The sequence below is a fragment of the Pseudomonas sp. 21615526 genome (genome assembly GCF_013386245.1).
Lineage (GTDB): Bacteria > Pseudomonadota > Gammaproteobacteria > Pseudomonadales > Pseudomonadaceae > Aquipseudomonas.
In genome coordinates this window covers 1-55,839 of record NZ_JACAOM010000003.1, presented here as the reverse complement: position 1 = coordinate 55,839, position 55,839 = coordinate 1, and the positions used below count along the sequence as shown (strand labels likewise).

The window sequence follows — 55,839 nt, the reverse complement described above, 5'->3', positions numbered from 1 at the left end:
GGTGAACAACGCCAGGCGCTGGGCGGTCTTGTTGACCTGCGCGGCGGCCACGGCCGAGTCCGGCACGAAGTAGTAGAAACCCCGCGTGTCGCACACCAACTCAAAGCCCAGGGCCTTGAACAACGTGCGGTACTGGTCCTGGAAGTTCGACAGTTGGGCGTACAGCTCCGGGTCGCGGCGGCTGACGTGGTAACCCTTGAACAGCTCGCGAAAGATCGGCGCCAGCTGGGACAGTTCGGATAGATCAAGATGCATGAGGGGTGCTCGCAGAATTCCCGGCCGTATCAATACTGGCTGGAAGCAGGGCGAATGAGCGCAGGCTGACCTGGTGCTCGTGAGTGTGGTAATCCCGTCGTTCCAGACGTTCACGCTTGAAGCGTTTTTCCCGCGACAGGCGTGAGAACCAGTACAGCAACTCGTCGGTTGCGCCGTCCGGTTCCTGCTCCAGCAGCCAGGTCATCAGGTCCGGCATCGGCAGCGCGTCTTCACAGCGCTCGAGCATTTCCTTGACCGTGCGCGGTGCGCGAGGGGCTTCGCCCTTGTGGGATTTGTGCGCCTTGGGGAAACGCGCCGGCTTCGGTTCGAAGTTGGCCAGGGCGTACACGTAGGCTTCGACCTGGCTGGCACTGCCGAGAAATGTGCTTTGCGGCCGGGTGAACATCGGCATCGCCGCTTGCGGCACCGCGTCCAGGCCCTTGCGGCGAATCGCCGACAAGGCCAGCGCCGCGCCACGGGTCACGGCGTTGTGCCGGCGTGCTTCTTCCCGCAACGGCAGCAGCAGTTCCCGGGCGTGACGCAAGGTCAGTTGGGCGCTGGTCTGCATTTCGAGGATGCGCGCGTGGGTGCGCAGCAGCATGTCGTCGTCCACCAGGTGGCCGAGGCGCTGCTGCTCGGTGAGCATGCGCAACAGTACGTTTTCCACCTTGCGCACGCCTTGTTCGAAGGCGCCGTCGGCGTTCACCAGTTGAATCATCGGCTCGACGTATTCGTCCCAGGTCGCCAGTACTTCGGCGTAGCGCTGGCGCAACGGGATCTGCCGGTCGCTGGTCTTGGCGCGATCGGCCACGGCAGCGAGGGCCTGTTCGTCGTTGGCGAGTTTTTTCAGCACGTCGCGCACGCGCATGTCCAGCAGGCGCAGTTGGCGCGCCAGGTCATGGCCGTCGCGGATGTCGAAGGCGTCCTGGATATAACCCGCCAGGCGCTCAAGGTGGCGCAGGTAGGCTTCGATTTCCAGGCACAGGCCTAGCCGGTGCTCCTTGCGAAGATACGCCAGGAAGTCGTGGATCTGTGCGTTGAGCTCGAAACGGTTCGGGCTCTTGGCGACAGGCACCAGGATATCCAGGCGAATCCACACGTCCAGCAGGCTGGTGATGTCCTGTGGCGTGCTGTCCAGTTGTTGGGCGGCCAGCTGGGCGCGCAGTTCGCTGAGGCTCAGGGTGCCTTGGTCGAAGTGTTCGCACAGTGGCTCAAGCAGGGCCCAGTGTTCGGCGAGGGCGCGCAAGACGCGCTTGGGTTCGATCATCGGAATGGCCGGCTGGTTAGCGATTAAAAGCAGCGATTGTACTGCATCGGTGCCGGGATTTATCCACAGCCGGTCGTGAGGCGCTCACCGGAGCGATCAACTGCGGGCGATCTTCGTCGAAGGGCGGTAGAATCCCTGTTCTTTAGTTATCCACAAGTGGCCGACCTTTGCTTATCGAGTCCCGACGTCGCGCTTACTTGACCGCCATGCAGGTGGTCAACTGGCTGCCGCGCACTGAATTACCGTTCGCCGCCCCTTCGCGGCCCGAGCTGCTGGAGGCCCCGGAACCTTTCGAGGCTTTCGAGCCTTCGGGTGAGGAGGCGGCTGCGCCGGTGCCGCTGGTCAAGCCCGTGGCAGAAACCCCGGTGGTCCGGCCAAAGGTCGAAGTGCCGCGCCCGTCGCCGGTGGCCAAGCCGGTCGTCGCCGAAGAGGCGCCTGCCGTGGTCAAGGCTCCGGTCGTACCGCCGCCACGCTTTGCCCTGCAACTGCTGCGGGCCGGGCGATGCCTGCTGCTGGTGGAGTTACCCACAGGCGAGCGCTTCCAGGCCCGCGACCCGGCCTATCTGCTGCTCAAGGACATGTTGCGCGCCGCCGGCCTGCCCGACAGTCCGCAAATCGTTGGCGAGCCGGTGCGCTGGCCGCTGCTGGCCCGGGGCACCATGGACCAGGGCCCGGAAGCTGCACGGGATTTTGTGCAAGGTTTTGTCTCGGCGCGCCTGGAAGACGAACCCTGCGTGTGCCTGTGGCTGATCGGCCTGCCCGCCGTGCGTTTTGCCGGCGAAGCGAATGCCGAGGCCTGGTACCGCGAACTGCAGGTCGAAGGCCTGGGCTCCGTCTGGGCCCTGCCGGGCCTGGAACTATTAATGGAAGAGCCACAGCGTAAGGCTGATGTCTGGCAAGCCATGCGCCGGCTGATGGCGCGCTGGAAAAGTACCGATGAGTGAAGCTTTATCCTTCCGCCCGATGACCGAGGCGGACCTCGACGCTGTACTGAAGATCGAATACGCAGCGTTCAGCCACCCCTGGACCCGCGGGATTTTTCTCGACGGGCTGGGCAAGTACCAGATCTGGCTGATGTTCGAAGGTGAGCAGCAGGTGGGCCACGGGGTGGTGCAGATCATCCTCGATGAAGCGCATTTGCTGAACATCACCGTCAAGCCGGAAAACCAGGGCCGTGGCCTGGGCTTGAGCTTGCTGGAGCACCTGATGTCCAGGGCCTACGAGGCCAAGGCGCGGGAATGTTTCCTGGAAGTGCGCGACAGCAACACCGGCGCGTTCCGGCTGTACGAGCGTTATGGTTTCAACGAAATTGGCCGTCGGCGGGATTATTACCCCGCCGTCGGTGGCCGCGAAGATGCGGTCGTGATGGCCTGCACCCTGGTCGACTAAACACAGGGCCCAATGTGGGAGCGGGCTTGGTGGGAGCGGGCTTGCTCGCGAAGGCGATGGTCCAGTCGCCAGATGTAATGACTGACACACCGCCTTCGCGAGCAAGCCCGCTCCCACATTCAGTTCGGCAGGGTGTCAGCGGTTGCCGTCTACTGGATCGATATCGGCCAACTCGGCCTCATCCAGGCCATTGCCGCCGCCGATCTCGTCTTCATCGACGATACTCAAATCGTAATCCGCCGGATGGTCTTCACCTGCTTCCTGCGCATCCCGCGCGCCATCCTCATGGATCAGCGTTTCCGGGCTCATGTCATCATCGGTTGAATCATGATCGTCAGTGGAAGCACCGGTCATCCCGGCTTCGCGCACCCGTTCGTCGGGCATCAGGTGCTCACGCTCCCGAGGCGGAATTTCGTCGCCGATTTCCGCAGTCGGCTCCTCCTTGTCAAAATCCAGCTCGCGCATTTCGCCCATGCGATCTTCGTTGTCATCAATCGGTTCCGGCTGTGTAGCGCCGTAGGGACGTCGTGATTCAGTCATGGCGATTCCTCATACTGTGGGGCTTATAGTGTGTGGACAGGCATGGCTCCCCAAGATTCAAGAAATTGCCGCCGGCTATCTTTATTGTTGGCGTGACCCGGACGGGCGGTCGAGTGTCAAAACTGCGCATCATTCCTGAGGCTTTCCCTGATGAACGAACTACAAGACTTGCTTGATAACAACGAACGCTGGGCGGATGCGATCAAACAGGAAGATCCCGAATTCTTCGCCAAGCTCGCCCGCCAGCAAACCCCGGAATACCTGTGGATCGGCTGTTCCGACGCCCGCGTGCCGGCCAACGAGATCGTCGGCATGCTGCCTGGCGACCTGTTTGTGCACCGCAACGTGGCCAACGTGGTATTGCACACCGACCTCAATTGCCTGTCGGTGATCCAGTACGCAGTCGACGTGCTCAAGGTCAAACACATCCTGGTGACCGGCCACTACGGCTGCGGTGGCGTACGAGCTTCGATGCAGGACAACCAGTTGGGCCTGATCGACGGCTGGCTGCGCACCATCCGTGACCTGTACTACGAAAACCGCGACGTGCTGGCCCAGTTGCCCACGGAAGAGGAACGCGTAGACCGCCTGTGCGAACTGAACGTGATCCAGCAGGTGGCCAACGTCGGCCACACCAGCATCGTGCAGAACGCCTGGCACCGCGGGCAGAGCCTGTCGGTTCATGGCTGCATTTACGGGATCAAGGACGGCCGCTGGAAAAGCCTGAACACCACCATCAGTGGCTTCGAGCAACTGCCGCCGCAATACCGCCTGCGCCCGCTGGGTGCGGTCTAAGGGCTTTTGCGTTCGCGCCACTGCTCCATGAATTGCTGACCCTCGGGATTCAACGGCTCCTTCATGCCGGTGATCCAGCCCCGACAGTTGAGCTCGCCGCACTGGCAGCGAAACTGTCGGAACAATACGTCCTCGGTGTGGGCGTAATCCATGGTCAGCAGGGCGCCAGCGGGAATGGGTTGAACGGACCACAGTTCCAGGTACGTCATGTCGAGAAACGCGTTCGGGTTGCATGAATGCGAAAGCAGGCCGCTGAACCAAGGGTCGTACAAGTGGATACGCGAGGACATCTGCACCGTATGCAGGCGCCGCTCATTCAATGCGTAGCCGGACACCCTGGCGATACACAGGCGGCTGTCAAAGGCGACGCGGGTCTTGATTCCGTCGCCTGAACCGTCTCGGGTACGCACCACTTCATAGTCGCGAGCGCGGGGGTAGCCGTGTTCGGCGAGGGCGGTCGCGAACGGGTAAAGACACTTGCTCACAGCGGTTTTAGCCTTGTCCATGGCTTGAGTTTTCATGACTCTCCAGGAGGGGCTGCATCGACCTGCCGGTGGTGTCTTGACTGCCAGTCTTGCAGCGGATGGGCGCGGCTCAAGACTCGCTTAAGTGGGAACCAATTTCTACTGTCAAATCTGACAGTAGAAATTGGCTATCTTTTATGTAGGAAAATGCCCTTCTGGCAGCCTGCTTCAGAGCGCCGGTGCTTCAATCGCCGGTTCTGGCACTGCGCTTTTCAATTGCCTCAGCTGGGTCTTGATCGCCGGCTGGGCACACTTGGCGTTCGCTTGATCGGGCGTCAGCTCGCGGATAGAGGTGTAGAACAGTTCGCAGGTCTGCTCCTTGCGCGTTACCTGCCAGGTGTTCATGCAGCCTTTGAGCTGCACATTCGGATCGCTGGCGGGCTTCTGGCCCATCGAGGCCTGCCAGCAGGCGGCGCTCAAGTCCTGGCCCATCACCTTCAAACCGGCCTCGTCGGCCTTTTGCTCGTCACCGTCGTAGGTGTCGGGGTTGGCGGCATACCAGATGTAGCTCGGGTGATTGGCGCCCAGTACGGCGACCTGGCTCCCGACGGCCGGGCTGATTTGCGCCAGGCCCAGTACGGCAACGGTTTGCCCGTATTGCTGCTTGATCCAGCTGCGCACCGGCGCGCCGAAGGCCACCATCGGCAACGCGCCGCCCGCGTGCTGGCTCAGCTCCTTGACCATCCGGGTCTGATAGTCGGTGAAGTAACCGTACACACCTTCCAGGTCCTTGCCCGCCGTGGCAGGGGCGGCGATCGGGGCGATGTCGATGATGGTCTGGTATTCCGGCGTCTGGGTCGCCGGGATGCCGTTGGCCGTGAGCAAGGTCGCCCAGCGGTCGGTGGTGGCCGACTCCAGGTAGTCCTGGAAGTGGGTCAGGGAATAATCCGGCGGGAAGTGCAGCAGCTCGATGCTCTTGCGGTTTTCCAGGGCCATGCCCAGCGGCAGGAACAGGTACCAGTTGAACTGCCATTTGCCATCACCATTGAGTTTGCTGGCGCCCTGGTAAGCCAGGTCGGCGGTATCGAGCAAGGTGGTCAACGGCTGGCCATAACCGTCTGGCACACCGCTGAACGTGGCCAGCACCTGGTCATGCTCGGTCTTGACGCTGACTTTGGCCCGGCTGTAACCGTCGCGTTGCAGGCTCTGGTTCAGGTAGTGCTCGACGGTCTGTTCCAGCGTCCAGGGACGAAAACAGATGACGCTGCAATTGTTCGGGTACGCGAACAACTGGGTGACCCGTTGCGGGGTACCCAGCGGTACGGTGATATCAGCCTGTACGACCGCACTCAAGGTCAGTGCGGCCAGGGTGAAGGACAACCTGGAGAGTTTGAACATGGATGGTTCCCTGTCAGCGAAAGCCCGTCTACGCGGGGTGAATGCCCACCCTCACACAGTAGCGGTTGACCGGGAAAAGCGCGTAGAAAAACTGCGAGCTTGTCGCTTTTGAGCAAATGCGTCTACACCGGGAAGTGCAGGGCGTTGCTCAAATCCCCCATGGGCTTTTGGCCGCGCGCGGTCATGGCGTCGTCACGCTGCTTGAGCCCGTCGAGGGTTTCCAGCTGGAACACCCGGGTGATCAGACGCAGGATCGACGCGGTGTCGTAGACGGTATGGTCCACCGTGCCCTTGCGCGCGAACGGCGAGACCACCAGTGCCGGAATCCGCGTGCCCGGGCCCCAACGATCGCCTTTTGGCGGTGCAACGTGGTCCCACCAGCCGCCGTTTTCATCGACGGTGACGATCACCACCATGTTCTTCCACTGCGGGCTTTCCTGCAGCACCTTCAAGGCGCGGGTGATATGCCGGTCGCCCGAAGCGACGTCGGCGTAACCGGCGTGCATATTCAGGTTGCCCTGGGGTTTGTAGAAGGTCACCGCAGGCAGCTTGCCGGCCTGGGCATCGGCGAAGAACTTGTTGGTGCTGGCGTCATCCCCCAGGCCGCCATCGCGCAGGCGTTTATTGCGCTCAGCCGGGTTTTCCGGGCCTTGCTGCTTGAAGTAGTTGAAGGGCTGGTGGTGGTACTGGAAGTTCGGAATCTTCGGAATGCCGCCCGAGTCCTTGAACTGATCCAGCGTTGCTTGCCACGCACCGGCGTACCAGGCCCAGTCGACGTTCTTTTTCGACAGTTTGTCGCCGATGTGCTCGTGGGTTTGTGGCACCAGCACGTTAGGCAAGTCGGGCTTGGAGTAATCCGGGCGCTCGGGGTCGCGAATCCAGGTAGGCCAGTAAGGCGGGGCCAGGGTGTTCACGCCGAAACCGTCCGGGGTCAGTGCGCTGGGGCCGAATTGCGGCGGGCCGGTCATGGCGCTGGCCGGGGACTTGTCCAGAGGCTTGAGGCGCGGGTCGGTCGGGTCGTCGCTTTGCAGCGTGGCGATCTGTGCCTTGGCCACCGATTGCGCAGCGTTTGGGTACACCGGCGGGGTGGCGCTGATCAGGTATTGGTGGTTGAGGAACGAGCCGCCAAACGCGCCCTGGAAGAAGTTATCGCAGAGCACAAACTCCTTCGCCACGTCCCACAAGCGCAGGGCGTAACGGCTCTGGGCGTAATGGCCCATCAGCAGGCCGCCGGAGTCGCCCCAGGCGACGAACGCATCGTTTTTACCGCCATTGATCTGCATTTGGTTCTGATAGAACACGTGCCACAAATCCCGGGTCACCAGGCTCAGGGGCTGGTCTTCGCCATTCGGGCCTTTGAGGGCGAACGGAGCGTTGGGCAGGTTTTCCTGGTATTGCACTTCGCTGGGGTACGTGACGCCATCCACGGTCTGCGGGCCAACTTGCAACACGCCGCCCCATGTCGGGGGCAGGGTGCTCAGCAGGCTGCCGTCGCGGTCGCGCTGCTGATAGTCCGCAGGGGCGAGGGCCGACAATGGTTTCTCGACCCCGGGGAAATCCGCAAACAGGTTGTTGAAGCTGCGGTTTTCGGCGTAGATCACCACCACGGTTTTAACCTGTTCGTGCAAGGCCTTGTCCAGCTCTTGCGGCGTCAGCGGGCGATCCACCGGCTTGCCGGGTGCCTCGCTGGTATTGCCGCAGGCACTCAGGGTCGCACCCACGCCCAGCACGGCCGCGCCTCCCAGGAAGCGCCGCCGGCTGGTGTCGACTGGCGGTTTGGCTTCAATGTCTTGGGAAGGGCGGTCTTTGTGCTCGTCGCTCATTGCTGGGAGTTCCTGCTGGTTGAATGTTGCAAGATATTTCGCAGGACGGTAGCAATGCAATGTGACGGAACGAAGACAGTGCCTTGAACGCTACAGGCCACTCATAACAAGCGCAGTGCCAATTGGCTGCCGGCGCGCAAGTACTCTACCTGGGACGCCAGCGCATCCTTGACGATGGCTTCGCCCGTGTCAGTCAGCTTGGCTTTCTTGGCATCGATGACGCAGGACTGCAGCAGTTGCATGGCCACATCCATGGCTTTCTGGAACGCCGTCACGTTGTTGTGCAGGCCAAACTCCTTGATAACAGTGGCCATGCGGCAATCGGCATTGTCGCGCAAGCCCTGGTACTCAACGAACGACACGTTGCCGTCCTTGTAAATAGCATTGATCAACTCTTCCAGCGATTTGGATAGGGGCGTCATCGGATTTTCCTTGGGGGGTGTGAGGCGTTATCCGAATCAGGTTAATCAAAGGCGTTGGCGGCAGAAATCAGGGGTTGCCACCGTAGTGAGTGGGACAACCCCGACGCGTTTGATCAGAAAGGTTACTGGCAGCTGCCCTATGGCATCACCGGCGGCAAATATTTAAGCGTCGTGCCCAACGCCCACAGCAGGAACAACACCAGCGGCGTATGCACCAGCAACTGCACAAACGAAAAGCCGATCAAGTCCCGCGCCTTCAACCCCAGCACGCCCAGCAGCGGCAGCATATAGAACGGGTTGATCAGGTTAGGCAGCGCTTCGGCGGCGTTGTAGATCTGCACCGCCCAGCCGAGGTGATATTCCAGGTCGTTGGCGACCTGCATCACGTACGGCGCCTCGATGATCCACTTGCCGCCGCCCGAAGGAATGAAGAAGCCCAGCACCGCCGAGTACACGCCCATCAACAGCGCGTAGGTGTCGTGGGACGCAATCGAGGTGAAGAAGGTCGAGATATGGTGCGCCAGGGTCGCGCCGTCACTGCCTTTCACCACGGTCATCAGCGCGGCAATCGAGCCATACAGCGGGAACTGGATCAGCACCCCGGTGGTGGTGGGTACCGCACGGGCCACCGCATCGAGAAAACTGCGCGGACGCCAGTGCAGTAGGGCACCGACCATCAGGAACAGGAAGTTATAGGTGTTCAGCCCCGAGATCGCGCTGATCGCCGGCTTGGTCGAGAATTCATGGAACAACCAACCGGCGGCCAGCAACGCCAGCAGGATGGTCAGCAACGGGCTGTGCTCCAGCCACTCGCCCGGACGGGTCGGCGGTTGCGGCTTGGGCATGTTGAAGGCCGGGTCGATACCGCAAGCCTTGGCGTCACGGGCGGAGCTCGGCCCGGGCGCGGTGGCGTAGGCGATGATCAGCGACACCACGATCAGCGCTAGCAACAGCACGCCGGACTGCCACAGAAAGATGGTGTCGGTGAACGGGATCATCCCGGTGATCGACAGGATCGACGGCGGCAAACTGGCCGGGTTGGCCTGCAACTGCGCCGCTGACGACGACAGCCCCAGCGCCCAAACGGCACCCAGGCCGAGGTAGGCCGCAGCACCGGCCGCGCGGTAATCCATGCGCAAATCCGTACGCCGGGCCAGCGCACGCACCAGCAAACCACCGAACACCAGGGACAGGCCCCAGTTGAGCAACGAGGCGACCATCGAAATCAGCGCCACCCAGGCCACGGCAGAACGGCCGTTCTTCGGGATGCGCGCCAGGCGGTCGATCAACTTTACGGCGGGCGGAGAGCTGGCGACCACGTAACCGCCAATCACCACAAAGGCCATTTGCATGGTGAACGGGATCAAACTCCAGAAACCGTCACCAAACGCCTTGGCGGCCTCGGTCGGCGCGGCGCCCATGCCCAGGGTCGCCACGGCGACAATGATCACGGCGAGGGCGGCAAACACCCAGGAGTCAGGGAACCAGCGCTCGGCGAAGTTTGAACAACGCAGGGCGAATCGGGCGTAGCGGCTGTCTTCGATAGCATCGGCCACGTTCAGTACCTCTATTTGTATTTATTATGGGGGCGGCAGTTTTGCTGCATGTTCCTCTACGGCTATTCATTTGGGAATGTAGTTATCTTCATTGATCAATGAGTAAAGCAAATATATCCGGCGAGATTGCCATCACCGGGCCCAGCTCATAACCTGCAGGCCATTTTGTTTGTCTGCCGAGCTTTTCCATGATTGCCACCTCTTATCCACAGGCGCAGCGTTTCTCCCGCTCCGACTACAAGACGCTGGGCCTGGCTGCCCTGGGCGGGGCCCTGGAAATCTACGACTTCATCATCTTCGTATTTTTCGCGCTCACCCTCAGCCAGCTGTTTTTCCCGCCGGAAATGCCCGAGTGGCTACGCCTGCTGCAAAGCTTCGGCATCTTCGTCACGGGCTACCTGGCACGCCCGCTGGGCGGAATCCTGATGGCACACTTCGCCGATCACCTGGGGCGCAAACGGGTGTTCAGCCTGAGCATCCTGATGATGGCGCTGCCGTGCCTGCTGATCGGCATCATGCCCACCTACGCACACATCGGTTATTTCGCACCGTTGATCCTACTGGCGCTGCGCATCCTCCAGGGTGCGGCAGTGGGCGGGGAAGTGCCCAGCGCCTGGGTGTTTGTCGCCGAACACGCTCCGGACAACCATCGTGGTTATGCCCTGGGCTTCCTCCAGGCCGGGCTGACCTTCGGCTACCTGCTCGGCGCGCTGACCGCGACGCTGCTGGCGCAAATCTTCACCCCGGCCGAAATCCTCGACTACGCCTGGCGCTTCCCGTTCCTGCTCGGCGGCGTGTTCGGCGTGATCGGTGTCTGGCTGCGGCGCTGGCTCAGCGAAACCCCGGTGTTCCTGCAAATGCAGGCCCGTCGCCAGGCCGGCGCCGAACTGCCGCTGCGTACCGTCCTGCGGGAACATCGCAGCGCGCTGCTGCCGGCGATGATCCTCACCTGCGTGCTCACCTCGGCCGTCGTCGTACTGGTGGTGATCACCCCGACCATGATGCAGAAAACCTTCGGCATGAGCCCCAGCCACACCTTCGCCCTGAGCGCGTTGGGCATCGTGTTCCTGAATATCGGTTGCGTGTTGGCCGGGCTGCTGGTGGACCGCATCGGCGCCTGGCGCGCAGTGTTGGTCTACAGCCTTTTGCTGCCGGTGGGGGTTGCCGTGCTCTATGCGAGCCTGATCGCGGGTGGCGTGTGGCTGGGCGCAGCGTATGCAATTGCCGGCTTGAGTTGCGGGGTGGTGGGCGCGGTGCCGTCGGTGATGGTCAACCTGTTCCCGGCGCAGGTGCGCGTCTCGGGGATTTCCTTCACCTACAACATTGCCTATGCGCTGTGGGCGAGTACCACGCCGCTGATGTTGATCGCGTTGATGCCGACCAGCCCGTGGATCTGCGTGGGGTATTGCGTGGTGATGGGCGCGGTGGGCGCAGTGAGTGCGGCGCATTTTGGCAAGCGCCAACCTACCTGATCGTTCCCACGCTCTGCGTGGGAACGCCTCCCTGGACGCTCCGCGTCCGCTTGTGTGACGCGGAGCGTCACGGGATGCATTCCCACGCGGAGCGTGGGAACGATCATTACGTCAGGAAGTGCCACATCAGCAATGTGCCCACCAGGCCCACCACCGACACAATGGTCTGCAACACCGACCACACCCAGATCGTCTGTTTCAGCTGCAAGCCGAAGTATTCGCGCACCATCCAGAAGCCGGCATCGTTGACGTGGCAGAAGAACACCGAGCCGGCACCAATCGCCAGGGCGACCAGTGAGCTTTGCGTCGCCGCCAACCCCGCCATCATCGGCGCCAGGATGCCCGCCGTTGTCGTGGTGGCGACGGTCGCCGACCCCGTGGCCTGACGCAGCGCCACCGCAATCAACCAGGCCAGCAACAGGTACGGCATGTGCGCGCCTTCGGCCACCTTGCTGATGGTCTGGCTTACGCCGGCATCCAGCAGGGTTTGCTTCAACCCGCCACCGGCGCCGATGGTCAGCAGCAGCACCGCGATCGGCGCCAGCGCCTTGCGCAGGGTGTTGCCGACATCGGCCCGCGGCATGCCGCTGGCCCAGCCCAGGCAGATCACCGCGGCAATCACCGCCAGGCCCAGCGCGATCAACGGCTCACCGAGGAACTTCAAGGTCAGTGCCACCGGGCTTTCCGGCGACATGGCAACCTTGGCCAGGGTGCTGCCGAGCATCAGGATCACCGGCAACAGGATGATCAGCAGCGACACACCAAAACTCGGCTGGCGCGGCGCCTTGGGCGGTGCGCTGAACAGCGCGCCAATGTCGGCCGGCTCATCCACGTGCATGCGCTTGGACAGCCAGTTGCCGTACAGCGGGCCGGCCAGAATCACGGCCGGCACTGCCAGGCAAAAGCCCAGCAACATGGTCAGGCCCAGGTCGGCGTGCAACGCGCTGACCGCAATCAGCGGCCCCGGATGCGGCGGCATTAAGGCGTGCAGGGTGGTCATCCCCGCCAGCGCCGGGATCGCGATTTTCAGCAGCGGCTGGTTCGAACGCTTGGCCATCACAAAGATGATCGGCACCATCATCACCAGGCCCACTTCGAAGAACAGCGGCAAGCCAATCACCATCGCCACCAGCGCCATCACCCAGGGCAACGACTTGCCCTTGCCCAACCCCAGCAGGGTGGTGGCGATACGGTCGGCAGCGCCGGATTCGGCCATCAACGCGCCGAGCATCGAGCCCAGGGCAATGATGATCCCGGCTTCACCGAGGATCGCCCCGGCGCCTTTGCTGAAGGCCTTGGCCACTTCTTCCGGCGGCAAGCCCGCGCCGACACCGGCGATAAACGTACCGATCAGGATCGACAGGAAGGGCGGCAGCTTGGTCGCGCTGATCAACACAATGATGCTGGCGATGGCCAGTAATACGCAGAACATGAGGCGGGTGTCGTGAACCATCCACGCGGCAGTCGATAACTCCAAAACGGGACTCCTTATCGAACAGGTTGGCTAATATGTTTCTTTTTGTTTCCTGCTCGAAAAGCATACCTGATACAACGGTTCCAGAGCGTTCATGTTCAATTTTGGTGCGTATGGCTTAACGCTCAGCTGACGGCGAGATGACAATTTTGCAACTCGTGCCGGTGGTTTTGGCCTAGAGCTCTATGATCAACCGGACGACCACCCACGAGGATATTTCATGAGCGCAGGACACAGCCACGCCCAGGTACGCGCTGGCCACGAACGGCTGTTATGGATCGCAGTGGCACTGACCGGCAGCTTTATGATCGCCGAGGTGATCGGCGCCTTTATCACCGGCAGCCTGGCGCTGTTGTCCGATGCCGCGCACATGATGACCGACGCCCTGGCGCTAGGGATTTCCCTGGTGGCGATCCAGGTCGCCAAACGCGCCGCCGACCGCAAGCGCACCTTCGGCTATGCGCGTTTCGAGATCCTGGCGGCAGCGTTTAATGCGCTGCTGCTGTTCGGCGTGGCGTTCTACATCCTGTATGAGGCGTATCAACGCTTGCAGGCGCCCGCCGAGATCCAGTCCACCGGCATGCTGGTGATCGCGGTGCTGGGGCTGATCGTCAACCTGATTTCCATGCGCCTGCTGAGTGCGGCCAGCGGCGAAAGCCTGAATGTGAAGGGCGCTTACCTGGAGGTCTGGAGCGACATGCTCGGCTCCATCGGCGTGATCATCGCGGCGCTGGTGATCATGTACACCGGCTGGGGCTGGGTGGATTCGGTGGTGGCGGCGGCGATTGGCTTCTGGGTATTGCCCCGCACCTGGACGCTGCTCAAGGAAAGCATGAACGTGCTGCTGCAAGGTGTGCCGGATGGCATTGATATCGACAAGGTGGAGCAGGCAATTCGCGGCATTCCCGGGGTCAAGGACGTGCACGACCTGCACATCTGGGCCCTCACCAGCGGCAAAAATGTGCTGAGTACTCATCTGGTGGCGGATTCTGCTCAAGGCAGCGAGCAACAGATCCTCAGCCAGGTGACGGAGTTACTGCATGAACAATTCGATATTTCCCACGCCACGATCCAGATCGAGGGCGAAGGTTTTCAGCATGACGAGCATGACGAGGTGCATGCCTGACCGTCACTCACGGTCTTCCAGCACATACCCCACGCCGCGCAAGGTATGGATCAACTTGCGCTCGAACGGGTCATCAATCTTTGCCCGCAGGCGGCGGATCGACACTTCCACCACATTGGTGTCGCAATCAAAGTTCATGTCCCACACGAACGAGATAATTTGCGTGCGCGACAGCACCACGCCGCTCTGGCGCATCAGCAGGTGCAGCAGGGCGAACTCCTTGGTGGTCAGGTCGATGCGCTGCAAACCGCGAAACGCCCGGTGGCGGCCCTGATCCAATTCCAGGTCGGCCACCCGCAACACATCCGGCACCGGCGAATGCACGCTGCGGCGCATCAAGGTGCGCACCCGCGCGAGTAATTCGGGGAACTCAAACGGCTTGACCAGGTAATCATCGGCGCCCAGGTCCAGGCCCTTGATCCGGTCGGAGAGGCGGCCCTGGGCGGTCAGCATCATGATGCGGGTGCTGCTGTTCTGGCGGATGCGTTGCAGCACGTCCCAGCCATCCATCAACGGCAAATTCACGTCGAGCATCACCAGGTCGTAGGCGTGCTGGCGAGACAAATGCAGGCCGTCGGCGCCGGTGGCGGCACAGTCGACGATATAGCCACTTTCGCTCAATCCCTGGTGTAGATAATCGGCGGTTTTAGGTTCGTCTTCGATAACCAGAATACGCATGTCGAGGATCCCGCTGGGCAGTGGAAAAGTTGCCCGGAGCTTAAAGCAAAAGCCCGCGCCAGAGCCGTTGCTAACGGATTTGTAATGTTCTGGCCACTCCTCTGATAAGTACCGAAAGTTACATTGCCCACCGGTTAATTCATGGGCATGGAACTCTTGTTATGCCAACTTTTGTCCGCACATTTATCGGCGCTTCGGTGCTGTTGCTGATGACGGTCCAGGGCGCAAACGCGCAAACCCTGACCCTCGAATCGGCCCTGCAAACCGCCTTCGCCAACAACCCCGACATGGCCGCTGCGCAGTGGGAAATCGACATCGCCCAAGGCGGTCGCCAGCAGGCCGGTTTGATCCCGAATCCGGTGGCCTCCTGGGACGCCGAAGACACCCGCCGCAACTCGCGCACCACCACCGTAAAACTGAGCCAAACCCTGGAGCTGGGTGGCAAGCGCGGCGCCCGGATTGATGTCGCCACCCGTGCCCAGGAGGCGGCCGCACTCACTCTGGAACAGCGCCGCAACGGTCTGCGAGCGGAGGTCATCGACGGTTACTACGGTGCACTTCGCGCCCAGGAACGCCTCGACCTGGCCCAGCGCTCAGTGGCATTGGCCGAGCGCGGCCTAGTGGTGGCCAATGGTCGCGTCACCGCCGGCAAAACGTCCCCGGTGGAAGCCACCCGGGCCCAGGTGCAACTCTCGGAAATCCGCCTGGAATTCAACCGCGCGCAGATGGGCCTGACCGATGCCTACCGGCGTCTCGCCGCCAGTACTGGCGCGGCCAGCACCGATTTCCAGGCCGTCGCCACCCAAGCCCAGGCCGCCCCGGCATTACCGTCGCCCGCGCAGCTGCTGGCGCGCCTGGAACAGACCGCCGAACTGCGCCTGGCCGAGCTGCAAATCGTCCAGGGCGAAGCGGCCCTGGGCCTGGAAAAAGCCCAGCGCATTCCCGACCTCGACGTGTCCATCGGCAGCCAATACGACGCCAGCGTGCGCGAGCGGGTCAACGTGGTGGGCGTGTCGATGCCGATCCCGCTGTTCAACCGCAACCAGGGCAACGTGCTGGCCGCGAGTCGCCGTGCCGACCAGGCCCGCGACCTGCGCAACGCCGCCGAACTGCGCCTGCGCACCGAAACCCGCCAGGCCCTGGACCTTTGGCAAACCGCGAATACCGAAGTGCGCTCGTTCAACCAACAGATCCTGCCCGCCGCCCAAAGCGCGGTGGACAGCGCCACCCGCGGTTTCGAGATGGGCAAGTTCAACTTCCTCGACGTACTCGACGCCCAGCGCACCTTGATTGCGGCCCGCACCCAATACCTCGCGGCGACCGCCCAGGCCACCGAAGCCTGGGTGCGCATCGAACGGATTTACGGCGACCTTGCCCGGTTTTGATTTTTTCAGGAGCGTTCCATGAACAACAAACACAGGATGGCGCTGGCCGTTGCGCTGATGCTGGCGTGGCCGGCCATCAGCGGTGCGGCAGAGGCGGAAGAAGAAGGCAAGATCGAGCTGACCGAACAGCAGGTCCAGGCCGCCGGTATTCAACTGGCCCCGGCGCAATCCCGGCAGATCAGCACTGTGCTTTCGCTGCCGGGCGAGGTGCGTTTCGACGAAGACCGCACCTCCCACATCGTCCCGCGTGCTGCCGGCGTGGTGGAGTCGGTGCAGGTCAACCTCGGCCAATCGGTGAAGAAGGGCGAGCTGCTCGCGGTGATCGCCAGCCAGCAGATTTCCGATCAGCGCAGTGAACTGGCGGCCAGTGAGCGCCGGGTGGTACTGGCCCGCACCACCTTCCAGCGCGAGCGCCAGTTGTGGCAGGACAGGATCTCCGCCGAACAGGATTACCTGCTGGCGCGCCAGGCGCTGCAAGAGGCCGAAATCGCCCTGAACAATGCCCGGCAAAAGATGAATGCCCTGAGCGGCAGCGCTGTATTGGTCGGCGGCAATCGCTACGAACTGCGGGCGCCGTTCGACGGCGTAGTAGTGGAAAAACACCTGGGTGTCGGCGAAGTGGTGAGCGAGACCAGCAACGCCTTCACCCTGTCGGACCTGTCCCAGGTGTGGGTCACCTTCGGCGTGTTCCCCAAGGATTTGAACAAGGTCCGGGTCGGCAAACCGGTGAAGGTCACGTCCTCGGAAATGGGCACCGAAGTGCTCGGAACCGTGGCCTATGTCGGCAACTTGCTGGGGGAGCAGACCCGCACCGCCACCGTACGCGTCACGGTGCCGAACCCCGACGCTTCGTGGCGTCCAGGGCTGTTCGTTTCCGTGCAGGTCGCCACCGACACCTACCCGGCCAAGGTCACCGTCCCCCAGGAGGCGGTCCAGACCGTCGAGGACAAACCCTCGGTGTTCGTGCGCACCAGCGACGGCTTCATGACCCGGCATATCGAACTGGGCGTCAGCGAAAACGGTTTCGTCGAAGTGCGCCAGGGCCTCGACGCCGGCGCGCAGGTGGCCACCGTCGGCAGCTTCATCCTCAAGTCCGAGTTGGGCAAGGCCTCGGCCGAGCACGCCCATTGATCCTGCGAGTGATTTCCCATGTTTGAGCGCCTTATCCAATTCGCTATCGAGCAGCGCATCATCGTGCTGCTGGCGGTGCTGTTGATGGCCGGTGTCGGTATCGCCAGCTATCAGAAATTGCCCATCGACGCCGTGCCGGATATCACCAACGTCCAGGTGCAGATCAACTCGGCGGCGGCGGGTTTTTCGCCGCTGGAAACCGAGCAGCGCATCACCTTTCCCATCGAGACCGCCATGGCCGGGCTGCCGGGCTTGCAGCAGACCCGCTCGCTGTCGCGCTCGGGCTTGTCCCAGGTCACGGTGATTTTCAAGGACGGCACCGACCTGTTCTTCGCCCGCCAGCTGGTCAACGAACGCTTGCAGGTGGCTCGCGAGCAACTGCCCGATGGCATCGAAAGCATGATGGGGCCGATCTCCACCGGGCTCGGGGAAATCTTCCTGTGGACCGTGGAGGCGAAAGACGGCGCGCGCAAGGAGGACGGCTCAGCCTATACGCCGACCGACCTGCGGGTGATCCAGGACTGGATCATCAAGCCGCAACTGCGCAACGTGCCGGGGGTGGCCGAGATCAACACCATCGGCGGGTTTGCCAAGGAATACCAGATCGCCCCGGACCCCAAGCGCCTGGCGGCCTACAACCTGACCTTGGGCGACCTGGTCACGGCGCTGGAGCGCAACAACGCCAACGTCGGCGCCGGCTACATCGAGCGCAGCGGCGAGCAATTGCTGATCCGTGCGCCGGGGCAAGTCGCGTCCATCGACGACATTGCCAACATCGTCATCACCACTTCCGACGGTACGCCGATTCGGGTACGCAACGTCGCCCAGGTCGACATTGGCCGCGAGCTGCGTACCGGTGCCGCCACGGAGAATGGCCGCGAAGTGGTGCTGGGCACGGTGTTCATGTTGATCGGCGAAAACAGCCGCACGGTGTCCCTGGCGGTCGCGAAAAAACTCGAAGAGATCAACCGTTCGCTGCCTGAAGGTGTGGTGGCCGTCACCGTCTACGACCGCACCAACCTGGTGGAAAAAGCCATCAGCACCGTGAAGAAAAACCTCTTCGAAGGGGCGCTGCTGGTGGTTGCAGTGCTGTTCCTGTTCCTCGGCAATATCCGCGCTGCGCTGATCACCGCGATGGTGATTCCCCTGGCCATGTTGTTCACCTTTACCGGGATGTTTACCAACAAGGTCAGCGCCAACCTGATGAGCCTCGGCGCGCTGGATTTCGGGATTATCGTGGATGGCGCGGTGGTGATCGTCGAAAACGCCATCCGCCGCCTGGCCCACGCCCAGCAGCGCCACGGGCGATTGCTGACCCGCAGCGAGCGCCTGCATGAAGTGTTTGCGGCGGCCAAGGAAGCGCGGCGCGCGCTGATCTTCGGGCAACTGATCATCATGGTGGTGTACCTGCCGATCTTCGCCCTCACCGGGGTGGCCGGGAAGATGTTCCACCCGATGGCGTTCACCGTGGTGATCGCGCTGCTGGGGGCAATGATTCTGTCCGTGACCTTCGTGCCGGCGGCCATTGCGCTGTTCGTCACCGGCAAGGTCAAGGAAGAGGAAAACCTGGTGATGCGCAGCGCACGCCGTGTCTACGCGCCGGTGCTGGATTGGGTGATGGCGCGCCGGCCGCTGGTGTTCGGCCTGGCGGTGCTGGCCATCGTTGCGTCGGGCCTGGTGGCCAGTCGCATGGGCAGCGAATTTATCCCCAGCCTCAGCGAGGGTGATTTCGCCCAACAAGCGTTGCGGGTGCCGGGCACCAGCCTGACGCAGTCGGTACAGATGCAGCAGCAACTGGAAAAGACCTTGATGGCCGAGGTGCCGGAAATCGAGCGGGTATTCGCCCGCACCGGCACCGCGGAAATCGCCTCCGACCCGATGCCGCCGAACATCTCCGACAGCTACGTGATGCTCAAGCCCAAGGACCAGTGGCCCGACCCGAAGAAGTCCCGCGAGGCAATCATCGCCGACATCCAGCGCGCCAGTGCGATTGTGCCGGGCAGCGTGTATGAACTGTCGCAACCGATCCAGCTGCGCTTCAACGAACTGATTTCCGGCGTGCGCAGTGACGTGGCGGTGAAGGTGTTTGGTGACGACATGGCGGTGCTCAACAAGACCGCCGGGGAAATCGCCGAGACCTTGCAAACCCTCAAGGGCGCCTCGGAAGTGAAGGTGGAACAGACCTCCGGCCTGCCGGTGCTGACCATCAATATCGACCGCGACAAGGCTGCGCGTTTCGGCCTGAACGTGGGCGATGTGCAAGACACGATTGCCGTCGCCGTGGGTGGGCGCCAGGCCGGGACGATGTACGAAGGCGACCGGCGTTTTGATATGGTCGTGCGTTTGTCGGACGCGCTGCGCACCGATATCGAAGGCCTGTCGCGGTTGTTGATTCCGATCCCGGCGCTGGCGAATAACGCGGCGGGGCAGTTGGGTTTTATCGCGCTGTCGGAAGTCGCCAGCCTGGACCTGGTGCTCGGCCCCAACCAGATCAGCCGTGAAAACGGCAAGCGCCTGGTGATCGTCAGCGCCAACGTGCGTGGGCGGGATATCGGCTCGTTTGTCGAGGAAGCCGGGACGGCCATCGACACTCAGGTGAAAATCCCCGCGGGCTACTGGACCACCTGGGGCGGCCAGTTCGAGCAGTTGAAGGAAGCTTCCGAGCGCTTGCGCATCGTGGTGCCGGTGGCGTTGCTGCTGGTGTTCGGGTTGCTGTTCATGATGTTCAACAACCTCAAGGACGGGCTGCTGGTGTTCACCGGGATTCCCTTCGCGTTGACCGGCGGGATCATGGCGCTGTGGCTGCGGGACATTCCGTTGTCGATCTCGGCGGGCGTGGGTTTTATCGCGCTGTCGGGGGTGGCGGTGCTGAACGGGTTGGTGATGATTGCGTTCATTCGCAACCTGCGGGAAGAGGGGCGCTCATTGTCGGTGGCCATCAACGAAGGCGCCCTGACGCGCTTGCGCCCGGTGTTGATGACGGCGTTGGTGGCGTCGCTGGGGTTTATCCCCATGGCCCTGGCCACCGGCACCGGCGCCGAAGTGCAGCGCCCGTTGGCGACGGTGGTGATTGGCGGGATTATTTCGTCGACGCTGCTGACCCTGCTGGTATTGCCGGCGCTGTATCACTGGGCGCACCGGCGTGAAGAACAGGAAGACCGCCCGATGCCTGGCCAATAACCTGTGGTGAGGGAGCAAGCTCCCTCACCACAATGAGTTATTGGCAGATAGCGTTGGTATGAAGGGGAAACACCAACCGAAACACAGTGAAATCTCCGGGCTCGCTGCTGACTTCTGCCCGGCCTTGATGCAGGGTCATGATCGACCGCACGATGGCCAGCCCCAGCCCGGTCCCCCCTTCGGAGCGGGCGCGGCTGCTGTCGACGCGGTAGAAACGCTCGAACAGGTTCGGCAGGTGATGCGCTTCAATCCCCGGCCCCGGGTTGCCCACCGACAGCGAGACTTGCTGCCCGTGGGTTTCCACCTGCAACGACACCGTGGAAGCGTGCGGGGTATGCCGGATGGCATTGGACAACAAGTTGGAAATCGCCCGCTGAATCATCAGGCGGTCGCCATGCACCGAGGCATCACCGTGAAGGCTCAGGCTCAGTTGCTTGTCTTCGGCACTCAACGCAAACAGCTCCATCACCCGGCGCGCTTCATCGGCCAGGGACACGGGTGCAAACGAAACCCGCGCCGCCGGGTGGCTGACCTGTGCCAGGAACAGCATGTCGGAAACGATCCGCGCCAGCCGCTCCATTTCTTCGGTGCTGGATTCCAGCACCGCCTTGTACTCCTCGGGCGGGCGCTCTCGGGACAACGTCACCTGGGCCTTGCCCATCAAGTTGGTCAGCGGTGCGCGCAGCTCGTGGGCCAGGTCATCGGAGAACTGCGACAGCTGCTGCACACCGCCATCCAGGCGCTGCAGCATGAAGTTGATGCCCTGCGCCAACTCGCCCAACTCGTTGGGCAAGTTATCCACAGCCAGGCGGTGGGTCAGGTCCTGTGTGGTGACCTTGGCCGCGACGCGGCTGAACTGTTGCAGCGGTGCGAGCCCGCGTTGCACCACCCACCACGCGCCGATGCCGATCAGCAGCAACAGCAGCGGCAGGGCGATCACCGTGGAACGCAGGTAAGCACTGAGCAATGCCTGATCGTCCCTGCGGTCCAGGGACAGCAGCACCCGCACGCGTTCGCCGCTGGACAGGCGCATCAGGCTGGAGGCGCTGAGCACCTGGTTGCCGTTGCTGTCGTCCCAGTTCAGGTAACCGAGGGTCTGGCGTGGTGCGAAGTCGGTCAGCAACGGTTCCTGTGGCTTGGCACCGACGCTTAGCAGCACCGCTTCATCGGGTGCGGTGCCGACGATGGTCAGGTAGAAATTGTCATGCCCCATCACCAGGTCCATCAGCGAATGCGGGCGGGCTTTTATGTCGCGGGTGTCCAGGCCGAGGGCGAGGCTGTGCTGGATCTGCTCCATCTTGCTTTCCAGGCCCTTGCGCGCCAGTTTCTCAAGCTCGTGGGTCAGCGCCAGGTAGGCCAGTGTCGCGAGCAGCACCACCAGGCCCGCGCCCATCAGGCTCACCGTCAGCCCGAGGCGCATCGACAGACTGCTGGCTTTCATTGGCGGGCCTCCAGCACATAGCCCACGCCGCGAATGGTATGGATCAGCTTGACGTCACTCTGGTCGTCGACCTTGGCCCGCAGACGGCTGATGGAGACCTCCACCACGTTGGTGTCGCAGTCGAAATTCATGTCCCACACCAGGGAAATAATCTGCGTGCGGGTCAGCACTTCGCCGGACTGACGCATCAGCACATGCAGCAGCGCGAACTCCTTGGTGGTCAGGTCAATGCGCCGGGTGCCGCGATAGGCGCGGTGGCGGCGCGGGTCCAGTTCAAGGTCCGACACGCGGAAGACTTCCGGCACCGGTATGTGCTCGCTGCGGCGCAACAGCGTACGCACCCGGGCCAGCAATTCGGGGAATTCGAAGGGTTTGACCAGGTAATCATCGGCGCCCATGTCCAGGCCCTTGATCTTGTCAGTCAGCCGGCCACGGGCTGTGAGCATCATCACCCGTTGGTTGCTGTCGCGGCGCAGTTGCTCAAGCACTTCCCAGCCGTCCTTGGCCGGCAGGTTTACATCGAGAATCACCAGTTCATAAGCGTGTTGCCCGGCCAGGTGCAGGCCGTCCACGCCGCTGGCGGCGCAGTCGACCACGTAACCGCTTTCGGTCAGGCCCTGCTGCAGGTAGGCGGCGGTTTTTTGCTCGTCCTCAACCACAAGGATACGCATGGGGATTTACCTTTTACTGATAGAGAGAGACTGAAATTCGAATTTTCCGAAGCCTGAAGGCTGAAGTAGCTACAGGGTCAATCAGCCAGTTTGTGACTGGTTGTTGCGTTGCAGAACGGACGGGCAAAAAAAACGCCCCATCCGGGGCGTTAAAAATTCATCTCTTTCCAAAGGAGCTACACAAAAGCTTCAGAGATGAATGTGCTCGGTGTGCGCCGTTCAGATCGACTGCTTCTGTGCGTCGGCGGGCGCGGTCTCGGCCACGGACTGTTCACCGTGGACCTGCTGCTGTTGCTGGCGGAACTCGGCGAGGAACTGCCGGGAGCGGTCGGCGCCGTCGTCGGCGAATGCGAGGGTGGAAGTGGCGCCGAGAAAACTGATCAATAACAGGTGGGATGGCTTCATGACGTGTCTCCAAATAAGGCGTGTGCCGTTAGTTGTGACCAGTATATGAAGCGCAACTTAACGAGAAGGTGAGGCGCATATTACAGTTCTGACAGGCTTCAATTTGTGAACAGATGTTAGTCAACGGCAAATGAATGTAAGCATTTGCCGTTGTGTTCATTTACAGAATTGCCAATGGGTATTCGACAATCAACCGAACTTCTTCCAAGTCCGACTCAAAGGCACTTGAGCGAACGGTCGCCTGGCGCAAACGCAGCGACAGGTCTTTCAAGTTACCGCCCTGCACCACGTACTTCGCCTCGATATCCCGCTCCCAGCGGCGTTGATCGGTCAGCGGGTCGCCGGCCGCGTCACGGCGCATGTACACGCTGTTGGCGTTGCTGTAGTCGGCGCCGGTACCTTTGCCATAGCGGGTCATGAAGGTCAGGCCAGGAATGCCGAAGGCCTGCATGTCGAGGTTATAGGCGAGCATCCACGAGCGTTCCCTGGGCGAGTTGAAGTCGCTGTACTGGATCGAGTTGTTGAGGAAGATCGAGTCCGACATGCGCAGGTAGTCAAAGTCGTCATCGCCGTTGTTGCGCTGGTGCGACAGGGCCAGGCTGTGGGCGCCGACCTTGACCCCGAGCCTGGCGCTCCAGATGTTGTTATCGAACTCGCCAAGGCGTTTCTTGCCCTCGTCCACGGCCTTGTAATAGTTGAAGTCGCCAAACAGCGACACGTCATCGTTCAGCGGGTAGCTGGCGGCGCTGCCGAAGTAGTACTGGTCCCAGGCATCCTTCAGGCGGCTGGTGTACAGGCTGACGCTGAGGTGTTTGTTCACCTGGTAGTCGCCGCCGGCATAGCCGATCCAGGGTGAATCCACCTTGCCCGCATAAAACGTCGCGAAGCCTTTATCCATGCCGCTTTGAGTAGGCTGGCTCATGCCGCTCAAGTGCCCGGCCTGCAAGCTCAAGCCGTCAATGCTGGTGTTTTGCGCGGTGACGCCACGGAAGCTTTCCGGCAACACCCGCGAGTCGCCGTAGGCCACCACCGGGGTCAGCGGGAACACGTCACCGGCCTTGATCACGGTATCCAGCAGGCGCACTTTTACCGCGCCGCCGAGCTTGCTGTAGCCGTCCTCGGGGTGGTTGTCGCTGTCTACCGGCAGTACGCCGAACGAGCCCTTGCCGCCGCTGCGACCGGTGCCGGAGTCGAGTTTCAGGCCATACATCGCAAACGCATCGAGGCCGAAACCCACCGGACCCTGAGTGAATCCGGATTCGAACTTGCCGATAAAACCCTGGGCCCAGGCTTCGGAATAGCCATTGCCGGTGGGGCTCGACTGGCCCTTGCGGTCATCGCGGTTGAAGTAGAAGTTGCGGGCCAGCACGTTCAAGGTGCTGCCTTCGATAAACCCTTCGGGTTTATCTTCCACGGCCATGCCTGACAGCGGGGTGAGCCCCGCCAGAGCGGCAATCATGGAGAGTGAAAATGTGCGGTTAGTGCTCATGTAGCGCTCCTCGGTAGTGGCAGCTATCAGCTTCTTATCGATGGGGCATTCTTGTTGTGATGGTGCCCGGGCAGATAGTTGCAAACACGAGATAACGGCGAGGTGGCGCACAGATTACAATTTTGGAATTTCAATAAAACATAACGGATAAGTAATCTTTCGGTGAACTTTGCGACAGGCTTGGTTAGTTATTCTTGCTCTGAACTTTTAATTCAATAAGTCAGACGAGGACGCCCTCATGAATACCCTGAAAACCACTGTCGCTGCATTGGCCCTGATCGTTTCCGCCGGCGCGATGGCCGAAGGTGGAGGCGACCGCACCTTCGCCCAATTGATGCAAAACAATGAGCAAGCCATGGCCGCCTACGCCGCGAGAAAGGGCAAGCCCGCGCCCGAGGTGCTGGTGTATCGCTACGGCATGAAGCTGGACATTGCCAAGGTGGTGAATGTCACGCCGCCGATCCGCTCGTGCAGCGCAGTGCCGTCACGCATGACCTACGAAGACTCCACCGGCAAGCTCAACACGCTCCACTACCAAGTGATGGGCATCTGCCGTAACAACGGCAGTTGAGGGGCTGAAAAAATATAGTTGGGCAATGGGCTAAAGCTCTCTTAAGAAAATGCCGGCAGCGCCGATGCAGGTCAGATCCCGCCCTCATTTGCCCACCGGTGCCTCCATGTTCAACACCCGTCTCAAGCAGGAGCTGTCTGCTCTTCGCGAAGAATTATCCAGTTTGCAGCAGGTCAAGGAGAGCCTGGAAAGCGAAATGATGGCCCTGACCCTGGATCCCGAAGGGCGCATCGAGTCCGTCAATGCCATCTTCCTTCAAGAGATGGCTTACCAGGCAAGCCAGCTGCAAGGCCGCCTGATCGAGGATCTGGTGCCGGCGCACGTCAAGCACGACACTTTTCAACTGCGCTTCACGAACGCCCTGGTGCGTGGCGAACACTTCGCCGGTTCCGTACGCCTGATGCGCGGCAACGGCAATGAGGCGTGGCTGCGCTCCATCGTGCAACCGGTGCGTGGCAGTGACGGGCGTATCAAGAATATTTCGATGTACTCCAGCGACCTGACCCGCACTATCGAGGCGTCCCGCGAGCACGAAAACCTGATCACCGCGCTGGTGCGTTCCACGGCAGTGATCGAGTTCGACCTCAACGGTAATGTACTGACGGCCAACGACCGTTTCCTCAACGGCATGGGTTACAGCCTGGCGCAGATCCAGGGCAAACATCACCGGATATTCTGTGAGCCGCAGGATGCCGGCAGCGTCGAGTACCAGCAGTTCTGGAAGCGCCTGAACGCCGGTGAATTCGTCGCGGGCCGCTTCAAGCGAGTGGACAGCCACGGGCGGGTGGTGTGGCTGGAGGCTTCGTATAACCCGGTGCTCGACGCCAACGAGCGGCTGTACAAAGTGGTCAAGTTCGCCACGGTGATCACCGACCAGGTCAACCAGGAACAGGCCGTGGCCGACGCGGCCAACATCGCCTACAGCACCTCGCTGCACACCGACAGCAGCGCCCAGCGCGGCACCACCGTGGTCACCCAGGCGGTGGAGGTGATGCGCGACCTGGCCAAGCACATGGAGCAAGCGGGTGAGGGCATTGAAGCGCTGAACGCCCAGTCCCAGGTGATTGGCAGCATCGTCAAGACCATCAGCGGCATCGCCGAGCAGACCAACCTGCTGGCGCTCAACGCCGCCATCGAAGCCGCCCGTGCCGGTGAGCAAGGCCGTGGTTTTGCGGTGGTGGCCGATGAGGTTCGGCAACTGGCGTCGCGTACCAGCAAGGCCACCGAGGAAATCGTCGGCGTGGTGCGCCAGAACCAGGACATGGCCCGCGATGCAGTGGCGCTGATGACCGATGGCCGCCTGCAGGCCGAGCAAGGGCTGGCATTGGCGGCCGAGGCGGGCACGGTGATCGTCGAGATCCAGGACGGCGCCCAGAAAGTGGTCAGCGCTGTAGGGCAATTCGCCAATCAACTGAGCAGCTAGTCACCCGGGCTCATGCTTGAGGTATCGTAGGTTTTTTTTCCGAGCCTTTCGTCCATGAGCCCTAACCATCGCCGTCCCGTCCCGCTGTCCAAGGCCTACCGCTTGCTCAACCACGGCCCGACCGTACTGGTCAGCGCCGCGCACAACGGCCAGCGCAACATCATGGCCGCGGCATGGGCGATGCCGCTGGATTTCGAGCCGCCCAAAGTCGCCGTCGTGCTGGATAAGGCCACCTGGACCCGGCAACTGCTCGAAGGCGCCGGCACTTTCGTGCTCAACGTACCGTGTGCGGCCCAGGCCGATATCGTGCAGACCGTGGGCAACACCACCGGCAGCGAGACCGACAAGTTCGCCGCATATGGCTTGCAGACGTTCAGCGGCGAACACACCGAAGCGCCGATGCTTGAAGGCTGCGTGGCGTGGCTGGAATGCCGCTTGCTGCCGGAACCGCATAACCAGCAGACCTACGATCTGTTCCTCGCCGAAGTGGTGGCCGCTCAGGCTGATGAGCGCGTATTCAGCGACGGTCGCTGGCATTTCGAAGGGCAGGATGCGCTGCGTACCTTGCACCATGTGGCGGGCGGGCATTTCCTGACGATTGGTGAGCCGATTGATGGGCGACAGCTTTAAGCCCAGTGCCAATTCTTCCGGTAAAGCCTGGTTTTGTGGCGAGGGAGCTTGCTCCCGCTGGAGCGCGAAGCGGTCCCATTGTTTCCTGCCAATACACTTGGTCGGTAGATATACGACTGCTGCGCAGCCGAGCGGGAGCAAGCGCCCTCGCCACAAAGGTTGTGTTACCACTGGGCTTTGCTGAGTGCCTCGGCAAACGCCATCAACTTCGGCGAGTACTGCCGCGATGGCGGATACACCAGCGATATCGCCCGACTGCGCCCGGCAAATTCCTCCAGCAAGGGCACAAGGCGCCCGGCCGCCAGATCTTCCCGCACAGCAAAGTCCATCACCTGGGCGATGCCGAATCCGCCCAGCGCGCCGTCCACCAGCGCATCGCCGATATCAAAGATCAACCGCCCCTCGACACTCACGTCCTGCACCCTGCCATCGAGCATGAACTGCCAGTCCACCAGCCGGCTGGTGCGCAGGTTACGTACGGTCAGGCAATTGTGGTCCTGGAGTTCATCGACGGTCTGCGGCGTACCAAAACGCGCGAGATAAGCCGGGGAGGCGACGGTGACCCAGCGCAGCGGTGGCAGTGCCCGGGCGATCAGGCGTTGGTCCTGGATGTCGCCGGTGCGCAGCAAGGCGTCAAAGCCTTCGTCGACGATGTCCACCAGGCGGTCGGTCATTACCGCTTCAATGCGCAGATCGAGGTATTGCAGGGTCAGCTCGCCGATTACCGGCATCACCACCTTGCGGCCAAACAACGAGGGCGTGCTGATCTTCAGCAAACCGGACGGTGAGGCACGGCGGTCGAGCATTTGCCGCTCGGCTTCGGCCAGTTCCGCCAGCAGCGGCGCGCTGCGTTCATACAGCATCTGCCCGTCGGGCGTGAGGCTGACGCTGCGGGTGTTGCGTTGCAGCAGGCGCACACCCAGCTGGTTTTCCAGCCGGGAAATGGCCCGGGACAAGCCCGATTGGGTCAGCCCCAGGTCTCCGGCGGCGCGAGTGAAACTGCGGGTTTCGGCGACGCGCACCAGCAGGCGAACAGCATTCAGATCCATGATTAAAGTCATTACTGAAAGAGTGATAGGGGTATTTATCATCTGTTGGGCATGAAAGAAACTGGCGCCTCTCATTTTCAGGCAGGACACTGTGATGTCTTCTTCTCGACCCTCTGGCCGGATGCTGTTGCTGCTGGCAACCGCGCAACTGATCATCGCCCTCGACGCGACCATTGTGTTTGTCGCGCTGCCGCAAATCGGCAGCCACCTGGGGTTTTCTGCCCAGCAATTGCAGTGGGTGGTCAGTGCCTACAGCGTGGCGTTTGGTGGCTTCCTGTTGCTGGGCGGTCGGGCGGCGGACCTGTTGGGCAAGCGGCGCTTGTACATGCTTGGCCAGTCGCTGTATGCGCTGTCTTCCCTGGCGGCGGTGCTCGGTGGCAGCGCCTTGCTGCTGGTGCTGGCGCGGGCGGTGCAGGGTGTGGGCGGGGCGCTGTTGTTCCCGGCCACGCTGGCGCTGATCAACACCCACTACGCCGAAGGGCCCGCGCGTCATCGGGCGTTTGCCGTGTGGAGCGCGGCGTCTGCGGCGGGCCTGGCATTGGGCGCGTTGCTCGGCGGCGTGCTGACCCAGGCGTGGGGCTGGGAAGCGGTGTTTCTGGTGAACGTGCCGTTGGCCGGCGCCTGTGCCCTGGCGGCGCGCTACTGGATTCCTGCCGATGGCGAACGGGCCCGCGGGCGCAACTTTGATATCAGCGGCGCGTTGACCGTGACGCTGGGCGGCACCTTGCTGGTGTTCTCCCTGGTGCAGGGGCCGGAGTGGGGTTGGGCGGCACCGTCGACCCTGGGCTGCATGGCCCTGGCGCTGGCGCTGCTCGGATTGTTTGGGTGGATCGAACACCGGGGCCGTGATCCCCTGATGCCGCTACGCTTGTTGGGCTATCGCGAGTTGCGCATGGCCATGGTGTTGACGGCGGTGTTCATGAGCAGCTTTGGCGTGCAGTACTACTTTTTGGCGGTGTATTACCAGCAGGTCTACGGCTACAGCGTGTTGCAGGCGGGGTTGGCGTTTTTGCCGGCGACGCTGGTGTGCACCGCGGGTATCTGGCTGGCGGAGCGTTCATTGGCGCGGCTGGGGTTGCGCAACACCCTGGTCAGCGGCCAGTTGGCGGGTGCGGTGGGTATCGCTTTGGTATGTGTGGCGTTGCCGACGGGGGCGGGGTTCTGGTCGTTGCTGCCGGGGATTTTCATCCTGAGTATTGGCCAGGGCATGACCTGGACGGCGATGTGGGTGGCCGCCGGGCTGGGCATCCGGCCGGGCGAGCAGGGCGTGGCGGCAGGCATGGCGTCCACCAGCCAGCAGATTGGCGGTGCGTTGGGGCTGGCGTTGCTGGTGTCGTTGGCGAACGCCGGTGGGGCGACGGGCGCGGCGCAGGCGGGCGGGATTGAACTGGCGTTGTGGTGGAGCGCGGCGATTGCCCTGGCGGGGGCGGTGCTGGCGTTGGCCCTTAAAGAACGAGCGCCAGCGTCGAATACGATTTCGGCAGCGACATAGTTCAACTGTAGGAGCTGGCTTGCCTGCGATAGCGGAGTGTCAGCCAACAATTTATTAACTGACCCACCGCCATCGCGGGCAAGCCAGCTCCTACAGGTTGATCGCATTTCAAGGCGGGATTTCAGCGCCCGAGCATCTTCACCCAGCGCGACGGCGGCATGCCGAAAGTGCTGCGGAACTGGCGGGTCATGTGGCTCTGGTCGGTGAAGCCGGCGGTCAGTGCCGCATCTACCAATGACTGGCCCTGGCCCAGCAGGCTGCGCACCAGGTCCAGGCGGCGCATGGTCAGGTAGCGATAGGGGCTGGTGCCGAACAACAAACGAAAATCCCGCGACAACGCCCAGCGGTCGCGGTTGGCGTATTCCGCCATTTCATCGAGGGTAATCGGCCGTCCCAGGGCGCTGTGGATAAATTCCCGTGCGCGCTCGGCGGCCCGGTAGTCGAAGGTCTTGCGATTGACCGTGATGCCCGACGCGTTATTCAGCGCCTGGGCCAAGTCAAACATCGCGTCCTGTTCCTGCAGCGGGTCAATCGGGCAATCCAGGCTTTGCAGCAACACTTCACTGGCGCGGTACAGCCACGGGTCGCTGGACAATCCGCCGGGGATGAACGGTAACGGCTTGCCGCCGAGCACCTGCTGGATCAGCGCCGGCTCCACGTAAATCATCCGGTATTTGAAACCTTCCTCGCTGCCGGCCCAGCCGTCATGCACTTCATCGGGATGGATCACCATGGTCCGCCCCGGCAGGCTGTGGGTCATGCCGCCGCGATAGTGAAAGCTCTGCACACCGAACAGGGTACGGCCGATGGCATAGGTGTCGTGGCGATGGGGGTCGAAGCCAAACCCGGCAAAATACGCCTCGATGCGCTCCAGGCCACTGGCGTGGGGCGCGCGGTGCAGCCAGTCGATATTGGTCGCCATGATGAGTTGTCGCGCAAAGAGATGGAAATACGGTAACCCAGTCTGAATCCGCTGTCTGCCGGGGTCTTGTACGATTGTGCAGGGCGGGTACCGGGCATATGATCCTTATTCCTGCACTGCCCTCGGCGGAATCCCACATGGAATTGTTCAATCCGGCCTACGCGGCTCCTCTGGTCTCGCTGGCCCTGCTCTGGACCGTCGCGGTCGTCACGCCCGGCCCGAACTTCTTCAACACCGCGCAACTGGCCGCCAGTTGTTCACGCCGCCATGGCGTGGTGGCGTCGGCTGGCGTGGCCACCGGCACGGTGATCTGGGGGCTGGCGGGTGGGCTGGGGATCAAGTCGCTGTTCACCGCAGCACCCATGTTGTACCTGGCGTTCAAGATCATCGGCGGCTGCTACCTGATTTACCTGGGGTTGAAACTGTTCCGGCGCTCGGCACCGTCGATGGCCCAGAACCTGTTGCCCGACGAACCTCGGCGTTCACTGTTCTCCGCCTGGCGCCTGGGTTTGCTGGGCAACCTGTCCAACCCCAAGGCGGCGCTGTTCGTCGCGACGATCTTTGCATCCACCATGCCGCAGTCACCGTCGCCGACGCTGCTGACCCTGGCCGTGATCACCATGGCGACCTTGTCATTCAGTTGGTACTCCTGCGTGGCACTGGTGTTTTCCAGTGAGCGGATGGCCAACGTCTATGCCCGCTCGCGCAAGTGGCTGGACCGGTTTGCCGGTGGTTGTTATGTGCTGTTCGGGGCCACGCTGGTAGCGAATCGCTGACGGCTCATGGTAAGAAGCCTTACTTTCAAACGTGAGGCCGATCATGAGCAAGCTGCGGGTAGGGATTATTTTTGGTGGCCGTTCGGCCGAGCACGAAGTGTCGCTGCAATCGGCGCGCAACATCGTCGATGCACTGGACCGTTCGCGCTTCGAGCCGATCCTGATCGGCATCGACAAGGCCGGCCACTGGCACCTCAACGACACCTCGGGCTTTCTGCTCAACGAAGAAAACCCGGCGCTGATCGCCCTCAATCAATCCAATCGTGAACTGGCCGTGGTGCCGGGCAAGGCCAGCCAGCAACTGGTGGAAACCGCCAGCCAGGCCTCGTTGGAACATGTCGATGTGATCTTCCCGATCGTCCACGGCACCCTCGGCGAAGACGGCTGCCTGCAAGGCCTGCTGCGCATGGCCGACTTGCCGTTTGTCGGCTCCGACGTGCTGGGCTCGGCGGTGTGCATGGACAAGGACATCAGCAAACGCCTGCTGCGCGATGCCGGGATTGCCGTGACACCGTTCATTACCCTCAACCGCAGGAGTGCGGCGCGTACCACCTTCGAACACGCCCAACAAAAACTCGGATTGCCGATGTTCGTGAAACCGGCGAACCAGGGTTCGTCCGTGGGTGTGAGCAAGGTGGGCAGCGAGGCTGAATATCATGCCGCCGTAGAACTGGCCCTCGGGTTTGATGAAAAGGTGCTGGTGGAGTCGGCGGTAAAAGGCCGGGAAATCGAATGCGCCGTGTTGGGTAACGAGCACCCCATCGCCAGCGGCTGTGGCGAGATCGTGGTGCGGGACGGGTTCTATTCCTACGACAGCAAATACATCGATGACCAGGCGGCCCAGGTGGTGGTGCCGGCGGACATCAGTGTTGAAGCCAGCGAGCGTATTCGTGCGTTGGCTATCGAAGCGTTTGAAACCCTGGGCTGTGCCGGGCTGGCGCGGGTGGATGTGTTTCTGACGGATGAGGGTGAGGTGCTGATCAACGAGATCAACTCGTTGCCGGGCTTTACGCGCATCAGCATGTATCCGAAATTATGGCAGGCGGCTGGCATGAGCTACAGCGAGCTGGTGAGCCGGTTGATCGAGCTGGCGCTGGAGCGGCATGCGGGGCGCAAGGGGTTGAAGATCAGCCGCTAAAGATCAAATGTGGGAGCTGGCTTGCCTGCGATAGCGGTGGATCAGTGAATAAAATATTGACTGACACTCCGTCATCGCAGGCAAGCCAGCTCCCACACTAGATTTGCGCAGTCCTGGAGATCCACGAATACAACAACGTCTTGCGCTCCGTACTGTCATGGGTCCTTCGGCGGTAACTCGCATACGCCGGCGAGGTGCAATACGTACACACCTCGCTCACTTTAACCTGCTCAGGTTTTATCCCTGCCGCCTCCAGCAAGATCAGCGCATACCGGCCCAAATCAAACCACGCACTCAACGCCTGCCTGGGGTCTGGCGGCTGAATCTCCGGTGCCAACAACGGCGCCGGCTGCTCAAACGTCCACGGCGCATTTCCATCCCGCCACAAATGCCCCTGACTCGCCTGCAACTGCGCCACAAACTCGCCACTCACCTCATAACAACACGGCTTGATCGACGGCCCGATCGCAATCCGCAACTGGTCCAACGCCACTCCCTCGGCGGCAAACCGTTGCATGGCATTGGCGATGATCCCGCCTTGCAGCCCCTTCCAGCCGCCATGAATCGCCGCGACGAGATCCCCGCTCTCCGAAGCCATCAGCAGCGGCAGGCAATCGGCGGTGATCACCGCAATCGGCTGCACATCCCGGCTGAAAACCCCGTCAGCCTCCACCGTGTTGGGCGTAAGCTCCGGGTGCCATTCAATGGTCGTGGCGCTGTGCACCTGCTTGCAGATGAACACCTCGTCGGGCCGCAATGGATCGTCAATCGTACAAAACCCATGGTCGACGCCAGCCAGGGCGTCGAGGTTATTTGCCTTGTGCACGCGCAGCTCTCCAGTGAGTCAATTCAATCCCCCAACGCTTCGCCTTCACGGCGTGGATCAGCCCCGCCGATCAACGACGCCTTGCCTTGCGCATCGCGCACTCGGACGATCGCCTGGGCGCCGCTGGTCATGTCGATTTCGCTCAGGGCGTGACCCTTGTCCTTGAGCGCCTGTTTCAGCTGAGCACTGAACAACCCGGCTTCCAGCTCGGTCGCGCCGTTGCGGCTGCCGAAGTTGGGCAGGCCGACGGCCGCTTGCGGGTCGAGGTTCCAGTCGAGCATGGCCACCAGGGATTTGCTCACATATTCGATGATCTGCGAACCGCCCGGCGAACCCACCGTGGCCACCCACTCACCGCTCTGGCGATCAAACACCAGGGTCGGTGCCATCGACGAACGCGGGCGCTTGCCCGGCTCGATCCGGTTGGCCACCGGCTGGCCGTTCTCTTCGGGGATGAAGGAGAAGTCGGTCATCTGGTTATTCAGCAAAAAGCCCTGGACCATTACATGGGAACCGAATGCGGACTCCACCGTGGTGGTCATCGACACCGCGCCACCCACGTCATCCACCGCCACCACTTGCGAGGTGGAAATGCGCAACGGCGAGCGATCCGGCGCGTAGGCCACTTCAATTCCCGCAGGCTTGCCCGGCTTGGCGACGCCCATGCTGCGCTCGCCAATCAATGCGGCACGGCCGGCCAGATAGTCCGGCGCGACCAGCCCGGCCACCGGCACCGGCACGTAGTCGGAATCCGCCACGTACTGGGCGCGGTCGGCATAGGCCAGGCGGTCGGCCTCGGCGATCAGGTGCACCGCTTCGGGCACCGGTTCCAGGCCGGCCGGGGAGTCGTTCTTCACCGGCTTCAACAGCCCAAGCGTCATACGCGGGTCGCGGGTTTCCAGGGCCTGCAACGTGCCGAGGATCTGCGCAATGGCGATCCCGCCCGACGACGGCGGCGGCATGCCGCAGACTTTCCAGCGTTTGTAGTCGGTGCACAACGGCGCCCGCTCAACTGCGCTGTAGCCCTTGAGGTCGGTCAGCGTCAGGCTGCCGGGGTTACTGTTGCCTTGCACCTTGCGGGTGATTTCGTCGGCAATCGGGCCGTAGTACAGCGCGTCCGGCCCTTCCTTGGCGATGCGCTTGAACACGTTGGCCAGCGCCGGGTTTTTCAGCAGTGTACCGGTGGCCTTCGGGCTGCCGTCGGCATTCAGGAAGTACGCGGTCATTTCCGGCGAGCGGCTGATGTAGCGGTCAGCGGCAATCAGGCTGTGCAGGCGCGCAGAGATCGGGAAACCCTCTTCGGCCAGGCGAATGGCCGGCTCAAACAGTTTGGCCCATTGCAGGTGGCCGGTCTTTTTATGGGCCATTTCCAGGGCGCGCAACACCCCCGGGGTGGCCACCGAACGCCCGCCAATCTGTGCCTGCGGGAACGACATCGGCGTGCCATCGGCGTTGAGGAACAACCGCTCGGTAGCGCCCGCCGGTGCGGTTTCGCGACCGTCGTAGGCGTGCACCTGCTTGCCGTCCCACAGCATGATGAACGCGCCGCCGCCGATCCCGGAGGACTGCGGCTCCACCAGGGTCAGCACGGCCTGCATGGCAATCGCGGCGTCGATGGCCGAGCCGCCCTTGCGCAATATCTCGCGCCCGGCTTCGGCGGCCAGCGGGTTGGCGGCGGCGGCCATGTGGCGCTCGGCGTGGCGGGGGCTCATGTCGGTGCGATAGCCCGAGCCGAGCTCCGGGGCGGGCGGCAGTTCCGGCGCGGTGGCGCTGTGGCAGGCGGCGAGGGTGAGGGCGGCGGTGATCAGCGAGAGGGTGAAAAGGCGTTGGCGGTGAAAAATCGAAAACACGCGATGACTCCGTTCATTTGAGAATGATCTGTTGTCCGTGGGGAGGGAATGTACCTCAGTGGTTTGCAGGTTGGGAGATTGATCTGTATTTGGTTGTGCGGTACAACTATGTCTCTCGTCATTCGGGCAAGAGGTTTCCCCCCGTGAACCGTTCCAAGCCAGACCTTATCGATCAGATCCGCTGTGCCTCGCGTCTTATGGTGCGAGAGCTGGGCTTCATGCAGCCGAAGTTGGCGGCCAGCAGTTACCCACCGTCATCGGTGCACACGATTGTTGAAATCGGCGAGCGTGGCGCGCTGACAGCGGCTGAACTGGTCATGTTGCTGGGGCTGGAAAAGTCGTCGGTGAGCCGCATGGTGCGCAAGCTGGTCGAGGCGGGCGAGCTGGAAGAGTTTGCCAACGAGGACGATGCCCGTTCGAAAAAGCTGCGGCTCACCACACGAGGCCAGAAGACGTTACGCGACATCGAAACGTTTGCCCGGCGCCAGGTGGGCGAGGCGATTGGCGACTTGTCCAGCGAACAGCAACAGGCCGTCAGCCGTGGGCTCGATCAATACGCCGCAGCCCTGCAAACCCAACGTACTGGCGCCCGGCAGTCGAGGTACTACCGCATTGCCCATGGCTACCGGCCAGGCATCATCGGGCGTATCGCGCAGATGCACGCCGAGTACTACGCCCAGCATGCGAATTTTGGCCAGCCGTTTGAAAGCCTGGTGGCGGCGGACATGGCCGAGTTGATGGGGCGCCTGGCCAACCCGCGCAACCAAGTCTGGGCAGTGCTGGACGCAGAGCAGATCGTCGGTTCGATCGCGATTGATGGCGAGGGCGAAAACGGCGAGGCGACCCTGCGCTGCTTCATCCTCGACCCGTCTGCCCACGGCCAGGGCTTGGGTAAACGGTTGTTGAAAGAGGCGCTGGATTTCTGTGACGGGCACCGGTTCCCGGCGGTGCGGCTGTGGACGTTCAAGGGCCTGGATGTGGCGCGCAAGCTCTATGAAAACGCGGGCTTTGTGCTGGAGTCGGAACAGGAGGGGCAGCAGTGGGGCAAATCGGTGGTGGAGCAGTGTTTTGTGCGGCACGCTGTTTGACGCAACAGCGCCCCACGTCACGGGGCGCTGGCGCCTGGCCGGTTAGAAGTCCCAGCGCGTGGTGAGCATCACGTTGCGGGGGGTGCCGTAATAGGCCGTGTTATAGAAGCCGATGTTGGTGTAGTACTGCTTGTCGAACAGGTTGTTGACGTTCAGCGTCGCGGAAAGATGTTCGCTGACCTGATACTTGGCCATCGCGTCCACCACCCAATACGCTTCCTGCGAGAACTCTTCGTTTTGCGCCTTGGGCCGGTTGTACACCACTTGCCAGCTTCTGCTCTGCCAGCGCGCGCCGCCGCCGACGGTCAGGCGGTCCAGCGGACCCTTGAGTTTGTACGAGGTGAAGAAACTGAGCTGGTCCTCCGGCTCCCAGGTCGAAGCCTTGTCGCCATGCTCATCCCGCAGGATCTTGTGGGTGTAGCCGGCCTGGGCCTGCCAGCCCGGCGCCAGCTCGCCGGACATCTCGGCCTCGAAACCCTTGGTTTTGGCCTTGATGCCTTTCTCGGCATACCCGAGGGATGGGTTGGTCGGCGCGGCGTTGTATTCGGCGTCCGGCTCCGCACGGTTGGTTTCGTGCACTTCGAAGTAGGCCATGCTGGTGTTGAGCCGGCCCTCGAAGAACTCACCCTTGAGGCCGGTCTCGTAGTTCTTGCCTTCATCCGGTTCCAGCAATTTGTTGTTGCGGTCGCGGCTGTAGGTCGTCGGCATGAAGATGTCGGTGTAGCTGGCATACGCGGTGAAGTTGTCGTTCAGGTCGTAGGTGACCCCGGCGTAGGGCACCAGCTTGCCGGTCTCGGTGGAGTCGTCTTCGCCACGCAATTTGTAGTTGGCCACGCGGCTGCCGAGGAACAGGTTCAGGTCATCCATGAGGTTGAAACGTGCGGCCATATAGCCTGCGGATTGTCGGGTCGTGGCATCGATGATCCGTGTCGGTTCACCCCAGTTCGGCTCCGGAGCGTTGCCATCGAAGTTCCAGAAATCGATCTCGTTGTTGCCCACATAAGTGGGGGCGCCGTAGTCCTTTCCGGTCCAGTGGGAGTTCGAGGCCGACGCGCCAATCACCAATTCATGGGTACGGCCCAGCAGGCTGAACGGACCGCTGGCGTAGACATCGCCCGAGTCGGCGCGGGTGTTGCCGGTGAACTTGTTCGCGTACAGGGACGACAGTCCGGTGGCGGGGAACGGGCCACTCATGATCGAGCCCAGGGGCGCGTCGTAGCCCATGAGTTGGTGGGTGTATTGGCCCTTGATCACCCAGCCATTGTCGAAGTTGTGTTCCAGGGTGGAGAACACGCTGCGGGAGTACTGCTCCCAGCGGCTCCACTTGGCGCCGTTGTTGTAGGAGCGTTTTACATCGATGCGGTTGCCGTTGCGATCGAACAGCGCACGGCTGCCGGACCAGCCCGAGCCTTGCGGGTCGCTGTCCAGGTAATCGAAACCGACGGTGAGCAGGGTGTCGTCGGTCAGGTCGGCTTCCAGCGTGCCGAAATACACATTGGTGCTGCGCTGGTAGTGGTCCATGAACGAGTGCTTGTCCTGGTACGCCGCCACCGCACGCCCGCGCACGTTGCCGCTGTCGGTCAGCGGGCCACTCACGTCGATCTGGGAACGATAGTTGTCCCAGCTGCCGGCGCCGAGTTCGACGCTGGCCTTGAAGTCCCGCGTGGGCTTTTTGCGGATCAGGTTGATCGTCGCGCCAGGGGCGCCGGCGCCGGTCAGCAGTCCGGTGGCACCCTTGAGGATTTCCACGCGGTCATAGATCGCCATGTCGCTGAGGGTCTGGCTGGACGAGTAGGCGGAGTTGCGCAGGGTCGGGATGCCGTCGTACTGGAAGTTTTCCACCGAGAAGCCGCGGGCGTAGTAATTGTTACGCTCGCTGTCGAAGGTCGACACGGTGATGCCCGGTGTATGGCGCATCACGTCGTCGATCGAAGTGAGCGCGAAGTCATCCATATGCTGGCGCGTGATCACGGTGATCGACTGCGGGGTTTCCCGTGGGGTCAGCACCATGCGCGTGGCGGTGGCGATGGTGCCCGGGGTGTAGGAACCGCTGCCCTCAGTGATGGTGCCCAACTGATTCGCGGTGATCTCTGTGGCACCCAGCGACAGCGCGCCGCCGGCCACCGGCAGGCTTTCCAGCTGGTAGCCATCGGCATTGCCGCGTGCTGCGAAGCCGGTGCCGGCCAGCACCTGCGCGAACCCGTCCTCCACGTTGTAGCTGCCGCGCACGCCGGGGCTGTCCAACCCGGCCACTTGTTGCGACAGGAACGAGATCGGCACGCCGGCGGCCTGGGCGTAACGCGTCAGCACGTCACCGAGTTTTCCGGGGGCGATGTCGAACGCCTGTACCTGCTGCTGCGCGTAGGCCAGGCCCGGCACCGCCAGGGGCAGGCAGCCAAGCAACAGTTGACTGGCCAGCAACAGGCCGCCGCGTGTGGGGGTTGAAGACATGTTATCGGTGCTCCTTTGGATGTTGGCCAAGGAAAGGACGCGGCAAAACCGAAAACACGCAACGGTGCGTAAGAATTATCCGGCGGGGGATTTCAGGCGCACACGTGTGAGCCACGGGGTGTAGGTGCTGACTTCAATCGGCAGGGTGCGTGTGAGCAGGCGCAATGCGCGGTCGCTGTCGTCCGTCGGCAGCATCACCGTCACCCGAATGCCTTGCAGCGCCTGGCGATCGAACATCAGCACACCCGGGCGATGCCGCGCCAGGCGCTCAAGTACATCCGCCAGCGGCTCGTCGTTGGCCAGCAACTGGTGGGCCGTCCAGGCTTGCTGCTGCGCTTGCACATCAACGCTTTTCGGCGTGCCGGGCCCGCTTGCATCCAGGCGCACCTGCTCGCCGGGGCCGAGGGTAATCGTATGCCCGGCACTGTCGATGCGGGTCGAGGATTCGAGCATCTTGACCACGGTGGCGGTGTCGCTGAGTTCGACGATAAAACGCGTGCCCAGGGCGCGAATGCTGCCCTGCGGGGTGTCGACATAAAACGGGCGCTGGGTGTCCTTGGCCACTGTTACCAGAATCTCACCATGCAGCAGTTGCACGCGGCGCTGGCTGGCGTCCAGGTGCAGGTTCACCGCAGAGCTGCCTTCCAGTTGCAGGTCGCTGCCGTCGGCCAGCAGCGTCTGGCGCCATTGGCCACGGTCGGTGCTCAGGTCGGCGAACAGATAGCCACGTTGCTCGTACTGGTACGCCGGCACCCCCGCGAGCAGCAGGGCCAGGGCGAGACACTTGACCAGCGTTGCCCCTTGGCGAGGCTGCCGGGCCCGGCGCAATGCGGCACGGGCCGGGGCTTGTTTGAGAGGCAGCAAGTGGCCCTGAAGGCGGGCAATGGCTTGCGGGTGCTGCGGGTCGGCGGCCAGCCAAGTGCGAAACGCCTGTTCGCTGGCGTCGTTGCCTTCGTGATCCAGCCGCACCAGCCATTCGGCAGCCTGGCGCAGCACTGCGTGGGGCAGAGGCTGGTTCATGGCTGGGCGCACGCATCACACGCCAGCAAGGCTTCCACCAGATCGTTCTGTACCGTGCGCACCGAGACCCCGAGGCGCTGGGCGATTTGCGCCTGGTCCAGGCCTTCGAGGTAACGCAGGATGAAGGTGTCGCGTATCCGCTTGTTCATGCGCGCCAAGGCCCGATCAATCGCTTCAAGCATTTGCGCGGCTTGCAGGATCTGCTCCGGCGAAGGCGCCTGTTCAAGGTACGCGGCGCAGCGTTCGAGCTCTTCGCGGTAGGCCTGTTCCAGGCGTCGGCGGCGGCCATTGTCCATCAGCAACCGGCGCGCGATGGTGGCCAGATAAGCCCGTGGCTCACCCGGCGCCACGTAAGTACCCGATGCCAGCAAGCGTACGAAAGTGTCTTGCGCCACGTCGGCCGCCTGATGGGAGCAATGCACGCGACGCCGCAACCAGGTCAACAACCAGCCGTGGTAGCCGCGGTACAGCGCATCGAGCGTAGGAGCGTCGGTGGGCGAAGACAGCTTCATGAGAGAGAGTCGTAAGTGAGAATTAATCCCATTCTAGTGGTTTAAAACTTCGGGCTGCAATAGACGGTCGCTTGCCGGATTGATCAGTGCCGTTAACACATGGTCCGCCCAGACCCCGTTGATCCTCAGATACGCCCGCGCCTCGCCCTCTTTTTCAAACCCCAGCCGTGCCAGCAGGCGCGCACTGCGCTCATTCTCTGGGCGGTAGTTGGCCATGATTCGGTGCAGCTGCATGGCGTCGAACACATGGGCAATCGCCGCCGTCAGCGCTTCGTGCATCAAGCCTTGGCCTTGGGCGGATTTAGCCAGCGCATAACCCAAGTGGCAGGCCTGAAACGCACCGCGCACGATGTTGCTGAAGTTGCAGGCGCCGATGATTTGGTCCTGGCTGAATATCAGCAGGTGCAACGCTTCGCCGCTGGCGGTTTTGTCGGCCATGGCGTGGAGGCGTTCGGTGATGGCGTCCGGTTCAAAAAAGGCGTCGTCACGCGAAGGCTCCCAAGGCTGCAGAAAGGCGCGATTTTGCAGCAGGTACATTTGCAGGGCGCGAGCGTGGGAAGGGTGGGCGCCCAGCAGTAAGAGGCGGTCAGTGCTGATGCCGGTAGCGGGGAATGTCATGCGTCACCTTCTTGTGGTTTGCCAGCCGGGCTATCCTGCCGCTTCAGTCGTACAGAATCCAGCCAGGCTGGCATTCACATAATTCTTACCCGGGCACGGCTATGATGCTCGTCCTTATGCAATAAGCCTGACAGGGCGACCCATTATGAATGTGAGCATTCTCTACGCGTTGGCGGCGGCGGCGTTGTTCGGCGCCAGCACTCCGCTTGCCAAGCTCCTGGGGGTGGATACGCCGCCCATCCTGTTGGCCGGACTGCTCTATCTGGGCAGCGGCCTGGGCCTGGCCATCGTTCGGTTTGCTCGCGACCACGGCTGGAAACGGCCCGGCCTTGCAGCCGGAGAGTGGCCCTGGTTGATGGGCGCCATCGTCTTTGGGGGCGTGCTTGCGCCAGTGGCGCTCATGTATGGCCTCACCCGTACCGCGGGCGCCACCGCATCGCTGATGCTCAATCTTGAGTCGGTGCTCACGGCCGTGCTGGCGTGGGTCGTGTTCAAAGAGAACGCAGATCGCCGCATCGTGATCGGCATGATCGCTATTGTTCTGGGCGGGATCGTTTTGTCATGGCCGCAGGGGACGGCGACGGCTCATGATTGGACGGGGCCGCTGGCCGTGGCTTTCGCCTGTTTTTGTTGGGCCATCGACAATAACCTGACCCGTAAGGTCTCTGCCTCGGATGCGCTGTTTATCGCCGGCAGCAAAGGCTTGGCGGCGGGTGTGGTCAATTGCTGTTTGGCGTTGGCCATCGGGTCGCAACTGCCAGCGGTGGCCACGCTCGGGTCAACCATGGTGGTTGGGCTGCTTGGGTATGGCGTGAGTCTGGTGCTGTTTGTGCTCGCTCTGCGCGGGCTTGGCAGCGCGCGCACCGGCGCCTATTTTTCCACGGCTCCCTTTCTGGGTGCGGTCATCTCGATCCTGATCCTGGGCGAGTCGGTTTCGCTGATGTTCTTGCTCGCTGCCGCCTTGATGGCCATCGGGGTGTGGATTCATCTGATGGAACATCATGCGCACGAGCATCAGCACGATCCCCTCACACACGGTCATCGCCATACACACGATGAGCACCACCAGCATGTGCATAACTTTGCGTGGGACGGTACCGAGCCACATAGTCATGCCCATGAGCACGCACCGATTCAGCATAGTCATGCGCATTTTCCCGATGTGCACCATCGGCATAAACACTGACGTCTGTGGGGCAATAGGGCGGTTTACTTTTCTTCAGGCATAAAAAAACGGCCTACCTTTCGGTAAGCCGTTTTTAGTACTTGGTGGCTACACAGGGACTTGAACCCCGGACCCCAGCATTATGAATGCTATGCTCTAACCAACTGAGCTATGTAGCCAAGTGGCGCGCATTATTCGCGGAGAACGGGAATGCGTCAAGCGCTTTTTTTGAAAATTTATCTACGCTATCAACTGTTTAACGGGAAACACCGTGTTTGGTGACGAGCGGTTGGGGTTTGCGCAGGTCCCAAGGCGGCGAAGATCAAAAGGTGGGAGCGGGCTTGCTCGCGAATGCGGTGTGTCAGTCAGCAGAGGTATTGGCTGGTCCACCGCATTCGCGAGCAAGCCCGCTCCCACATTTGATCTGCTGTGTTCTGGCGTTCGTGCGTCAGGTTTTGCGCGGGTGCAGGCACTCTATCGAGCGATCCACCATGGCTTTGGCCATTTCCAGCAGGTGCCATACGGCTTGAATTTTGGCTCGATCATGGTGTTGCATAGTGTCGCGGCAGTCGAGAGCAGTGGCGGATGCGCTGTTGAGCAGGTGTGAGGTGTAGAGCAGGGCGTCTTCGAAACTGAGGTCTTCGCTTACGACGAAGCAATCTGATGGAGGCTCGGGAAGTGATTTATCCATGGTGTAACTCCTGTTTTTACCTTAGGAAGCTGACACCTATTGATTTCAGGCTGCTAAACCCGATCACTGAAAACCAGCGACGGACCGAAGACTAGCCACCGACTCCCCCAGGCACAAGGCCGAAAGATTCTCTAGGAAACGTCCCGCAAATTAAAGGGATTCATCTTGCTGGCCCTTTACAAACCATGACCGCTGCATCGATTCATCTACTCGTTAGCCTGCTAACGGGATAGCCTTCCTGCACCCAAAAGTGGCACATTGTCGCACCTGCACCTGTGCATCCATCTGCTGTACGGAAAACCTCCCATGGCTCTGAGCAATTCCCAGCCCTCCGTGGCTACGACGCCTGCCGCCGGGCAAACCAGCCCGTTGGTGATGCGTGTAATCGGCGCGGTGGCGCTGGCGCATTTGATCAATGACTTGATCCAGTCGGTACTGCCCTCGATCTACCCGATGCTCAAGGCCAATTACGGCCTGACGTTCACCCAGGTCGGCCTGATCACCCTCACGTTCCAGCTCACCGCGTCCCTGCTGCAGCCGTGGGTGGGTTATTACACCGATCGCCATCCCAAGCCGTACCTGTTGCCCTGCGGAATGATCTGCACGCTGGTGGGCATCCTGATGATGTCCCAGGTGGGCAGCTTCCCGTTGATCCTGCTGGCGGCGGGGTTGATCGGCATCGGCTCGTCGACCTTCCACCCGGAAGCGTCCCGCGTGGCGCGCCTGGCGTCGGGCGGGCGTTATGGTCTGGCGCAGTCGACGTTCCAGGTGGGCGGTAATGCCGGCTCGGCCTTCGGCCCGTTGCTGGCGGCGGCGATCATCATTCCGTTCGGCCAGGGCAATGTGGCCTGGTTCGGCCTGTTCGCGGTGTTTGCGTTGTTTGTGCTGTATGCGATCAGCCGCTGGTACGCCCACCACTTGAACCTGTTCAAGCTCAAACAAGGCCAGGCGGCCACTCACGGCCTGTCCAAGGGCCGGGTGCTGAGCGCGCTGGTGGTGCTGGGGCTGCTGGTGTTTTCCAAGTACTTCTACATGGCCAGTTTCACCAGTTACTTCACCTTCTACCTGATCGAGAAGTTCGACCTGTCGGTGGCCAGTTCCCAGCTGCATCTGTTCCTGTTCCTCGGCGCGGTGGCGGCGGGCACGTTCTTTGGCGGGCCGATTGGCGACAAGATCGGCCGTAAGGCAGTGATCTGGTTTTCGATCCTCGGCGTGGCGCCGTTCACCCTGATTCTGCCCCATGTGGACCTGTTCTGGACCAGCATCCTGAGCGTGGTGATCGGCTTTATCCTGGCTTCGGCGTTCTCGGCAATTGTGGTGTATGCGCAAGAGTTGGTGCCGGGCAATGTGGGGATGATCGCCGGGGTGTTCTTCGGTTTGATGTTCGGTTTTGGCGGGATTGGTGCGGCGCTGCTGGGGCACCTGGCAGACATCCACGGCATCGAGTACGTGTACACGCTGTGCTCGTTCCTGCCGCTGTTCGGGGTGTTGGCGATTCTGTTGCCGCGTACCAAAAAGGCCTGATACCAGGTCAATCGAGTCGGGCAGATATCCCTGCTGCCCAACGCTTGCGTCAAACGGGTAAATCAACTGCTCCTGCAAAGGGTGTCGGCGTTGCGCCGGTGCCCTGATTTACGCCTACAGCGGGTTGTAGGTGGCCCGCTTCAGGTGTTCGCGCGCCCGGGACAAACGTGAGCGCACGGTGCCAATGGGGATGTCCATGGCGTCGGCGGTGTCCTGGTAGCTGCCGTCGGTCTCCAGTGAGGCGTACAGCGTTTTACGCATTTCCAGCGGCAAATCCGTGATCGCCCGCAGGGTTCTTTCGAGCTTGCGGTTGACCTCGAACTGCCAGTCCAGGTTGTTGTTGTCTTCCTGCCCATGCCACAGCGCCTCATCGAACTCGCAATGCACCGGCTTGGCATACATGCGCCGAAAGTGATTGCGGATCAGGTTCTGGGCAATCCCGCACATCCACGTGCTGATGGTGGCCTGGCCGCTGAAGCGGTCTCGGCTGCGCCAGGCCTCCAGGTACGTCAGTTGCAGAATATCGTCTGCATCTTCCGGGTTGAGTACGCGTTTATGAATGAAGCGCCGGAGTTTCTTGTGGTGGTCTTCCGACAGGTTCTGGATGGAGCGGTGCGGGTCAGGTGTAAGGTGAACTAAAACATCGATAGGGATATCCATGATTTTTTCCTCAGGGTAGACACGGTCGAAATGATTTCGACGGGAACCCTCTTAGCACTGCCTGTGCCAAGGGAAAAAAATTCATAAGCAATTGATTTATATAAATAAATATCTTGTTTCCAGGCTTTTTTGTGCAAGGTTTTGCACAAGTGGCTACGGGCGCGTGCCGATCTTTTCACATGCCCGGTATCGTCGATAAACATGGAACCGTAACGGGATTGCCAGCCACACAAGGAAACGAAACTTCCTGTCCAGGCATCTCCATGAAACTTGATCCTTCTATTGATGTGCAAAAAAACCAGAGCCTGGATCAGCCTGTTCCAGCGAGTATTGATAACCCGCCAGTTCGCCAGGCACCCGCCGGGACGGCGGTCGACAATTTCGAGGCGCTGTTCGGCCTGGAGGTTGAACTCAACAGCAAGGCCTTGAGCCGGCGTATGTTGGGTCTGGGCGTGACGCCTGTGGCGCAGTTGACACAACTCTATGAGCAACTGGGCCATCCCGCTCAGGCAACACTGGCGACCATTGCGCGCTCCATCAGGGTTCAACTGTTGCTCAAGCCCAGCCTCGAGAAGTTGCTGGAGCTGACAGGAAACGACCCGGCCCGTACGTTTGTCGTACTCAAGCAGGTGGCTGCGCAGGCACAAGCTGAAGCGCGTACCTCCGAGGCGGCGCTGGCCAGCGATGCCCTGGCGCGGCTGGAGGTCCGCTTCAAGCCGCAGATCCAGGCCGGCTTGAACATCGCGCAGGCCTTGCAGGCAAGCAGTGACGACCCGAGTTTGCGGCAGGCGGTACGCAGTGTGTATTACGCCAGCGTGGTCGCCCGGCAATCGCTCGCCAGCATGATGCAGGCGCTGTTGGGGTTGTTCGGTGGCGATGAGTTTGGCCGCGGGTTGAAATTGATGCGTCGGGCCCTGGCAGACGACATTGCGGCGTATTGCCCTTCGCTCCCCACCGCCCAGCTGCGCACCTTGCTGTTGGGGTTGAGCAGTTGTGGTCAACTGGGCAGTGTGCTGGCCAGCTGCCGTGACTTGATCGATCGGCTGGCCGTATTGCACCCCGAAATTGATCGGGACACCGTAGCGCTGCTGCAGCGCATTCTCGGTTACGCGGGCACGGGCATCGCGTCTGCCGAAGTCCAGCGCCTGGCCTGCGAGTTGGGTGGGCCGGCATCATCCGTCCAGATTGTTTCGCTCAATGCCCTTTACCCCGTGCTCGGGAGCCTGCCCCTGGCGTTGTGGCGCGACAGCAAGGGCCGCCAGGAAGCGTTGCACAATTTCATGGTGGTAATGGATGAGTACGCTCGCATCGAACGAGGCTCCCGGCATGTCGGCGCGCTGCCGATAAACCACTCATGAGTGCGCTGCGGGCAGTCAACGCGATACTGCTCAAGGTTGCACAACGCGCCGAGGTGCTGGGTGCAGTCGTGATCCTGGGCATTGTGTTCATCTTTATCGTGCCGTTGCCGACCTGGCTGGTGGATATCCTGATTGCCGTCAACATTTGCATTTCGTGCCTGTTGATCGTGCTGGCGCTGTACCTGCCCGGGCCGCTTGCGTTTTCCTCGTTTCCGTCGATCCTGCTGTTGACCACCATGTTCCGCCTGGCGTTGTCGATTGCGACCACGCGCCTGATCCTGCTGGAACAGGACGCCGGTGACATTGTGGAGGCCTTCGGCAACTTCGTGGTGGGGGGCAACCTGGCGGTGGGGTTGGTGATCTTCATGATCCTGACCATCGTCAACTTCCTGGTGATCACCAAGGGTTCGGAGCGTGTCGCCGAAGTGGCGGCGCGCTTCAGCCTGGATGCCATGCCCGGCAAGCAGATGTCCATCGACAGCGACTTGCGTGCCGGCCTGATCGATGGTGGACAGGCGCGCGACAAACGCGAGCAGTTGTCCCGTGAGAGCCAGCTGTTCGGGGCGATGGACGGGGCCATGAAGTTCGTCAAGGGCGATGCCGTGGCCGGGCTGATTATCGTGGTGATCAACTTGCTGGGCGGGTTCAGCACCGGCATGTTCCAGCATGGCATGAGCGCCGCCGACTCCATGGCGCTGTATTCGGTACTGACGATTGGCGATGGCCTGATTGCGCAGATTCCCGCACTGCTGATCTCCCTGACGGCCGGCATGATCATTACCCGTGTAGCACCGGCCGGGGCGAATAAAGGGGCCAATAACATGGGCGCCGAAATCGCCCGGCAAATGACCAGTGAGCCCAAGAGCTGGATCATTGCTTCGATCGGCATGCTGGCTTTTGCAGCGCTTCCGGGCATACCGACGGTGGTCTTTATCCTCATTTCGCTGATGACGGGCTCGCTGGGTTATTACCTTATGCGTCAGCGTCAAAAGCAGGACGCGCCTGCAGATACGGCGGCTGACGCCGTCCCGGCGGAGATCAACGGTGACGAAGACCTGCGCGCCTTTGATCCATCCCGGCCTTACTTGCTGCAGTTTTCATCGGGCCTGCAGGGCTCTGACCGAACAGCGCAAGTGGTTCATGGCATTCGCCAGGCCCGAAACCGCCTGGTTGCCCATATCGGCCTGACACTGCCGCCCTTTAACGTCGAGTTTATTCCCGCCTTATCCGACGATGAGTTTCGCTTTTGCGTGCACGAAGTCCCTGTGATCAAAGCTACCTTCGGTGATCGGGTCGCGGTGGAATCGGCGGCGCTGGGCGTCGAGCCACAAGCAGGTACCCAGGGTCTGGCGGAGCGAGACGAGCAAGACTGGTTATGGTTGGCGCCCGATGATCCGCTGCTCGACGATGCACAGCTTGAACGCCATACCGCCCATGACTTGATCATCGAGCGCATGACACGCGCGATGCTGCTCAGCGGGCCGCAGTTTCTCGGTATCCAGGAGTGCAAGTCGATTCTCAGCTGGCTCGAGTTCAACCAGCCGGAGCTGGTTCAGGAGCTGCAGCGGATCATGCCGCTTTCGCGCTTCTCTGCCGTGTTGCAGCGCCTGGCCAGCGAGGGCGTTCCGCTGCGGGCGGTGCGGTTGATTGTCGAGTCGTTGATCGAGTACGGCCAGCATGAGCGTGAAGCGGATGCCCTGGCCGACTATGCGCGAATCGCCCTCAAGTCGCAGATTCTGCACCAGTACAGCGAGGCTGATGGCCTGCACGCCTGGTTGTTGTCACCGCATACCGAGAATGTCCTGCGCGAGGCGCTGCGCCAGACCCAGACCGGGGTGTTCTTTTCCCTCGACAACGACAGCAGTGCGACGCTGGTGAGCTTGCTCAAGCAAGCCTTTACCGTGCGGGCCAAGAGCAAAAGTGTGCTGCTGGTTGCGCAAGACTTGCGCAGCCCCCTGCGGACATTGCTTGTGGAAGAGTTCAACCATGTGCCGGTGTTGTCGTTTGCCGAGTTGGGCAGTTCGTCGAAGGTCAAGGTGCTGGGGCGGTTTGACCTGAGTCATGACGATCTGCTCCGTGGGGCCGTGGCATGAGTACTGTTTTGGCGATTGCGCATTGCCTTGAAACGGACGGTGCTGCGTGGGGCCGGTTGGTCCGTGCGGCCATGAGGGCCTGACAATGTTTGAGCTACGAGTACTCGATGGTATGCACCAGGGGGCTGCGTTGCCGTTGTTCGGCGAGCAGTGGAGCATTGGTGCGCACCCTGACGCTGACCTGGCGCTATACGACCCGGGCATTGCCGAGCGTCATGTGCGATTGCAGTGTGTTGACCAGCGCTGGTCGGTGCAGGCCGAGGGAGGGGTGATGCAGGATGCCGCCGGCCTGATCCTGGCGCAGATTGCCGACCTGGCACTCAACACGACATTTTCGATTGGCAACGTTCGGCTCTGCGTCACCCGCGCCGACCAGCCCTGGCCCCAGCCGACGGTGACTGCCGAACAGGCGCCCACCCCTGCGGCCGAGCCCCTCGTGCCGCTGAAGCTTTCTTCAATTTCGAGCACGCAGCAGAAACGCTTGATCAGCCTGGTCGTCGTCGTTGCGGTCATCATAGCCGCGCTGGGCATGACCATTAGCGGTGACCGCGAAGCCCAGGCGTCGTTGATGTCCCCGGTGATCCGCAAGAATGAGCTGGCCTCACCTTTCGAGGTGCGCCAGCAGTTGCTCAGGATGCTCAGCGAGCGCGAATTGATCAACCGTATAAGCATCCAGTTGGTCAATGACCAGGTGCTGCTCGACGGCGATGTACTCCAGGAAGACATGGAGTTGGTATCGCGCATGCTCAGCCGGTTTGGCGAACAGTTCGATACCGCGGTGCCGGTGATGAGCCGGGTCAGGACTCGCGACGGAACGTTCCCTTTCAAGATTTTGCAGATTGTCGGCGGCCCCAACGGTCACGTGGTTCTGGAACAGGGGAACCGACTGTTTGTGGGGGATGAAGTGGACGGCTTGCGACTGGTGCTGATCGATAACACCAAAGTGGTGTTCGACGGTAAGCAACGCTTCGAGGTGCGCTGGTGAACCGTGACCTGCAAGCCCGTCTTGAGGCCTGGGAGCAACGCCAGTCGAGTGCGCTGGTCAGCTTCGCGCCGGTGTCGGTGCGCGGTCGTATCCAGCGGGTGAACGGCATGTTGTTGCAATGCCGGCTGCCCCAGGCGCGCATCGGTGATTTGTGCCAGGTCGAAAAGTCCATCGGTGAATACATGCTGGCGGAGATCATCGGTTTCGACCAGCAGGATGCAGTGCTCAGTGCGTTGGGCAATCTTGAAGGCGTGCGCGTGGGTGCCAGTGTGCAACGCCTGGGGGTGCCACACCGGGTACGGGTCGGCGACGATTTGCTCGGCCAGGTGCTCGATGGGTTTGGCCGGCCGATTGCGGGCGATGGCCCCAGCGCCTTTGTGGAGGCCGACATCGCAGAGGCGAGCACGGTGTTGTGCGAGGCGCCGTTGCCTACCGAACGCCCCAGAATCAGCCGGGCGTTGTCCACCGGCGTACGCTCGATCGATGGATTGATCACGCTGGGAGAAGGGCAGCGCGTCGGCCTGTTCGCCGGTGCGGGGTGCGGCAAGACCACCTTGTTGGCCGAGATCGCCCGAAACGTCGAGTGCGATGTGATCGTGTTCGGGTTGATTGGTGAGCGCGGCCGCGAGCTGCGGGAATTTCTCGACCATGAGCTGGATGATCAATTGCGCGCCAAGGCGGTGCTGGTGGGTGCCACCTCCGACCGCTCAAGCATGGAACGCGCCCGCGCGGCGTTCACTGCGACAGCGCTGGCCGAAGGGTTCCGGCGCAAGGGCCAGCGGGTACTGCTGCTGATTGACTCCCTGACCCGATTTGCCCGGGCCCAGCGTGAAATCGGCCTGGCCGCGGGCGAGCCCCTGGGCCGCGGCGGCTTGCCACCGTCGGTATACAGCCTGATGCCGCGCCTGGTGGAGCGGGCCGGGCTGACCCGTGACGGAGTGATTACCGCCATCTACACCGTGCTGATCGAGCAGGACTCGATGAACGATCCGGTAGCGGATGAAGTGCGCTCCCTGCTCGACGGCCACATCGTGTTGTCACGCAAGCTGGCCGAGCGTGGCCACTACCCGGCGGTGGATGTGCTGGGCAGCCTTTCGCGGATCTTGAGCAACGTCGCCACGCCCGAGCATATAAGGGCGGGCACCGCCTTGCGCCGCTTGTTGTCGGCGTACCAGCAGATCGAACTGATGCTCAAGTTGGGCGAGTACCAACCCGGCAGTGATGCCCTGACCGACCTGGCGGTGGACAGCCGCCAGGCCGTCGATGGCTTTCTGCGCCAGGACCTGCGTGAGCCGGCCGCGATGGCGATGACGCTGGACCAATTGATGGAGTTGACCACCGATGTCCCTTTCTGAAATCGATACCTTGCGGCGTTTGCGCAAGCACCGGGCTGACCGGGCGGAGCGCGCGCTGCGTGCCGCCAAAAGGCAACAACAAGCGCTGCTGTTGCAGATCCGGCAGGCGGCGGATGCCCTTGAACAGACCCGGCTGGACGAAGCCCGGAAAACCGCTGAGTTGCTGAGCAAGCATCAAGGGCAAGTGATCTCGTTCCAGGACATCAAGTCCTGGAATGCCCAGGAGCGCACGTTGTCCGCCGACACCCGCCGCGAAGAGGGGCAGTTACATGAGCTGCACGGCCAGCGCGATGAGCAGTTGATCCACATCGACAGCGCGCAGAAGCAGGTTACCCAGTTCTTGCGCGAGGTTGAAAAACTCCAGGAACTGTCCCTTTTGTTGGGGCAGGAAGAAGCCGTGCAGGAAGAAACATGACGCAAGTTCCAGTGAACAGTCCTGAGCGCCCGCGTCCGGGCGAGCCTCGGGATGAACGTGAACCCGGCCCGGGGGCGATAGTGCCATGGGAGCACGGACGGTTATTTGCCCAGCTGTTTGGCAACGATGATGAAGGGGGCGGTTTCGGTTCCGTCCTACCGGGAACCCCTGCATCAAGTCATGCCGCGATGATCGCGGCCATGACCGAGCAGTTGGTACCGCGGATTCACGCCGCTGTTCAGTGGCCTTTGCACGCTGTGCTTTACCTGCCGAGCCAGGGGCGGATCAACGCCAGCGTGCGCCGCGAGCAAGGTACCTGGAACGTTGAGCTGGAGGCGCAGGAAGAGCGCACCGCGCGCTGGCTGCCTGGGGTGCGCCAGCACCTTGAGGACGGGCTGGCCGGCGCGTTGGCGCAGCCTGTCACCGTACACCTGGCACCTGTGGACCCGGCATGATCATGCCGTTTTTAACCTTGCCGGTGGTCAGCGGCGCCAATGTCGCGGCGCGGCGCAGGCTGGGGCGCGGCTTGCGCATGGCGTTTCAGGTCGCGGGGCAGAACGGTGAACTGTTGATGGAACCGGGCCGTGCCCCCGCAGGCGTCAAGCCGCTGTTTTTCGAGAGCGCCTGCGGGGTGCTGGCTTTCGCCGAACCAGGGCCGCTGTTCAGCCTGCTGGGGGAGTGCCCGGTGACGCTGGCAGAGACCGACAACGATCCAGACTCGTGGTTCTGGGAACTGTTCCAGCACCACCTGAGCCCGCAGGTGCGGGGGCTGTTTGGCTTCCTGCGGTTGCTGCCGGCGCCCAGGAAATTGAACTTCGGTTGTCGCTTCACGGTGACGCTGGGGAAGTCCAGGGTCGTGGGTTACCTGTGGCTGACTCCTGAGCGCTTGCTGGCACTGTGCGAGGCCGGTCCGTGGCAGTCGATAGCGGGGCCATTGCCGGCGTCGTTCCAGTTGGCAGTGGCGATGACCCTGGGCCGCCTGAAGCTATCCATCACGCAATTGAGCGGTGTCCGTGCCGGTGACGTGGTGATGCTTGAGCAACCCTTGTTCGATGTGCAGGGCAATGGTCACCTGTATGTCGGCAAGCACCGGCTGCAAGGGTGCATTGATGATGAATCCGGGCCGTTGTGCCTGACGCTTGTTTCGATCGAGGAAACGTCCGTGGACGAGGATTTTGCAACATCGCAGTACCCGGGGGATGAGCTGGATGAACCGGTAGTGGATGTCTTTGGCCACGAGCCTTTCGATGAGTTGAACATGGCCCTGACGGTACGTTGTGGCACCCTGAACCTGACCCTGGGCGAACTGCGCAATCTCGCCCCCGGTGCGGTGTTGGGCATTGCCGGGTACGCGCCGGGCATGGCCGGGCTTTATTACGGCGATAGGCCGATAGGGCAAGGGCAGTTGGTGGAAGTAGATGGGCGCCTTGGTTTGCAGTTGTCCCGCGTGATTTTTTCGCGATGACATTTCAGGGGGTCGACCCTCTTGTCCTGGCGCTGTTTTTAGGTTCGTTGTCGCTGATGCCAATGCTGCTGATCATCTGCACATCGTTCTTGAAGATCGTGATTGTGCTGATGATCACCCGTAACGCCATCGGCGTGCAGCAGGTACCGCCGAGCATGGCCATCAACGGAATAGCGCTGGCTGCGACACTGTTCATCATGGCGCCCGTGGGGTACCAGATTGCCGAGAACGTCAAGGCCTCGCCCGTGGACACGAGTAGCGTGCAAAGCCTTCTGGAAACCGGGCAGGCGGCCATACAGCCGTTGCGTGCGTTCATGCTGCGCAACACCGATGCCGATGTGTTGACTCACCTGCTGGAAAACAGTGCGCGCATGTGGCCGCCTGAAATGGCGCAGAGTACCCAGCGCGAAGACTTGATCCTGCTGGTCCCGGCCTTCGTGCTGTCGCAACTGCAGGCGGGGTTCGAGATCGGCTTTCTGATCTACATTCCGTTCATCGTCATCGATTTGATTGTGTCCAACCTGCTGTTGGCCCTCGGTATGCAGATGGTCTCGCCCATGACCATTTCGCTGCCGCTCAAACTGCTGTTGTTCGTCATGGTTTCCGGTTGGTCGCGGCTGCTCGACAGCCTGTTCCTTTCTTACCTCTGAGTGCCCTATGGAACCGATCGTGCTGTTCAAGCAGGGCATGTTGCTGGTGGTGGTGCTGTCGGCGCCGCCGCTGATCGTGGCGGTGGTCGTCGGTGTGTTGACGTCGCTGGTGCAGGCTCTGATGCAGATACAGGACCAGACGCTGCCCTTTGGCATCAAGCTGGTTGCGGTGGGTATCACGCTGATTTTAACCGGTCGCTGGATTGGCGTGGAGCTGATCCAACTGATCAACCTGATGTTCGACATGATTGCCCGCTCGGCATTGAACTGAGGGCCTGCGTGTGCTGCTTTATCTTGAATTCCTGCCCAGCCTGCTCGTGGCCATGGCGCGCATTTATCCCTGTGCATTTCTGGTGCCTGCGTTTTGTTTCCAACATATACGCGGTATGCCCCGCCACATCATCGTGATGGTCATGGCGTTGATTCCGGCGCCCGGCATTCATGCCGTCCTGGCTGCCAAGGATTACTCCGCACTGATGATCAGCGGGTTGGTACTCAAGGAAGCTGCCCTCGGGTTTTTGCTGGGGATTCTGTTGGCCATGCCGTTCTGGATGTTCGAGTCAGTGGGCGCACTGCTGGATAACCAGCGGGGGGCTTTGGCGGGTGGCCAACTCAACCCCTCGCTGGGGCCGGATGCGACGCCGATCGGACACCTGTTCAAACAGTTGGTGATTTATTTGCTGATTGCCGTCCTGGGCTTGAGCGTGCTGACCCAAGTGATCTGGGACAGCTACCTGATCTGGCCGCCAACCGCCTGGTTGCCGCTGCCGGCGGTCAATGGGTTCAGTGTATTCATCGGGCTGCTGGGCGATACTTTTACCCACATGATGCTGTATGCCGCACCGTTTATTGCCGTGCTGCTGTTCCTGGAGTTCGGCTTCGCCTTGTTGGGCCTGTACAGCCCGCAATTGCAAGTCTCTACCCTGGCAACGCCGGTCAAGAGCCTGGCGGGGCTGGTTATCCTGCTGCTTTACTTCCCGCTGTTGCAGGACTTGATCGTCGGGCGCATGGCGCAGTTGGGAGACCTCAAGCATTCCCTCGGCCTGATGTTCAGGGGCTCGGGACATGAGTGATTCGGGTGAGAAAAAACACGCGGCCACGCCCAAGAAACTCAAGGATCAGCGCCAGAAAGGCCAGGTCGCCCAAAGCCAGGACGTCGGTAAGCTACTGGTGTTGACCGCCCTCAGCGAAATCGCGTTGTTCACCGCCGAAACCAGCATGCAGCGCTTCCAGCAGTTGCTGGTGATGCCCATGTCACGTTTCGGGCAGCCCTTTGTGCGGGCGCTGGAGGAAGTGCTGACGGAAGGCTTGATCGTGTTTTTTTCCTTCGCCTTGCTGATGGCCGGATTGGCGATCGCGGTGAAGTTGATCAGCGGCTGGATTCAGTTCGGTTTCCTGTTTGCGCCGGAAAGCCTGAAGCTGAATTTCAGCCGTCTCAATCCACTCAGCCAGGTCAAGCAGATGTTCTCTGCCAAGTCAGTGACGAACCTGTTGATGGGGTTGGCCAAGGCGCTACTGCTTGCGCTGATTTTGTACGTGGTGATCAGGCCGTCACTAGGGGCCTTGATCAATCTGGCCACCAGCGACCTGCAGAGTTACATCCTCGCGCTGATCATCCTGTTTCGCCATCTGCTGCACGCTTGCCTGGGATTGCTGCTGGTCCTGGCATTGATCGACATGGCGCTGCAGAAGCACTTCTTTGCCAAGAGCATGCGCATGACTCAGGTCGAGGTGGTCAAGGAATACAAGGACATGGAGGGCGACCCTCACGTCAAGGGGCAGCGCCGCGCCCTGGCCCAACAGCTGGCCCAGGAGGAGCCGAAGGTCAAGTTGCCCAAGCTGGAGGAGGCCGACATGTTGGTGGTCAACCCGACGCACTTTGCGGTCGCGCTGTACTACCGGCCGGGCAAAACGCCGCTGCCGCTGCTGGTGGATAAAGGCACGGATGCCGAGGCCCGGAAACTGATAGACCGGGCCAAGGCGGCCGACGTGCCGGTGATCCAGTGTGTATGGCTCGCGCGCACGCTGTACGAGAAGAAGCTTGGGGCGAACATTCCCCGGGAGACGTTGCAGGCGGTAGCGTTCCTCTACCGCACCCTGCGTGAGCTCAATGACGAGGCCAAGCGTGAAACGCTGGAGTTTCCGGAGCTTAAGCAACGTTAACGGTAGCGGTGCACGTCCAGCATATCGAGGCAGCCCAGCGAAAGCAGCTTGCCGATGATGTCATCTGCCTCCTCTGCACCTGCCGGCAGCGCGTGCCAGATCACCAGGGCATCCCTGGCATCGAGACAGGCAAAGCAGCCGTCAAACGCCACCGCCTGTTCAAAAAGCCGCTCCAGTACCCGTTCCAACTGTCCGGCTTCCAGCGCTCCACGGTCGACCAGCAACGCAAGCCCGGGTTTACCACCGGCCTTTAACCGGCACACGCTTATGCCCGGGCCGAGGGACAGGTGGGCGTCCTTGCCGCCCACCAGGTTATCCAGGAATACCTGGCGAGACGACGTATCGTTCGGCCCCATGGAGCTTATCGTTCCAGTGAGATCGTTTGATAGTCGGAGCGCTCGCCGGCAGGGCCCGATTCGACGCGCATCTGCGGCGGCCACCAGACCACCAGCTTATCGGCGCCCGATTGCGGGCGTGAACAGGAGTCGCCCTTGCACGTCGGCGTACAACCAACGATAAGCAGGGCCAGGCCGAGGAGGGTGAGTAGGCGTTTCATGGCGCGTTCTTCCGGGTGGGGGTGATCAGGGA

Annotated in this window: 54 protein-coding genes, 1 tRNA gene and 1 pseudogene (1 of these 56 only partly in view); 29 read left to right on the top strand and 27 right to left on the bottom strand. The window is 61.8% G+C overall.

All coding sequences use genetic code 11. The features are described 5' to 3' along the window. Positions 1–255: the start of an Mks condensin complex protein MksE gene (gene mksE, locus HX786_RS01450; protein ID WP_178911638.1), read on the bottom strand. It extends 453 nt beyond the left edge of the window; 255 of the gene's 708 nt are visible here — the first part of the coding sequence; it begins with the start codon at positions 253–255; the stop codon falls past the left edge of the window. Next, the gene (gene mksB, locus HX786_RS01445) at positions 245–1,522 is read right to left on the bottom strand and encodes an Mks condensin complex protein MksB (RefSeq protein ID WP_003214377.1); all 1,278 of its coding nucleotides are present in this window, start codon (positions 1,520–1,522) and stop codon (positions 245–247) included. Before mksB ends, mksE begins: the two co-directional genes overlap by 11 nt. Positions 1,523–1,728: 206 nt before the next feature. Here mksB and HX786_RS01440 point away from each other — a divergent pair, with 206 nt between their 5' ends. Continuing rightward, positions 1,729–2,466 (top strand): hypothetical protein, encoded by a 738-nt coding sequence (locus HX786_RS01440; protein ID WP_003214379.1) that lies wholly within the window; start codon positions 1,729–1,731, stop codon positions 2,464–2,466. After that, a complete protein-coding gene (rimI, locus tag HX786_RS01435; RefSeq protein WP_003214382.1) occupies positions 2,459–2,911 on the top strand; it encodes a ribosomal protein S18-alanine N-acetyltransferase in 453 nt (150 codons plus the stop codon). The genes HX786_RS01440 and rimI overlap by 8 nt, the downstream gene beginning before the upstream one ends. Before the next feature lie 135 nt (positions 2,912–3,046). On the opposite strand, the gene HX786_RS01430 is transcribed toward rimI, so the two are convergent. Next, the gene (locus HX786_RS01430; RefSeq protein ID WP_003214383.1) at positions 3,047–3,451 is read right to left on the bottom strand and encodes a hypothetical protein; all 405 of its coding nucleotides are present in this window, start codon (positions 3,449–3,451) and stop codon (positions 3,047–3,049) included. Between the two features lie 150 nt (positions 3,452–3,601). Between HX786_RS01430 and can the strand changes: the two genes are divergently transcribed. Beyond that, complete coding sequence (can, locus tag HX786_RS01425; RefSeq protein WP_003214385.1) at positions 3,602–4,246, top strand: carbonate dehydratase; 645 nt, start codon at positions 3,602–3,604, stop codon at positions 4,244–4,246. Here can and HX786_RS01420 read toward each other — a convergent pair. The 5 genes from HX786_RS01420 to HX786_RS01400 form a co-directional block, all read right to left on the bottom strand. Next, positions 4,243–4,767 (bottom strand): hypothetical protein, encoded by a 525-nt coding sequence (locus tag HX786_RS01420; protein WP_003214386.1) that lies wholly within the window; start codon positions 4,765–4,767, stop codon positions 4,243–4,245. The two genes, can and HX786_RS01420, sit on opposite strands and share 4 nt — an antisense overlap. A gap of 171 nt (positions 4,768–4,938) precedes the next feature. Further along, on the bottom strand, positions 4,939–6,108 hold the full coding sequence (locus tag HX786_RS01415) for a hypothetical protein (RefSeq protein ID WP_087693801.1): 1,170 nt from the start codon (positions 6,106–6,108) through the stop codon (positions 4,939–4,941). A gap of 122 nt (positions 6,109–6,230) precedes the next feature. Then, positions 6,231–7,931, bottom strand: a complete 1,701-nt coding sequence (gene acpA / locus HX786_RS01410) for an acid phosphatase (protein WP_178911637.1) — start codon at positions 7,929–7,931, stop codon at positions 6,231–6,233. Between the two features lie 101 nt (positions 7,932–8,032). Beyond that, complete coding sequence (locus tag HX786_RS01405; protein WP_010177091.1) at positions 8,033–8,353, bottom strand: hypothetical protein; 321 nt, start codon at positions 8,351–8,353, stop codon at positions 8,033–8,035. A 137-nt stretch (positions 8,354–8,490) separates the two neighbouring features. Next, on the bottom strand, positions 8,491–9,909 hold the full coding sequence (locus HX786_RS01400) for a TIGR00366 family protein (RefSeq protein WP_178911636.1): 1,419 nt from the start codon (positions 9,907–9,909) through the stop codon (positions 8,491–8,493). 188 nt (positions 9,910–10,097) lie between these two features. Between HX786_RS01400 and HX786_RS01395 the strand changes: the two genes are divergently transcribed. Continuing rightward, complete coding sequence (locus HX786_RS01395; RefSeq protein WP_178911635.1) at positions 10,098–11,381, top strand: MFS transporter; 1,284 nt, start codon at positions 10,098–10,100, stop codon at positions 11,379–11,381. Between the two features lie 106 nt (positions 11,382–11,487). Here HX786_RS01395 and HX786_RS01390 read toward each other — a convergent pair whose 3' ends face one another. After that, complete coding sequence (locus HX786_RS01390) at positions 11,488–12,858, bottom strand: gluconate:H+ symporter (RefSeq protein WP_008437508.1); 1,371 nt, start codon at positions 12,856–12,858, stop codon at positions 11,488–11,490. 217 nt (positions 12,859–13,075) lie between these two features. Between HX786_RS01390 and HX786_RS01385 the strand changes: the two genes are divergently transcribed. Continuing rightward, positions 13,076–13,981 (top strand): cation diffusion facilitator family transporter, encoded by a 906-nt coding sequence (locus tag HX786_RS01385; RefSeq protein WP_178911634.1) that lies wholly within the window; start codon positions 13,076–13,078, stop codon positions 13,979–13,981. Positions 13,982–13,984: 3 nt separating this feature from the next. On the opposite strand, the gene HX786_RS01380 is transcribed toward HX786_RS01385, so the two are convergent. Next, positions 13,985–14,659, bottom strand: coding sequence for a heavy metal response regulator transcription factor (locus HX786_RS01380; protein WP_178911633.1), 675 nt, complete (start codon positions 14,657–14,659; stop codon positions 13,985–13,987). Between the two features lie 161 nt (positions 14,660–14,820). On the opposite strand from HX786_RS01380, the gene HX786_RS01375 reads away from it, so the two are divergent. The 3 genes from HX786_RS01375 to HX786_RS01365 are packed head-to-tail and all read left to right on the top strand — an operon-like array spanning position 14,821 to position 20,355. Further along, positions 14,821–16,044, top strand: a complete 1,224-nt coding sequence (locus HX786_RS01375) for a TolC family protein (protein ID WP_003214410.1) — start codon at positions 14,821–14,823, stop codon at positions 16,042–16,044. Between the two features lie 18 nt (positions 16,045–16,062). Beyond that, entirely contained in the window at positions 16,063–17,175 is a 1,113-nt protein-coding gene (locus tag HX786_RS01370; RefSeq protein WP_178911632.1) for an efflux RND transporter periplasmic adaptor subunit, read from the top strand. 18 nt (positions 17,176–17,193) lie between these two features. Beyond that, positions 17,194–20,355: a CusA/CzcA family heavy metal efflux RND transporter gene (locus HX786_RS01365; RefSeq protein WP_178911631.1), complete on the top strand. Its 3,162-nt coding sequence runs from the start codon at positions 17,194–17,196 to the stop codon at positions 20,353–20,355. A 37-nt stretch (positions 20,356–20,392) separates the two neighbouring features. Here the strand turns inward: HX786_RS01365 and HX786_RS01360 are convergent, their stop codons facing one another. The 4 genes from HX786_RS01360 to HX786_RS01345 form a co-directional block, all read right to left on the bottom strand. Then, a complete protein-coding gene (locus tag HX786_RS01360) occupies positions 20,393–21,796 on the bottom strand; it encodes a heavy metal sensor histidine kinase (protein WP_134325731.1) in 1,404 nt (467 codons plus the stop codon). Further along, a complete protein-coding gene (locus HX786_RS01355; RefSeq protein ID WP_003214417.1) occupies positions 21,793–22,467 on the bottom strand; it encodes a heavy metal response regulator transcription factor in 675 nt (224 codons plus the stop codon). Before HX786_RS01355 ends, HX786_RS01360 begins: the two co-directional genes overlap by 4 nt. A 219-nt stretch (positions 22,468–22,686) precedes the next feature. Further along, positions 22,687–22,872 carry a hypothetical protein gene (locus HX786_RS01350; protein WP_008437498.1) on the bottom strand — a complete coding sequence of 62 codons (186 nt, stop codon included), beginning with the start codon at positions 22,870–22,872 and terminating at the stop codon, positions 22,687–22,689. 160 nt (positions 22,873–23,032) lie between these two features. Continuing rightward, positions 23,033–24,361, bottom strand: a complete 1,329-nt coding sequence (locus HX786_RS01345; RefSeq protein WP_003214419.1) for an OprD family porin — start codon at positions 24,359–24,361, stop codon at positions 23,033–23,035. Between the two features lie 238 nt (positions 24,362–24,599). Here HX786_RS01345 and HX786_RS01340 point away from each other — a divergent pair, with 238 nt between their 5' ends. From HX786_RS01340 to HX786_RS01330, 4 genes and pseudogenes are all read left to right on the top strand, one after another. Further along, positions 24,600–24,932 (top strand): DUF2790 domain-containing protein, encoded by a 333-nt coding sequence (locus tag HX786_RS01340; protein WP_087693789.1) that lies wholly within the window; start codon positions 24,600–24,602, stop codon positions 24,930–24,932. 49 nt (positions 24,933–24,981) lie between these two features. Then, a pseudogene (locus HX786_RS32240) lies at positions 24,982–25,815 on the top strand (PAS domain-containing protein); the annotation flags it as partial. Between the two features lie 108 nt (positions 25,816–25,923). After that, a complete protein-coding gene (locus HX786_RS32235) occupies positions 25,924–26,355 on the top strand; it encodes a methyl-accepting chemotaxis protein (RefSeq protein WP_371132413.1) in 432 nt (143 codons plus the stop codon). A 54-nt stretch (positions 26,356–26,409) separates the two neighbouring features. Next, a complete protein-coding gene (locus HX786_RS01330) occupies positions 26,410–26,985 on the top strand; it encodes a flavin reductase family protein (protein ID WP_177070212.1) in 576 nt (191 codons plus the stop codon). Positions 26,986–27,149: 164 nt separating this feature from the next. On the opposite strand, the gene HX786_RS01325 is transcribed toward HX786_RS01330, so the two are convergent. Beyond that, on the bottom strand, positions 27,150–28,034 hold the full coding sequence (locus HX786_RS01325) for a LysR family transcriptional regulator (RefSeq protein ID WP_178911629.1): 885 nt from the start codon (positions 28,032–28,034) through the stop codon (positions 27,150–27,152). Between the two features lie 121 nt (positions 28,035–28,155). Here HX786_RS01325 and HX786_RS01320 point away from each other — a divergent pair, with 121 nt between their 5' ends. After that, entirely contained in the window at positions 28,156–29,526 is a 1,371-nt protein-coding gene (locus HX786_RS01320; protein WP_218647696.1) for an MFS transporter, read from the top strand. 121 nt (positions 29,527–29,647) lie between these two features. Here HX786_RS01320 and HX786_RS01315 read toward each other — a convergent pair whose 3' ends face one another. Further along, positions 29,648–30,448: an AraC family transcriptional regulator gene (locus tag HX786_RS01315; protein WP_003214430.1), complete on the bottom strand. Its 801-nt coding sequence runs from the start codon at positions 30,446–30,448 to the stop codon at positions 29,648–29,650. A gap of 137 nt (positions 30,449–30,585) precedes the next feature. On the opposite strand from HX786_RS01315, the gene HX786_RS01310 reads away from it, so the two are divergent. Both HX786_RS01310 and ddlA read left to right on the top strand, forming a co-directional pair. After that, entirely contained in the window at positions 30,586–31,224 is a 639-nt protein-coding gene (locus tag HX786_RS01310; RefSeq protein ID WP_177051842.1) for a LysE family translocator, read from the top strand. Between the two features lie 43 nt (positions 31,225–31,267). Further along, positions 31,268–32,362 carry a D-alanine--D-alanine ligase gene (gene ddlA / locus HX786_RS01305; protein WP_178911627.1) on the top strand — a complete coding sequence of 365 codons (1,095 nt, stop codon included), beginning with the start codon at positions 31,268–31,270 and terminating at the stop codon, positions 32,360–32,362. Positions 32,363–32,459: 97 nt separating this feature from the next. On the opposite strand, the gene HX786_RS01300 is transcribed toward ddlA, so the two are convergent. Together HX786_RS01300 and ggt are read right to left on the bottom strand one after the other, a co-directional pair. Next, complete coding sequence (locus HX786_RS01300; RefSeq protein WP_178911626.1) at positions 32,460–33,188, bottom strand: polyphenol oxidase family protein; 729 nt, start codon at positions 33,186–33,188, stop codon at positions 32,460–32,462. A 23-nt stretch (positions 33,189–33,211) separates the two neighbouring features. After that, positions 33,212–35,038 carry a gamma-glutamyltransferase gene (gene ggt / locus HX786_RS01295; protein WP_178911625.1) on the bottom strand — a complete coding sequence of 609 codons (1,827 nt, stop codon included), beginning with the start codon at positions 35,036–35,038 and terminating at the stop codon, positions 33,212–33,214. A gap of 197 nt (positions 35,039–35,235) precedes the next feature. On the opposite strand from ggt, the gene HX786_RS01290 reads away from it, so the two are divergent. Continuing rightward, positions 35,236–36,126 carry a bifunctional helix-turn-helix transcriptional regulator/GNAT family N-acetyltransferase gene (locus HX786_RS01290; RefSeq protein ID WP_218647693.1) on the top strand — a complete coding sequence of 297 codons (891 nt, stop codon included), beginning with the start codon at positions 35,236–35,238 and terminating at the stop codon, positions 36,124–36,126. Positions 36,127–36,168: 42 nt separating this feature from the next. Here HX786_RS01290 and HX786_RS01285 read toward each other — a convergent pair whose 3' ends face one another. The 4 genes from HX786_RS01285 to rimJ form a co-directional block, all read right to left on the bottom strand. Next, a complete protein-coding gene (locus HX786_RS01285; protein ID WP_178911623.1) occupies positions 36,169–38,577 on the bottom strand; it encodes a TonB-dependent siderophore receptor in 2,409 nt (802 codons plus the stop codon). Positions 38,578–38,652: 75 nt separating this feature from the next. Then, positions 38,653–39,597, bottom strand: a complete 945-nt coding sequence (locus HX786_RS01280; RefSeq protein WP_087693777.1) for a FecR domain-containing protein — start codon at positions 39,595–39,597, stop codon at positions 38,653–38,655. Then, complete coding sequence (locus tag HX786_RS01275) at positions 39,594–40,109, bottom strand: sigma-70 family RNA polymerase sigma factor (RefSeq protein WP_087693776.1); 516 nt, start codon at positions 40,107–40,109, stop codon at positions 39,594–39,596. The genes HX786_RS01280 and HX786_RS01275 overlap by 4 nt, the downstream gene beginning before the upstream one ends. Before the next feature lie 33 nt (positions 40,110–40,142). Continuing rightward, the gene (gene rimJ / locus HX786_RS01270; protein WP_087693775.1) at positions 40,143–40,727 is read right to left on the bottom strand and encodes a ribosomal protein S5-alanine N-acetyltransferase; all 585 of its coding nucleotides are present in this window, start codon (positions 40,725–40,727) and stop codon (positions 40,143–40,145) included. A 145-nt stretch (positions 40,728–40,872) separates the two neighbouring features. Here rimJ and HX786_RS01265 point away from each other — a divergent pair, with 145 nt between their 5' ends. Continuing rightward, positions 40,873–41,913: a DMT family transporter gene (locus tag HX786_RS01265; RefSeq protein WP_087693774.1), complete on the top strand. Its 1,041-nt coding sequence runs from the start codon at positions 40,873–40,875 to the stop codon at positions 41,911–41,913. An 81-nt stretch (positions 41,914–41,994) separates the two neighbouring features. Here the strand turns inward: HX786_RS01265 and HX786_RS01260 are convergent. Continuing rightward, positions 41,995–42,071 (bottom strand) — tRNA-Met (locus HX786_RS01260). A gap of 269 nt (positions 42,072–42,340) precedes the next feature. Continuing rightward, positions 42,341–42,583, bottom strand: coding sequence for a DUF6124 family protein (locus HX786_RS01255; protein WP_087693773.1), 243 nt, complete (start codon positions 42,581–42,583; stop codon positions 42,341–42,343). Positions 42,584–42,889: 306 nt separating this feature from the next. Between HX786_RS01255 and HX786_RS01250 the strand changes: the two genes are divergently transcribed. Continuing rightward, a complete protein-coding gene (locus HX786_RS01250) occupies positions 42,890–44,107 on the top strand; it encodes an MFS transporter (protein ID WP_093201834.1) in 1,218 nt (405 codons plus the stop codon). 114 nt (positions 44,108–44,221) lie between these two features. On the opposite strand, the gene HX786_RS01245 is transcribed toward HX786_RS01250, so the two are convergent. Further along, positions 44,222–44,767, bottom strand: a complete 546-nt coding sequence (locus HX786_RS01245; protein ID WP_008430705.1) for an RNA polymerase sigma factor — start codon at positions 44,765–44,767, stop codon at positions 44,222–44,224. 263 nt (positions 44,768–45,030) lie between these two features. Here HX786_RS01245 and sctW point away from each other — a divergent pair, with 263 nt between their 5' ends. From sctW to sctU, 11 genes are all read left to right on the top strand, one after another. Then, positions 45,031–46,125 (top strand): type III secretion system gatekeeper subunit SctW, encoded by a 1,095-nt coding sequence (gene sctW / locus HX786_RS01240; protein ID WP_008430704.1) that lies wholly within the window; start codon positions 45,031–45,033, stop codon positions 46,123–46,125. Continuing rightward, on the top strand, positions 46,122–48,218 hold the full coding sequence (sctV, locus tag HX786_RS01235) for a type III secretion system export apparatus subunit SctV (RefSeq protein ID WP_178911622.1): 2,097 nt from the start codon (positions 46,122–46,124) through the stop codon (positions 48,216–48,218). Before sctW ends, sctV begins: the two co-directional genes overlap by 4 nt. An 85-nt stretch (positions 48,219–48,303) precedes the next feature. After that, on the top strand, positions 48,304–49,203 hold the full coding sequence (locus HX786_RS01230; RefSeq protein ID WP_178911621.1) for an FHA domain-containing protein: 900 nt from the start codon (positions 48,304–48,306) through the stop codon (positions 49,201–49,203). Continuing rightward, positions 49,200–50,558: a FliI/YscN family ATPase gene (locus HX786_RS01225; protein ID WP_178911620.1), complete on the top strand. Its 1,359-nt coding sequence runs from the start codon at positions 49,200–49,202 to the stop codon at positions 50,556–50,558. Before HX786_RS01230 ends, HX786_RS01225 begins: the two co-directional genes overlap by 4 nt. After that, positions 50,545–50,973 carry a YscO family type III secretion system apparatus protein gene (locus HX786_RS01220; RefSeq protein ID WP_178911619.1) on the top strand — a complete coding sequence of 143 codons (429 nt, stop codon included), beginning with the start codon at positions 50,545–50,547 and terminating at the stop codon, positions 50,971–50,973. The genes HX786_RS01225 and HX786_RS01220 overlap by 14 nt, the downstream gene beginning before the upstream one ends. After that, positions 50,970–51,428, top strand: coding sequence for a type III secretion system HrpP C-terminal domain-containing protein (locus HX786_RS31795; protein ID WP_256734771.1), 459 nt, complete (start codon positions 50,970–50,972; stop codon positions 51,426–51,428). Before HX786_RS01220 ends, HX786_RS31795 begins: the two co-directional genes overlap by 4 nt. Then, entirely contained in the window at positions 51,425–52,438 is a 1,014-nt protein-coding gene (locus HX786_RS01210; RefSeq protein ID WP_178911618.1) for a FliM/FliN family flagellar motor switch protein, read from the top strand. Before HX786_RS31795 ends, HX786_RS01210 begins: the two co-directional genes overlap by 4 nt. Next, a complete protein-coding gene (gene sctR, locus HX786_RS01205; protein ID WP_003208361.1) occupies positions 52,435–53,088 on the top strand; it encodes a type III secretion system export apparatus subunit SctR in 654 nt (217 codons plus the stop codon). The genes HX786_RS01210 and sctR overlap by 4 nt, the downstream gene beginning before the upstream one ends. A gap of 7 nt (positions 53,089–53,095) precedes the next feature. Next, complete coding sequence (gene sctS / locus HX786_RS01200; protein ID WP_003208363.1) at positions 53,096–53,359, top strand: type III secretion system export apparatus subunit SctS; 264 nt, start codon at positions 53,096–53,098, stop codon at positions 53,357–53,359. 10 nt (positions 53,360–53,369) lie between these two features. After that, a complete protein-coding gene (gene sctT, locus HX786_RS01195; RefSeq protein WP_003208364.1) occupies positions 53,370–54,161 on the top strand; it encodes a type III secretion system export apparatus subunit SctT in 792 nt (263 codons plus the stop codon). Then, positions 54,154–55,251, top strand: coding sequence for a type III secretion system export apparatus subunit SctU (gene sctU, locus HX786_RS01190; protein WP_102368119.1), 1,098 nt, complete (start codon positions 54,154–54,156; stop codon positions 55,249–55,251). Before sctT ends, sctU begins: the two co-directional genes overlap by 8 nt. On the opposite strand, the gene HX786_RS01185 is transcribed toward sctU, so the two are convergent. Both HX786_RS01185 and hrpT read right to left on the bottom strand, forming a co-directional pair. Next, positions 55,248–55,607: a transcriptional regulator gene (locus HX786_RS01185; RefSeq protein WP_102368120.1), complete on the bottom strand. Its 360-nt coding sequence runs from the start codon at positions 55,605–55,607 to the stop codon at positions 55,248–55,250. The genes sctU and HX786_RS01185 overlap by 4 nt on opposite strands. A gap of 5 nt (positions 55,608–55,612) precedes the next feature. Then, on the bottom strand, positions 55,613–55,807 hold the full coding sequence (gene hrpT, locus HX786_RS01180) for an HrpT family type III secretion system protein (RefSeq protein ID WP_003208370.1): 195 nt from the start codon (positions 55,805–55,807) through the stop codon (positions 55,613–55,615). Between the last annotated feature and the right edge of the window lie 32 nt (positions 55,808–55,839).

Excerpts from the sequence above, each read along its gene's own strand:
- HX786_RS01365 (WP_178911631.1), top strand. The coding sequence starts at position 17,194 with ATGTTTGAGCGCCTTATCCAATTCGCTATCGAGCAGCGCATCATCGTG.
- HX786_RS01360 (WP_134325731.1), bottom strand. The coding sequence starts at position 21,796 with ATGAAAGCCAGCAGTCTGTCGATGCGCCTCGGGCTGACGGTGAGCCTG.
- acpA (WP_178911637.1), bottom strand. The coding sequence starts at position 7,931 with ATGAGCGACGAGCACAAAGACCGCCCTTCCCAAGACATTGAAGCCAAA.
- sctS (WP_003208363.1), top strand. The coding sequence starts at position 53,096 with ATGGAACCGATCGTGCTGTTCAAGCAGGGCATGTTGCTGGTGGTGGTG.
- ddlA (WP_178911627.1), top strand. The coding sequence starts at position 31,268 with ATGAGCAAGCTGCGGGTAGGGATTATTTTTGGTGGCCGTTCGGCCGAG.
- HX786_RS32235 (WP_371132413.1), top strand. The coding sequence starts at position 25,924 with ATGCGCGACCTGGCCAAGCACATGGAGCAAGCGGGTGAGGGCATTGAA.
- HX786_RS01430 (WP_003214383.1), bottom strand. The coding sequence starts at position 3,451 with ATGACTGAATCACGACGTCCCTACGGCGCTACACAGCCGGAACCGATT.
- HX786_RS01380 (WP_178911633.1), bottom strand. The coding sequence starts at position 14,659 with ATGCGTATTCTGGTTATCGAAGACGAACCTAAAACCGCCGATTATCTA.
- sctR (WP_003208361.1), top strand. The coding sequence starts at position 52,435 with ATGACATTTCAGGGGGTCGACCCTCTTGTCCTGGCGCTGTTTTTAGGT.
- HX786_RS01290 (WP_218647693.1), top strand. The coding sequence starts at position 35,236 with ATGGTGCGAGAGCTGGGCTTCATGCAGCCGAAGTTGGCGGCCAGCAGT.
- HX786_RS01230 (WP_178911621.1), top strand. The coding sequence starts at position 48,304 with ATGTTTGAGCTACGAGTACTCGATGGTATGCACCAGGGGGCTGCGTTG.
- mksB (WP_003214377.1), bottom strand. The coding sequence starts at position 1,522 with ATGATCGAACCCAAGCGCGTCTTGCGCGCCCTCGCCGAACACTGGGCC.
- HX786_RS01325 (WP_178911629.1), bottom strand. The coding sequence starts at position 28,034 with ATGGATCTGAATGCTGTTCGCCTGCTGGTGCGCGTCGCCGAAACCCGC.
- HX786_RS01220 (WP_178911619.1), top strand. The coding sequence starts at position 50,545 with ATGTCCCTTTCTGAAATCGATACCTTGCGGCGTTTGCGCAAGCACCGG.
- HX786_RS01415 (WP_087693801.1), bottom strand. The coding sequence starts at position 6,108 with ATGTTCAAACTCTCCAGGTTGTCCTTCACCCTGGCCGCACTGACCTTG.
- HX786_RS01405 (WP_010177091.1), bottom strand. The coding sequence starts at position 8,353 with ATGACGCCCCTATCCAAATCGCTGGAAGAGTTGATCAATGCTATTTAC.
- HX786_RS01370 (WP_178911632.1), top strand. The coding sequence starts at position 16,063 with ATGAACAACAAACACAGGATGGCGCTGGCCGTTGCGCTGATGCTGGCG.
- HX786_RS01385 (WP_178911634.1), top strand. The coding sequence starts at position 13,076 with ATGAGCGCAGGACACAGCCACGCCCAGGTACGCGCTGGCCACGAACGG.
- HX786_RS01350 (WP_008437498.1), bottom strand. The coding sequence starts at position 22,872 with ATGAAGCCATCCCACCTGTTATTGATCAGTTTTCTCGGCGCCACTTCC.
- sctU (WP_102368119.1), top strand. The coding sequence starts at position 54,154 with ATGAGTGATTCGGGTGAGAAAAAACACGCGGCCACGCCCAAGAAACTC.
- HX786_RS01395 (WP_178911635.1), top strand. The coding sequence starts at position 10,098 with ATGATTGCCACCTCTTATCCACAGGCGCAGCGTTTCTCCCGCTCCGAC.
- HX786_RS01255 (WP_087693773.1), bottom strand. The coding sequence starts at position 42,583 with ATGGATAAATCACTTCCCGAGCCTCCATCAGATTGCTTCGTCGTAAGC.
- HX786_RS01250 (WP_093201834.1), top strand. The coding sequence starts at position 42,890 with ATGGCTCTGAGCAATTCCCAGCCCTCCGTGGCTACGACGCCTGCCGCC.
- HX786_RS01330 (WP_177070212.1), top strand. The coding sequence starts at position 26,410 with ATGAGCCCTAACCATCGCCGTCCCGTCCCGCTGTCCAAGGCCTACCGC.
- HX786_RS01285 (WP_178911623.1), bottom strand. The coding sequence starts at position 38,577 with ATGTCTTCAACCCCCACACGCGGCGGCCTGTTGCTGGCCAGTCAACTG.
- hrpT (WP_003208370.1), bottom strand. The coding sequence starts at position 55,807 with ATGAAACGCCTACTCACCCTCCTCGGCCTGGCCCTGCTTATCGTTGGT.
- HX786_RS01310 (WP_177051842.1), top strand. The coding sequence starts at position 30,586 with ATGGAATTGTTCAATCCGGCCTACGCGGCTCCTCTGGTCTCGCTGGCC.
- rimI (WP_003214382.1), top strand. The coding sequence starts at position 2,459 with ATGAGTGAAGCTTTATCCTTCCGCCCGATGACCGAGGCGGACCTCGAC.
- HX786_RS31795 (WP_256734771.1), top strand. The coding sequence starts at position 50,970 with ATGACGCAAGTTCCAGTGAACAGTCCTGAGCGCCCGCGTCCGGGCGAG.
- can (WP_003214385.1), top strand. The coding sequence starts at position 3,602 with ATGAACGAACTACAAGACTTGCTTGATAACAACGAACGCTGGGCGGAT.
- rimJ (WP_087693775.1), bottom strand. The coding sequence starts at position 40,727 with ATGACATTCCCCGCTACCGGCATCAGCACTGACCGCCTCTTACTGCTG.
- HX786_RS01210 (WP_178911618.1), top strand. The coding sequence starts at position 51,425 with ATGATCATGCCGTTTTTAACCTTGCCGGTGGTCAGCGGCGCCAATGTC.
- HX786_RS01245 (WP_008430705.1), bottom strand. The coding sequence starts at position 44,767 with ATGGATATCCCTATCGATGTTTTAGTTCACCTTACACCTGACCCGCAC.
- sctW (WP_008430704.1), top strand. The coding sequence starts at position 45,031 with ATGAAACTTGATCCTTCTATTGATGTGCAAAAAAACCAGAGCCTGGAT.
- HX786_RS01265 (WP_087693774.1), top strand. The coding sequence starts at position 40,873 with ATGAATGTGAGCATTCTCTACGCGTTGGCGGCGGCGGCGTTGTTCGGC.
- HX786_RS01440 (WP_003214379.1), top strand. The coding sequence starts at position 1,729 with ATGCAGGTGGTCAACTGGCTGCCGCGCACTGAATTACCGTTCGCCGCC.
- HX786_RS01320 (WP_218647696.1), top strand. The coding sequence starts at position 28,156 with ATGCTGTTGCTGCTGGCAACCGCGCAACTGATCATCGCCCTCGACGCG.
- HX786_RS01185 (WP_102368120.1), bottom strand. The coding sequence starts at position 55,607 with ATGGGGCCGAACGATACGTCGTCTCGCCAGGTATTCCTGGATAACCTG.
- HX786_RS01375 (WP_003214410.1), top strand. The coding sequence starts at position 14,821 with ATGCCAACTTTTGTCCGCACATTTATCGGCGCTTCGGTGCTGTTGCTG.
- HX786_RS01345 (WP_003214419.1), bottom strand. The coding sequence starts at position 24,361 with ATGAGCACTAACCGCACATTTTCACTCTCCATGATTGCCGCTCTGGCG.
- HX786_RS01315 (WP_003214430.1), bottom strand. The coding sequence starts at position 30,448 with ATGGCGACCAATATCGACTGGCTGCACCGCGCGCCCCACGCCAGTGGC.
- HX786_RS01355 (WP_003214417.1), bottom strand. The coding sequence starts at position 22,467 with ATGCGTATCCTTGTGGTTGAGGACGAGCAAAAAACCGCCGCCTACCTG.
- sctV (WP_178911622.1), top strand. The coding sequence starts at position 46,122 with ATGAGTGCGCTGCGGGCAGTCAACGCGATACTGCTCAAGGTTGCACAA.
- HX786_RS01420 (WP_003214386.1), bottom strand. The coding sequence starts at position 4,767 with ATGAAAACTCAAGCCATGGACAAGGCTAAAACCGCTGTGAGCAAGTGT.
- HX786_RS01275 (WP_087693776.1), bottom strand. The coding sequence starts at position 40,109 with ATGAAGCTGTCTTCGCCCACCGACGCTCCTACGCTCGATGCGCTGTAC.
- HX786_RS01340 (WP_087693789.1), top strand. The coding sequence starts at position 24,600 with ATGAATACCCTGAAAACCACTGTCGCTGCATTGGCCCTGATCGTTTCC.
- HX786_RS01280 (WP_087693777.1), bottom strand. The coding sequence starts at position 39,597 with ATGAACCAGCCTCTGCCCCACGCAGTGCTGCGCCAGGCTGCCGAATGG.